Origin of the sequence: Actinoplanes oryzae (genome assembly GCF_030757795.1) — a bacterium.
In the GTDB taxonomy this organism is placed as follows: domain Bacteria; phylum Actinomycetota; class Actinomycetes; order Mycobacteriales; family Micromonosporaceae; genus Actinoplanes.
The window spans coordinates 1-57671 of sequence record NZ_JAUQWH010000040.1 but is presented as its reverse complement, the minus strand read 5'-3'; the positions used below and the strand labels follow the sequence as shown (position 1 = coordinate 57671).

Sequence of the window (57671 nt, the reverse complement as noted above, 5' to 3'; positions counted from 1 at the left end):
CTCGGGCTCGCCCGGGGAGCCGACGGCGACGATCTCCGCATCGTCCTGCCGGACCACCACGCCTTGCAGGGTGAACGTTTCGCGCAACTGAGAGACCAGGCCGAGCAGCGGACGGTCGCCGCGCAGCACCGCGCCCGCCACGCTCGCCAGCGTCTGCGCGTCGGCGCTCGCCTCGGCCGCCTGCCGGGTGCGCCGGGCGGCGGTGTCGACCACCCAGCTCACCGCGATCGCCACCACGACGAAGATGACCAGCGCCAGGAGGTTGTCGGGCTCGGCGATGAGGAACCGGCCGTACGGCGGGGTGAAGTACCAGTTGAGCAGCAGCGACCCGGCGAAGGCGGCGAGCAGGGCGGGCCAGACGCCGCCGAGCAGGGCGACCCCGACCACCGTGGCCAGGAACAGCAGGATGTCGCTGGTGAGCGACAGGCCGCGGCCGTGCAGCGCGGCGGTCAGGGCCGGCAGGCCGAGGACCACCGCGCCGAAGCCGGCGAGGCGGCGGCCGCGGGACAGCGCGACGGGCGGCCGGTGGCCCTCGGTCCGCAGGCGCGCCACCCGGCGGATGAGCGCCTCGCCCTGTGTCACCTCCACCTGGTCAGCGCCGGTCGGGGAGCAGCCGCTCCTCGTGGTCGAGCTCCCGTTCCAGGGCGCGCAGGCTCTCGTCGGAGAGCCGGCCGGCGTCCCGCCAGCGCAGCAGCTCCTCGCGCTGGGCGTCGATGACCGATCGGCGTACGCGCAGAGCAGCCTCGTACTGCGGCGAGACCGGCAGCTCGTCCGAGTCCGCCGACTCCAGCAGGTCGAGGCGGCGGCGGTAGCGCTCCAGCCGGACCTGCATCTGCTTGCGCATCGAGTCGATGGCCGGGTCCTCGACGTGGTCGTGCTTCTCCTGCTGGATCTCGTCGAGCCGGTCGATCGCGGCCTGCGCCGAGGCGGTCCGGGCCTCGTTGCGCTCGCGGGCCTCGTCGGTCTCGTTGGCGCGCAGGCCCAGCATGCGCACCAGCGGGCCGAAGCTGACGCCCTGCAGCACGAGCGTGACCAGGACGACGACGAACGCACAGAACAGCAGCAGGTCCCGGTCCGGGAAGGGCTCCCCGGAGTCGGTCGTCAGCGGGATGGTGAAGACGGCGGCCAGCGTGATGACGCCGCGGGTGCCGGACCAGCTCAGCGCGATGATCTCCTTGCCGTTGAGGGCCCGCTCGCGCTTGGGCGAGTCCTCGTCGGTGTCCATGTCGCCGCCCAGGCGGGCGTGCATGGCCGGCGGCAGCGTCTGGGTGACCCACAGGAACAGCGGGCGCAGCAGCAGCACCACCCCGACGGAGATCGCCAGGGCGATGACGATGGTGCTGGTGCTGTACTCGCTCAGGCCGTCGATGACCCACGGCAACTGCTGGCCGATGAGGAGGAAGACCAGCCCCTCGAGGAGAAAGTCGACGAGCCGCCAGACCGCGCTGACCTGCAGCCGGCTGGCGCCCGTGGCCAGGCGCGGGGTGTCGTGGCCGATGATCAGCCCGGCGACGACCACGGCCAGGACGCCGGAGACGTGCACCTTCTCCGCGAGCACGTACGCCAGGAAGGGGGTGGCCAGGGAGATCGCGTTGGCGATGATCGGGTCGTGCTGGATGCGGCGGGTGGCCCGGAACGCGTACGCGACCACCACGCCGGCCACCACGCCGCCGACCGCGACCAGGGCGAACTCGCCGAGGGCCCGCGGGAACGAGAACTCGCCGCCGGCCGCCGCCACCGCGACGCTGAGCAGGGTCAGCGCGGTGGCGTCGTTGAGCAGGCCCTCGCCCTGGACGAGCGTGACGATCTTGCGGGGCAGGCCGACCTTCTTGCCGACGGCGAGCGCGGCCACCGGGTCGGGCGGGGCGACGGCCGCCCCGAGCGCGACCCCGGCCGCCATCGTGGCGCCCGCGACGAACCAGGCGAAGCCCGCGCCGATCACCAGCGCGGTGAGGATCACCAGGACCACGGAGAGGCTGATCACCGTACGCAGGTTGCGCCGGATGTCGATCAGCGAGGAGTCCAGCGCGGCGTTGTAGAGCAGCGGCGGCAGCACCAGGGTCAGCACGAGGTGGGGATCCAGCTCGACGTTGGGCCCGGGCAGGACGGCGTAGAGGATGCCGAGGAGGGTCAGCAGGGCGGCCGCCGGCAGCCCGGTCCGCTCGGCGAACCAGCGGACGGCCACCACGACCCCGACCCCGGCAAGGATGAACAGCAACGTCGTCTCGACACTCACCCCTGTATTGTTCCGGACCCGGAGCGGTCCCGTGGCCAGCAAGGAACTCGATGAGATCAAGATCGGCAGTGGCGGCCCTCCTGGCGATCCTCGGTCTGGTGGTCCTCACCGGCGGCGTCGAGGACCAGAGCGCCCCGGAGCAACGCGCGGAAGCCCTGCTCACGCGCATGACGCAGGCCGAGAAGCTGACGTTGATGCACGGCGGTGCGGCCTGCGGCTACGTCGGGTGTGTCGACGGCATCGAGCGGCTCGGCATCCCCCCGCTGCGGCTGCAGGATGGCCCGACCGGGGTCGGCGGCGGCCTGACCGGGGTGACGCAGCTGCCCGCCCCGGTCGCCGCGGCGGCAGCGTGGGATCCGGCGGTGATGCGCGCGTACGGGCAGGTCCTCGGCGCCGAGCAGCAGGGCAAGGGCACCGACGTCGTGCTGGCGCCGACGGTCAACATCGTCCGTGACCCGCGCTGGGGGCGGGCGTTCGAGTCGCTGGGCGAGGACCCGTACCTGTCCGGGGTCGCCGCCGCGGCAGAGCTCGGCGGCATCCGCTCCGCCGGGCCGATGGCGCAGGTCAAGCACTATGCCGTCTACAACCAGGAGACCAGCCGCAACACCCCGGCGAGCGACGCGACGATCGACGAGCGCACGCTGCGCGAGATCTACCTGCCGGCCTTCGAGGCGTCGGTCGCCGCGGGCGCGGAGTCGGTGATGTGCGGCTACAACCCGGTCAACGGCATCTACCCGTGCGAGAACGGCTGGCTGCAGGAGCGCATCCTCCGCGGCGAGCTCGGCTTCCGGGGCTTCATCACGTCGGACTGGAACGCCACGCACTCGGCGGCGGGCGCGGTGCGCAACGGCCTCGACATGGAGATGCCCGGCGCGAAGTACTTCGGCACGCTCGGCGACGAGGACGTGGACGTGCACGTCCGCCGCATCCTGACCGCGATGTTCCGCAACGGCATGTTCGACCGCGACCGGGGCGGCAGCCGCACGGCCCGGGTCACCAGCGACGCCCACGCGGTGGTCGCCCGCGAGGTGGCGGAGCAGGGCAGCGTGCTGCTCAAGAACGATCAGAGCCTGCTGCCCGTACGCGCCGGCGTCCGCTCGATCGCCGTCGTCGGCAGCGGAGCCGGTACGGCCGTCCTGAGCCAGGGCGGCGGCAGCGCGCGCGTCGACCCGGAGTACGTCGTGTCCCCCTACGAGGGCCTGCGCGACCGGGCCGGCACCCGCGCCCGGGTGACCTACGAACCGGGCGTGACCAGGGCGGACGGTGCGTTGCCGACCGTGCCCGCGCTGGGGCTGACGGGCGAGTTCTTCGACGGCACCGGGCTCGCCGGGCCGGCCTTCGCCACCCGTACGGACGCCACGCTCGACGCCGACTGGCGAGGCGGCGACCCCGGCACGGGCCGCTCGTCGCCGTGGTCCGCCCGCTGGACCGGGGACCTGACGGCGCCCGCGACCGGCACGTACACGTTCTCGCTGACCAACACCGGCGGCGGCCGGCTGCGCATCGGTGACCGCACTGTCGTGGACAACGGCTGGAGCGACGGCCCGCGCCGCACGGGCCGGGGCACGATCGCGTTGACCGCCGGCGAACGGGTGCCGGTGACTGTGGAGTTCGCGCACTTCAAGGGCAACGCCGCGCTCACCCTCGGCTGGACGCTCCCGGGTCAGCGGCTGCACGACGATGCGGTGGCTGCCGCGCGTACGGCCGACCTCAGCGTCGTGGTCGTCGGCCGCGGCACCGGCGAGGGGTCCGACCTGCCGCACATCAGCCTCTCCCCCGCCGAGAACGCCCTGGTCCGCGACGTGGCGGCGGTCAACCCGAACACCGTGGTCGTCGTCAACAGCGGCTCCGCGGTGGCGATGCCGTGGGCGGGCTCGGTCCGGGCCGTCGTCGCCGCCTGGTACCCGGGCCAGGAGTACGGCCACGCCCTCGCCCGCCTCCTCTTCGGCGACGTCGACTTCACCGGCCGGCTGCCCGTCACCTTCCCCCGCACGCTCGCCGACGTGCCCGCCGCCACCCGCGCGCAGTGGCCCGGCGGCGACTACTCGGAGGGGCTCGAGGTCGGCTACCGCTGGTACGACGCCACGGGCAAGGAGCCGCTGTTCCCCTTCGGGCACGGCCTGTCGTACACCACGTTCGCGTACTCCGGCCTGCGGGTCTCGCGGGAGAGCGCGACCTTCACCCTCACCAACACGGGTTCCCGCGCCGGCACCGAGACACCCCAGGCGTACGTGACCCCGCCACCCGCCGCGGACGAGCCGCCCCGGATCCTGGCCGGCTTCGCGAAGGTCACCCTGGCGCCGGGCGAGTCCCGCGAGGTCACGATCCCCCTGAACGCCCGCGCCTTCCAGCAGTGGACAGCCGGCGCCTGGCGGTCGGCGCCCGGCTCGTACGGGATCGCCGTCGGCGCCTCCTCCCGCGACCTCCGATCCACCGCGGCAACAGCCGTGTCCTAGCAGGACAGCAGCGCCGCGGCCGCCCGCCGGGCCTCGTGTGCGGGGCCCGGGCCGCCGTGGATGCCGGCGGTCACCATCGCCCCCTCGGCCAGCAGCAGGAGCTGGGCGGCGAGCTCGGCGGGCCGGTCCGCGTCGGCCACCCAGCCGGCCAGCTGCTCGGCGAAGCGCCGCTTGTGCCCGCGCACCTGAGCCAGGACGGCCGGCGAGGTGGAGCCCAGCTCACCGAACACATTGATCCACGCGCAGCCCCGGAAGCCGGGCTCGGTGAACCACTCGGCGAGCCAGTCGAAGACGGCCAGCAGCCGCTCGTCGCGGTCGCCGGAACGCTCCACGAAGTCGGCCAGGCGTTGCCGCCAGCGCCGGTCGCGCCGCTCGAGGACCGCCTCCACCAGGGCGTCCTTGCCGGGGAACAGCGCGTAGAGCCGCTTGAGGGACACCCCGGACAGCTCCCGGACGTCGTCCATGCCGACGGCGTGCACACCGCGGGCGTACACCAGCTGCTCGGCGGCGTCCAAGGCCCGCTCGCGCGCTTCATTGACGGGGAGAACCACGGTTCTCTACCCTACCGGAGAACCGTGGTTCTCCTCATGCCGGAGGTCTGACATGCGCCCGCCCGTGCCCCCATTCACCGCCGAGACGGCCGCCGCCAAGGTGCAGGCCGCCGAGGACGCCTGGAACACGCGCGACCCCGAGCGGGTGGCCCTCGCCTACACCGAGGACTCGGTCTGGCGCAACAGGGACACCTTCGTCACCGGCCGCGCCGAGATCGTCCGCTTCCTCGCCGCGAAATGGCAGCGCGAGCACGAGTACGCGCTCCGCAAGTCGCTCTGGGCCTTCACCGCCGACCGCATCGCCGTCCGCTTCCAGTACGAATGCCACGACGACGCGGGCCAGTGGTGGCGCAGCTACGGCAACGAGCTCTGGGAGTTCGACGACCAGGGCCTCATGCGCCGCCGCGAGGCGAGCATCAACGACCTGCGCATCACCGAGCAGGAACGGCGCCTCTTCGGCCCACGGGCGCCGAGCGACCGGACCGAGCTGGCGTTGCGATGAGACCGGCGTGGCCGGGGACTCGTGATCCCCGGCCACGGTCCCCTCAGGCGCCCCAGCCGGCCTGCTGTCCACCGACCCGGTCGGCGACGATCTTCTCCTGGTAGCCGCTGCGCTTGTAGGCGGCGACCGGGTCCGGGTCCAGGCCGGCGTCGGCGCGGACCTCGGCCAGCAACGGGCGTACGTCGGTGTTGTACGCGTCCATCAGCACGGCGTTCGCCGCCAGGACGTCGCCGTCGTTCTGGGCCTTGCCGAGGGCGTCCCGGTCGACCAGCAGCGCCTTGGCCGTGGCCTCCTGGATGTTGAGCACCGAGCGGATGATCGCCGGGATCTTCGCCTCGATGTTGTGGCACTGGTCGAGCATGAAGTTGATGCCGTACGCGGGGTCGAGCGCGTCGCCGCGGACGATCTCGTACATGATCCGGAACAGCTGGAACGGGTCCGCGGCCCCGGCCATGAGGTCGTCGTCGGCGTAGAAGCGGCTGTTGAAGTCGAAGGCGCCGAGCTTCTTCTGCCGCAGGAGGAAGGCGACGATGAACTCGATGTTCGTGCCGGGGGCGTGGTGGCCGGTGTCGATGCAGACCGTGGCCTTCTCGCCGAGCTCCAGGCAGTGGGCGTAGGACGTGCCCCAGTCGGGGATGTCCGTGGCGTAGAAGGCCGGCTCGAAGAGCTTGTACTCCAGCAGGATGCGCTGGTTGTCGCCGAGCCGGTCGTACGTCTCGCGCAGCGCCGCCGCGAGCCGGTCCTGCCGGTTGGTCAGGTCGTCCTGGCCGGGGTAGTTGATGCCGTCGGAGAACCAGAGCTTGAGGTCGCGCGACCCGGTCCGGTCCATGATGTCGATGGCTTCGAGCAGGTGGTCGGTGGCCTTGCGGCGCACGCCCGGGTCGGGGTTGGTGACCGACCCGAGCTTGTAGTCGTCGTCCTGGAAGACGTTGGTGTTGATCGCACCGATCCCCACCCCGAGCGAGCCGGCATACGCGGCCAGTTCCGCGTAGTCGTCCACCTTGTCCCACGGGATGTGCAGGGCGACGGTCGGGGCGACGCCGGTGAACCGGTGCACGACGGCCGCGTCGGCGATCTTCTCCTGCGGGGTGCGCGGGACACCCTGCTGGGCGAAGACCTTGAAGCGGGTGCCCGAGTTCCCGAAGGCCCAGGACGGGGTCTCGATCCGCTGCGCGGCGAGCGCGCGCTTGACGGCGGCCAGGTCGGTCATCAGACTCACTTACCTTCTAGGTGGAAAACTTCGGTGAGCAGGGGAAAGCCCTCCTCGGGCGTGGTGCCGGCGAAGAACGGGGCCATCTTGGCCTGCCAGCGGGCGTTCACCTCGGTGGCGTTCATCGCCGCCTCGGACGCGGCCAGGTCGTCGGCCTCGACATAGCCGATCAGCAGCCCGTCCTCGCGCAGGAAGAGCGTGTAGTTGCGCCAGCCGGTGGCCCGGAGTGCGTCCTGCATCTCGGGCCACACGGCCTGGTGCCGCTCCTTGTACTCCTCGATCCGTTCCGGGCGGACCTGGAGCTGGAAGCAGTAACGAGGCATCGTCGGTTCAGAATCAGAAGTTGAACTGGTCGATGTTCTCGGCGGTGAACTCGGTCGGCGGGCCGAGCACGATCTCGCCGTCGGCGCCGATGGTGTAGTCACCGAGCTTGCCGGCGGTGAACTTCTGCCCCTCCGCGCTGGTGATCTTGCCGGAGGCCAGGGCGGCACCCGCGTACGCGGCCAGGAAGCCGATGTCGGCCGGGTTCCACAGCGCGAACTTCTTGACCGTGCCGTCCTTGACGTACTCGCGCATCTGGTTCGGCAGGCCGAGGCCGGTGATGGCGACCTTGCCCTTGTAGTTGGAGGAGCTGACGTACCGGGACGCCGCCGCGATGCCCACGGTGGTCGGGGAGACGATCACCTTGAGGTTCGGGTACGACTGCAGCAGGCCCTGCGCCTCCTGGAACGACTTCTGGTCGTCGTCGTTGCCGTAGACGGTCTTGACCAGCTTCAGCTTGCTGTTCTCCGGCTTGGCCAGCTCGGACTTCATCACCTCGATCCAGGCGTTCTGGTTCGTGGCGTTCGGGGTGGCCGAGAGGATCGCGATCTCGCCCTCGCCGCCGGCCAGCTCGTTCGCCATCTTCGCCAGGCTCTCGCCGATGCCCTGCGTGGTGGCCTGGTTGATGAAGGCGTCGCGGCACTCCTTGGCGGAGTCGGAGTCGAAGGTGACGACCTTGATGCCGGCCTGGCGGGCCTGGTTGAGCGACGGGCAGACCGCGTTCGGGTCGTTGGCCGCCACCACGATGACGTCCTGCTGCTGCTGGATCAGCGTGTTGATGTAGCTGACCTGCGAGGAGGCGGACGCGTCGTTCGGGCCGACCTTCTTGTACTCGCCCTTGAGCTCCTTGACCGCGGCCTCCCCGCCGGAGGTCTCGACGTCCGAGTAGGGGTTGTTGAGCTGCTTGGGCAGGAAGGCGATCTTCAGGCCCTCCTTGATCGCGGCGTTCGGATCGGCCGACGCGGCGCCGGCGCCGGCCGGACCGCCGCCGGAGGACTCGTTGCTGTCCTTGGTGGTGCCGCCGCAAGCGGTCAGGCCCAGGACCAGGAGTGATGCCGTGGCAGCTGTCAGTAGCCGGTGGTGGGTGCGAATCATCGGGGGCTCCTGTTCAGGAAATGTCGAAAGATCAGGCAGCGGCTTGGCGGAGTCTCCGCCGGTGCCACGTGGTGCGAAGAGAGGTGACGATGTTGGGCAGCAGCACCGAGAGCACGAGCAGCGCGCCGGTGACGATGTTGAGGGCCTGACCGGAGACGTCCTGCAGGCGCAGGGCGTTCTGGAGGACGGCCAGCAGGACCACACCGGCGAGTACGCCCGGCAGGCTGCCCTTGCCGCCGAAGATCGAGACGCCACCGAGCAGCACGGCCGCCACGACGGCCAGCTCGAGTCCCGAGCCGTTGTCGGCGCGGGCGCTGGAGTAGCGGAGCGTCCAGAGCACGCCCACCAGGCCGGCCACGGCGCCGCTGGCCACGTACAGCCAGAATTTGGTCCGCTCGACCCGGATGCCGGCGAAGTGCGCGGCCTTGTCGTTGGCGCCCATCGCGTAGAGCGCCCGGCCGACCGGGGTCGCGTGCAGCACGATGCCGAAGACGATCGCGAGCGGAACCAGCAGGAGGAGGACGTTCGGGATCGAGCCGCCGCCGATCGTGCCGGTGACCCAGCCGGTGTAGTCGAACGGGAAGTCGGCCACCGCGCCGTCGCCGAGGACCACCAGGGCGAGACCGCGGTAGAGCGCCAGGGTGCCGATCGTGACGGCCAGCGACGGCAGGCCGAGCCGGGTGACCAGGAAGCCGTTGAAGGCGCCGAGCACCGCACCGATCACGATGCACAGCGGGATGATCGTCTCGATGCTCAGGCCGTTGTTCCAGAACCAGCCCATCAGCGCGCTGGTGAAGCCGAGCGTGCTCGCCACCGACAGGTCGATCTCGCCGGTGACGATGATCAGCGTCATCGGCAGCGCGATGAGCAGGATCGGCATCAGGTCCAGCACGAGGAAGGTGTAGTTGCGGCTGGTGCCGAAGTTGGGCACGGCCAGCGACGCGACCACCAGGGCGAGCACGGTCAGGACGATGATGATGCCGTCCCAGCTCGCCAGCTTGCCGAGCTCGCCCCGGCGGATCCGGGACGGGGCTGCTGCTTCAGACATGCGAGTCCCTCTTCCTCAGGGCGCGGGCGATGCGGACAGCCACGACGCGGTCGGCGCAGATCGCGAGGATGATCAGCGCGCCGACGATGGCCTGCTGCCAGAACTGGTTGATGGAGAGCACCGTGAGGGCACTGCCGATGACCGTCAGCAGCAGGGCGCCGAGGCCGGCACCCCAGACCGTGCCGCTGCCGCCGGAGATCGCGACGCCGCCGACCACGACCGCGGCGACGACGTTGAGCTCGTAGCCGTTGCCGGCCGAGGCGTCGATCGTGCCGAACCGGGCGGCGAAGAGTACGCCCGCGAGGCCGGCCAGGGCGCCGCTGACGACGAACGCGCCGATGAGGTTGCGGCTCACCTTGATGCCGGCGAGCTCCGCGGCGTCCGGGCTGGAGCCCATCGCGTAGAGCTCGCGCCCGGCCCGGTAGTTGCGCATGACCACGGTGACGCCGAGGACGACGACGATCGCCACGAGCACCGGCCACGGGATGCCGAGGATCGAGTCGTTGGCGAAGGACAGGAAGTGCTTCGGCAGCTCGCTCGCGGTGACCTGGTCACCCCCGGCCCACGAGTACGCGACCCCGCGCCAGATGTACATCGTGCCGAGCGTGACCACGAGCGCCGGGACCTTGCCGTAGCGCACCAGCACGCCGTTGAGCGCCCCGGCGGCCGCGCCGACGGCGAGCCCGATCAGCAGCGCCACGATCATCGGCACGCCGGGGTTGGCCTGCAGGAGCGTGGCGACCGCGTATGCGCTGATGCCGAGCACCGAGCCGACCGACAGGTCGATGTTGCGGGTGATCACCACGACCGCCTGCCCGGCGGCCATGACCGCGAGGATCGCGGTGTTCAGCAGAATGTCCCGGATGCTCTGTGCGGACAGGAAGCGCGGGTTGTTCACGGCGGTGTAGACGACCAGCGCGACGAGGGCGATGACGATGCCCAGCTCGCGGGTCTTGACCAGCCCGCCGAAGGCCTTCTTGGCCGGCGACGCCGGCGTGGTGGCGAGTGCTGCCATCATTTCTGTCCCTGTCCCATGGCGGCGTACATGACGGTCTCCTCGGTGGCCTCTTCGCGGGTGAGCTCGGCAGCGACGTGCCCCTCGCGCAGGACGACGATGCGGTCTGCCATGCCGAGCACCTCGGGCAGCTCGGAGGAGACCATGACGACGGCGAGCCCGCGGGCCGCCAGGGAGGACAGCAGCCGGTGCACCTCCGCCTTGGTGCCGACGTCGATGCCGCGGGTGGGCTCGTCGACGATCAGCAGCTTGGGGCCGGTCGCCAGCCACTTGGCCAGCACCACCTTCTGCTGGTTGCCGCCGGAGAGCGTGCCCACCGGGTCGGTCAGCCGGCCGAACTTCGTCTGCAGCTGCTTCGTCCATTCCTGGGCCTCGCTGCGCTCCCGGCCGCCGAAGAGCAGGCCGAGGCGGGACAGCGCCCGGGACCGGGGCAGGTTGACGTTGCGCTCGATCGACAGCTCCATGACCAGGCCCTGCTGGCGGCGGTCCTCCGGGACCAGGCCCATGCCGGCGGTCATGGCGGCGCGCGGGTCGCCGCCCTTGAGCTTCTTGCCGAGGAAGCGGACGGTGCCGGTGTCGTACTTGTCGACCCCGAAGACGGCCTGCATCACCTCGGAGCGCCCGGCCCCCACCAGCCCGGCCAGCGCGACGATCTCGCCGGCCCGGACCGTGAAGCTGATGTCGCGGAAGACGCCCTCGCGGCCGAGGCCCTCGACCTCGAGCACGACGTCGCCGATCTCCGCCTCCTGCTTGGGGTAGAGCGCGCTGAGGTCGCGGCCGACCATGCGCCGGATCATGTCGTCGACGCTGAGGTCCTCGACCGGCTCGGTGCAGACGTGCCTGCCGTCGCGCATGATCGTGACGCGCTGGCAGAGCGCGGTGATCTCCTCGAAGCGGTGCGAGATGAACATGATGGCGGCGCCCTCGTCGCGCAGCGACCGGGTGACCGCGAAGAGCCGGTCGACCTCGACGCCGCTCAGGGCCGCGGTCGGCTCGTCCATGACGAGCACGCGCGCCTCGCTGGAGAGCGCCTTGGCGATCTCGACGAGCTGCTGGTCCGCGATGGACAGCCCGCGCGCCGGCCGCTCCGGGTCGATCCGCACCCCGAGGCGCGCGAAGAGCCGCTCGGCGTTGGCCCGCATCGTCCTGCGGTCGATCTGGCGCAGCCTGGTCAGCGGCTGGTTGCCCATGGCGATGTTCTCCGCGACCGACAGGTCGGGGAAGAGCGTGGGCTCCTGGTAGATGACGGCGATCCCGGCGGCCTTGGCGTCGGCCGGGCCGGCGAACTCCGCCGGAGTGCCGTCGACCACCAGCGTGCCGGTGTCGGGGCGGTGCACCCCGGCCAGCATCTTGACGATGGTGGACTTGCCGGCGCCGTTCTCGCCCACGAGGGCGTGCGCCTCACCGGCGTGCAGCGGGAAGCTGACGCCCTGGACGGCGGCCACGGCCCCGAACGATTTGCTCACGTCGCGGACCTCGAGCAATGCGCTCACGGCCACCTCCGGATCGAGTGTTTGAAATGTTTCAGGCGCCGTGTGACGAAGGTAGGTGGCCCCGATCACACATGTCAAGCATTAGATGGAAACCTTGTGGAAACATGGGCCGGGCCGGAGCATCCGGTGCCGTACCATGTCGCTTCAACGTTTCAAAACCGCGAGGGAGGCCCGCGTGGCCATCGGCAGAAGCCCGTCGGTCAAGGACGTCGCCGCCGCGGCCGGGGTTTCGCTCGGGACGGTCTCCAACGTGATGAACCGCCCCGAGGTGGTCAGCCCGGCCACCCGCGACCGGGTCGAGCGGGCGATGGCCGAGCTGGGCTTCGTGCGCAACGAGTCCGCCCGCCAGCTGCGCGCCGGCACCAGCCGCACGCTGGCCTACGTCATGCTCGACGGCAGCAACCCGTTCTTCCACGACGTCGCCCAGGGCATCGAGCTCGCGGCCGAGGACGCCGACCTGTCGCTGTTCATCTGCAACAGCAACGCGCGCGCCGACCGCGAGGCGCTGCACCTCGACCGGCTCATGCAGCAGCGGGTCCAGGGCATGCTGATCACTCCGGTCGACCCGGAGTCGCCGCACCTGGCCGACGTGGCCCGGCGCGGCATTCCGATCGTGCTGGTCGACCGGGTCGCGCCCGGCGAGTTCTGCTCGGTCGCCGTGGACGACGTGCTCGGCGGGCGCATCGCGGTAGAGCACCTGGTCGAGCAGGGGCACGAGCGGGTGGCCGTGATCGGCGGGCCGGAGTCGCTGGGCCAGGTGCGCGAGCGGCTCGAGGGCGCCCGGCAGTTCTGGTCCGAGCAGGGCCTGCCCCCGGAGGATCTGACGTTCATGCCGACCGCCGCGATGACCGTGGCCGAGGGGCGCTCGGCGGGCGAGCGGCTGGCGGGCATCCCGGCCCGGCGCCGGCCGACCGCGGCGTTCTGCGCCAACGATCTGCTCGCGCTCGGGCTGCTGCAGCAGGCGATCGGGTCCGGCCTGCGGATCCCGGACGACCTGGCGATCGTGGGCTTCGACGACATCGAGTTCGCCGCGGCCGCCGCCGTCCCGCTGACCTCGGTGCGCCAGCCGCGGCAGGAGCTGGGCAAGGCCGCGGCGCAGCTGGTGCTGGAGGAGGCCGCCGCGGCGACCCATCGGCACCGCCAGCTCACCTTCACGCCGGAACTGGTGGCGCGCGCCTCCACGCGTAGCCACTGAGGATCCTGGCGCTTTCTCCGGCGGGCTATTGACCCGGGCGCGATGCCCGCCGTAACCTGCCTGCAATCTATGAAACGTTTCACGGCTCCTCTTTAGGGATGGTCATGGCGAACCCCGTAGTCAGCGATCTCCTCGGCCGCAGCAACCGCCTCGGCGCCGACCCCCGCACCACGAACTACGCCGGCGGCAACACCTCGGCCAAGGGCACGGAGACCGACCCCGTCACCGGCGAGCCCACCGAGCTGGTGTGGGTCAAGGGCTCCGGCGGCGACCTGGGCACCCTCAAGGAGGCCGGGCTGGCGGTGCTCCGGCTCGACCGGCTGCGCGCGCTGACCGGCGTCTACCCGGGCGTCGAGCGCGAGGACGAGATGGTCGCCGCGTTCGACTACTGCCTGCACGGCCGGGGCGGCGCGGCTCCCTCGATCGACACCGCCATGCACGGGCTGGTCGACGCGGCGCACGTGGACCACCTGCACCCCGACGCCGGCATCGCCCTGGCGACCGCCGCCGACGGGCCCGCGCTGACCAAGGAGATCTTCGGCGACAAGGTGCTGTGGGTGCCGTGGCGCCGGCCCGGCTTCCAGCTCGGCCTCGACATCGCCGCCGTGCAGCGGGCCCATCCGCAGGCCATCGGCGTGATCCTCGGGGGACACGGCATCACCGCGTGGGGCGCCACCAGCGAGGAGTGCGAGGCGCGCTCGCTGGAGATCATCAACACCGCGGCGGCGTACCTGGCCGAGCACGGGCGGCCCGAGCCCTTCGGCGCGCTGGTGCACGAGCCGCTGGCCGACGCCGAGCGCCGGGAGCGGGCCGCGGCGCTCTTCCCGATCCTGCGCGGCCTGGCGTCGACCGACCGGCCGCAGGTCGGCCACTACACCGACACCGAGGTGGTGCTCGACTTCGTCGGCCGCGCCCGGATGCCCGAGCTGGCCGCGCTGGGCACGTCGTGTCCGGACCACTTCCTGCGTACGAAGGTGAAGCCGCTCGTCCTCGACACCGCGCCCGACGCGCCGCTCGAGGAGGTCGAGGCCCGCCTCAAGGAGCTGCACGCCGCCTACCGCGAGGACTACCGCGGCTACTACGAGCGGAATGCGACCCCGGACAGCCCGGCCATCCGCGGCGCCGACCCGGCGATCGTGCTGGTGCCCGGCGTGGGCATGTTCAGCTTCGGCGCCAACAAGCAGACCGCCCGGGTCGCCGGCGAGTTCTACGTCAACGCCATCAACGTCATGCACGGCGCGGAGGCCGTCTCGACCTACTCGCCCATCGACGAGGCGGAGAAGTTCCGCATCGAGTACTGGGCGCTCGAGGAGGCGAAGCTGCAGCGCATGCCGAAGCCCAAGCCCCTGGCCACCCGCATCGCCCTGGTCACCGGCGGCGGCTCGGGCATCGGCAGGGCCATCGCGCTCCGGCTCGCCGCCGAGGGTGCCTGTGTCGTCGTCGCCGACCGTGACCTCGACTCCGCCACCACCGTCGCCCAGGAGATCGGCGGCCCGGACGTCGCCGTCGCCGTCCGCGCCGACGTCACCGACGAGGCCGCCGTGGTGGCCGCCGTCAAGGACGCGGTGCTCGCCTTCGGCGGCGTGGACCTGGTCGTCAACAACGCCGGCCTGTCCCTCTCCAAGCCGCTGCTGGAGACCACCGAGGCCGACTGGGACCTGCAGCACGACGTCATGGCCAAGGGCTCCTTCCTCGTCTCGAAGGCGGCCGCCGCCGTGCTGATCAAGCAGGGCCTGGGCGGCGACATCGTCTACATCTCCAGCAAGAACTCCCTGTTCGCCGGCCCCAACAACGTCGCCTACAGCGCCGCGAAGGCCGACCAGGCCCACCAGGTACGCCTGCTCGCGGCGGAGCTGGGCGCCCACGGCGTACGCGTCAACGGCATCAACCCCGACGGCGTCGTGCGCGGCTCGGGCATCTTCGCGGGCGGCTGGGGCGCGAAGCGTGCCGCCGTCTACGGGGTCCCCGAGGAGAAGCTGGGCGAGTACTACGCGCAGCGCACGCTCCTCAAGCGCGAGGTGCTGCCGGAGCACGTGGCGAACGCGGTCTTCGTGCTCACCGGCGGTGAGCTGTCCCACACGACCGGCCTGCACATCCCGGTGGACGCCGGCGTCGCGGCCGCGTTCCTCCGATGACCATGTCGCCCGCGGCGGAGAACCGGAGCAGAATTGCGACGTTCGCGGCTGTCGACCTCGGCGCCTCCTCCGGGCGGGTCATGGTCGGCCGCGCGGGGCCCGGCGAGCTGTCGCTGACCGAGGCGCACCGGTTCGTCAACGAGCCCGTACGCGTCGGCGGGACCCTGCACTGGGACATCCTCGCCCTCTACCGCGGGGTCCTGGAGGGCCTGCGCAAGGCCGGACCGGTCGACGCGATCGGCATCGACTCGTGGGCCGTCGACTACGGGCTGCTGGACGAGAGCGGCGCCCTGCTCGGCAATCCGATCCACTACCGCGACTCCCGCACCGACGGCGTCGCGGCCAAGGTGGATGCCCTGGTGCCCGATCTGTACGCCCGCACCGGCCTGCAGAAGCTTCCCTTCAACACGATCTATCAGCTCGTCGCGGCAGCCGGCACCCCGCAGCTCGACGCCGCCCGGCAGCTGCTCCTCATCCCCGATCTGCTCACCTATTGGCTGACCGGGGTGGCGGGTGCGGAGTTCACCAACGCGTCGACAACCCAGCTGCTCGACCTCCGTAGCGGGCAGTGGGCACGCGACCTGGCCGCCCAAGTCGGCATAAATTCTGACTTGTTGCCTCCGCTCCGGCAACCCGGCGAGCTGATCGGCCCCGTCCTGTCCAGCGTCGGCGTGGGCACGCCGGACGTCATCGCGGTCGGCTCCCACGACACCGCCTCCGCCGTGGTCGGCGTGCCGGCCGACGCGGACCGGTTCGCGTACATCTCGTGCGGCACCTGGTCCCTGGTCGGCGTCGAGCTGGACGCGCCCGTGCTCACCGAGGCGTCCCGGCGCGCCAACTTCACCAACGAGGGCGGCGTCGACGGGAAGATCCGCTACCTGCGCAACGTGATGGGACTCTGGCCGCTGCAGGAGTGCCTGCGCGAGTGGGGCAACCCCGACATCGTCCCGCTGCTCACCGAGGCGGCCCGGTTGTCCACAGGCCCGGTGGTCGACCTCGACGATCCGGTCTATCTTCCCCCCGGGGGGATGGAGGGGCGGCTCGCGGGACGAATCGGGCGGCGACTTTCGCGAGCCGGGCTGGTCCGGTGCATCGTGGACAGTCTTGCCCTGGCTCACCAGAGGGCGGTCGAGCAGGCGCAGGAGCTGTCCGGCACGCACGTCGACGCGGTGCACATCGTGGGCGGCGGCGCGCGCAACGAGCTGCTGTGCCAGCTGACCGCCGACGCGTGCGGGCTGCCCGTGCTGGCCGGCCCGGTCGAGGCCACCGCGCTCGGCAACGTGCTGGTCCAGGCCCGGGCGGCGGGGGCGATCGGCGGGGACCTGCGGGCGCTGCGCGCGCTGATCCGCCAGACTCAACCCATCAAGCGGTACGAGCCCCGGGGAGGTTGACGTGCGGATCGCGCTCTTCGTCACCTGTCTGGCCGACACGCTCTTCCCGGCGGCCGCCAAGGCCACGGTCGAGCTGCTCGAGCGGCTGGGCCACGAGGTGGTCTTCCCGGCCGAGCAGACCTGTTGCGGCCAGATGCACGTCAACACCGGCTATCAGAAGGCGGCGCTCCCGCTGGTCCGGCGGCATGTGCGCACCTTCGAGGACTACGACGTGATCGTGGCGCCCTCGGGATCGTGCGTCGGCTCGATCCGGCACCAGCACGCCATGGTGGCCCGGGGAGCCGGCGACGCACCACTCGCCGCAGCCGCGCAGGCGGTGGGAGACCGTACGTTTGAGCTCTCCGAGCTGCTGGTCGACGTGCTGCAGGTCGAGGACGTCGGGGCGTACTACCCACACCGGGTCACCTACCACCCGACGTGTCACTCCCTGCGGATGATCCGGGTCGGGGACAAGCCGCTGCGGCTGCTGCGCCACGTCCGGGGCATCGACCTGGTGGACCTGCCGGCGGCGGAGCAGTGCTGCGGCTTCGGCGGCACCTTCGCGCTCAAAAACGCGGACACGTCCACCGCGATGCTGGCCGACAAGATGGGCCACATCGTCTCCACCGGGGCCGAGGTGTGCACCGCGGGAGACGCGTCGTGCCTCATGCACATCGGTGGCGGCCTCACCCGGCTCGGCGCCGGGGTGCGGACCGTCCACCTGGCCGAGATCCTGGCAGCGACGGAGGGGTCATGACCACTTTCCTCGGGATGCCGGCGACCGCACCGCCCGGCGTCGGCAACCTGCGCGGGGACGAACCCTTCCCGAAGGCCGCGAGGAAGGCCCTTGCCGACGATCAGCTCCGGCGCAACCTGGGGCACGCCACCAGCACGATCCGGCGCAAGTCGGGTGCGGTGATCGGCGAGCTGCCCGACTGGCAGGAGCTGCGGGCGGCGGGCTCGGCGCTCAAGGCCGCCACGATGGCCCGGCTGCCCGAGCTGCTCGAGCAGCTGGAGGAGAAGGTCACGGCGGCGGGCGGGGTGGTGCACTGGGCCGCCGACGCCGCCGAGGCGAACAGGATCGTCACCGGGCTGGTCAAGGCCACCGGCCAGGAGCGGGTCATCAAGGTCAAGTCGATGGCCACCCAGGAGATCGGGCTCAACGAGGCGCTGGAGGAGGCCGGCATCGCGGCGGTCGAGACCGACCTCGCCGAGCTGATCGTGCAGCTGAGCCACGACAAGCCCAGCCACATCCTGGTGCCCGCGATCCACCGCAACCGGGCGGAGATCCGGGAGATCTTCCTGCGCGAGATGCCCGGCGTCGACCCGGGGCTGACCGACGACCCGGCCACGCTGGCCGCGGCGGCCCGGCGCTACCTGCGCGAGACGTTCCTGAGCACCAGGGTGGCCGTCTCGGGCGCGAACTTCGCCGTGGCCGAGACCGGCACGCTGGCCGTACTCGAATCGGAGGGCAACGGCCGGATGTGTCTCACCCTGCCGGAGACCCTCATCACCGTCATGGGCATCGAGAAGCTCGTGCCGACGTGGCGGGACCTCGAGGTGTTCCTGCAGCTGCTGCCGCGGGCGTCGACCGGCGAGCGGATGAACCCGTACACCTCGATGTGGACCGGGGTCACGCCCGGCGACGGCCCGCAGGAGTTCCACCTGGTGCTGCTCGACAACGGCCGGACGGCGGTGCTCGCCGACGAGGTGGGACGGCAGGCGCTGCACTGCATCCGCTGCTCGGCGTGCCTCAACGTCTGCCCGGTGTACGAGCGGACGGGCGGCCACGCGTACGGCTCGGTCTATCCGGGGCCCATCGGGGCGGTGCTGTCGCCGCAGCTCACCGGGGTCGAGGACAACGCCTCCCTGCCGTACGCGTCGTCGCTGTGCGGGGCGTGCTTCGACGCCTGCCCCGTCAAGATCGACATCCCGTCCATCCTCGTGCACCTGCGCAACGAGGTCCCGCACCCGCGCGCCGAGAGGGCGGCGATGGCGGCCGCCGCGTACACGATGGACCACCCGGCGCTCTACGCCCGCGCGCAGCACGCCGCGAAGCTCTCCAAGCACGCGAAGAAGCTGCCGCCGCCCCTGAACGGCTGGACGGCGAGTCGCGACCTGCCGGATCCGCCACCCGAGACCTTCCGCGACTGGTGGGCCAAGCGATGAGCAGCAAGGACCTCATGCTGAGCCGCATCCGCGCGGCCCTCGGCGACGCCACCACCCCGGATTTCGTGCCCCGCGACTACCGGGCGGCGGGCAGCGGCAAGGCCGATCTGGACGTGCTGGTGGACCGGCTCGTCGACTACAAGGCCGTCGTGCACCGCGAGCAGGACGTCGCGGCCGTCGTCGCCCAGCTGCGGCCCGGGCGACTCGTGGTCCCGCCGGGCATCGACCGCTCCTGGCTTCCGGCGGGGGTCACCCTCGCGGAGGACGAGTTCACGGCCGACGCTGTCCTCACCGCCGCCACCGTGGCCGTCGCGGAGACCGGCACGATCGTGCTGGACGGCTCGCCCGACCAGGGGCGACGGCGGCTGTCGCTGCTGCCGGACCTGCACATCTGCGTCGTACGGACGGATCAGGTCGTCGCCTCGGTCCCGGACGCCCTGACCCGGCTGGACCCCACGCGCCCGCTGACCTGGATCAGCGGGCCGTCGGCGACCAGCGACATCGAGCTCAACCGGGTCGAGGGCGTGCACGGCCCCCGGAACCTGCACGTGGTCCTGCTCGGCTAGTCACACGTCCAGCGCACCGCCCGGGTCTCCGCGACCGGGCGGTCGGCGCCGCGGACGTACTCGTTGCCGGTCACGGTCGTGCCGTCGTCGCTGATGGCGATCGGCTCGAAGTCGCTGGTCGCCGAGCCGGTCTGGAGTTTCCGGGCGGTGCCGCCGGACAGGATGAGGTAGGAGTGTTTGACTGTGTAGTCGGCGAGGACGCTGCCGTCGGCCGCCACCGCGATCGGCCGGTAGAACTGCGCGGGCAGAAGCTCGTACTCCGCGGTCGTGACGTTGTAGCGGAACCCGTCTCGGCCGTTCGCGCCCGCGACCCAGCCGTTGCGGATGCCGACCGTGTATCTGTCGTTCGCGCCCGGCGCGATCGGCAACGGGCGGCTACCGCCGTCGGGCGCCCAGACCACCAGCTCGTCGGGGACCTGTCCGGGGAACCCGATGGAGCCGGCGATGGTGCCGTCGTCGTCGATGCCCACCGGGATGCCGTGCGCGGGCAAGGGAGGCGTCGTCGTGGCCCCGGCCGTCCGAAGGACCGGTCCGACGCCGTCCCGGAGTCCCACGATGTCGCCGTCGTCCGCGATCGCGGCGGCGGAGCCGGTCCAGAGCCGGGTCAGCTTGCCGTTCCGGTACGCGTACGCGCCGTTGTCCAAGGTCGCCACGAACTCGCCCTTGCCGTTGATCGCGTACCGGGCGTTGATGTCGGCCGGCACCGCCACCTCCGCGACCTTCTCGCCGTCCCGCCACACGACCGCCTTGCCGGTCCTGTCCTCCACCACGTAGCGGCCGGTGTGGTCGACGGCGGACACGGCGCCGGCCGGCCCCGGCAGGCGCGACCTCGTGCAGTCCGGGCCGGCCGGGGCCTCGGGCAGGGAGGGCCCATCGGGTGCGGCGAAGCTGGCACTGGCACTCGGCCAGATGTCGCCGGGCTGGGGCAGGGAGGCGTTCCGGATCGCGACCGTGGCGCCGCCGGCGAGGGCCACCGTCGCGACCGCGGCCAGCACGCTGTTGCCGATGATGCGGGCGTGCCGGCGCCGGGTGCCCACACGGACGATCTCGTCGACGTCCAGCCGCTGCGCGCCGCCGGGCTCGCCGGCCAGCGGGCCGAGGAGCCGCTTGGCCTCGCTGTCGTCCATGGCGTTCATCGGGCTCCTTTCAGGGCCACGCTCGGCGATACCGAGGTGCCGAGGATCTTGCGCAGGGCGGTCAGGGCGTGACTGGTCTGGGACTTGACGGTCCCCTCGGTGCAGCCGAGCTGCTGCGCGACGTCGGCGACGCTGAGGTCGCAGAGGTAGCGCAGCACCAGGACGGCCTGCTGGCCCGGGGCCAGCCGGGACAGCGCCGCGCGCAGCACCTCACGCTCCTCGACGCCGGAGCCGGGCGCGGGCGGGTCGATCGGGGCCGCGCCGAACAGCCGCACCTTCCACCAGCCCCGGCGCCGCTCGTTGATGAACGTGCGCACGAGGATCCGCTGCACGTACGCGTCGACGTTGTCGGCCTGCGACACCTGCCGCCACCGCGAGTAGACGGTGGTCAGGGTCTCCTGCACCAGGTCGTCGGCCTGGTGCGTGTCCCCGCACAACAGGTACGCCGACCGTCTCAGCGATGCCGCCCGCCCGCGTACGTAGGCAAGGAAGTCGGAGTGCCTACCATCACTTGTCACGAACCACCGACGCGATCCGCCGCCGAAAGGTTGTGCCCCCTCGCCGGAATTTCGGGCACAATCCCGCTGACCGGCTTCTCACCCGGTGGGCACGTCGCGGCGCCGGAAGGCCGCGACGCCCGCCGCGGTGGCGAGGACGGCGACCACGGCGAGTGCCACCAGCGGCGTGGCTGTCACCTCGCCGCCGGGCAGATGCGGTGTGTGGGTGAACGGCGAGACGTCCAGCACCCACTGGTCCAGGCCCAGGACCGCACCGCCCAGCAGCAGCAGGAAACAGCCCGCGACCACGCCCCACGCCGCCGGCGCCTGCCGGGGCAGGGCACCCAGCATCAGTACGGCCACCGCGCCCAGCGTGGCAGCGGCCGGCACCTGCACCGCGGCCCCCGCCAGCACGCCCCCGACGTCCCCGGCCAGCAGACCGCAGGTCAGGCCCCCGGCGAGCAGCGCGGCAGCCGGCCCGGCCACGGCGAACAGCACGTGGCTCCCGAGCCAGCGCAGGCGCCCGGTCTGCGTGGCGAGCACCAGCTCGGCGTGGCCTGTCTCCTCCTCGTCGCGGGCGCGCAGGGCGGCCTGCACCGCGTACGCCGCCGCGAAGATCCCCATCAGGCCCAGCACCGACGCGAGGAAGCTGTCACGGACGGCCGACGCGCCGCCCATCCGCGCGAGGATCCGCGCGAGCCCGGCGTTGTCCGTGGTCAGGTCGGCGACGCTCTGCGCGACCCCGCCGAAGACCAGCCCGAGCGCCGCGAAGCCGAGCACCCAGCCGGCCAGCACACCCCGGTGCAGCCGCCAGGCCAGACCCAGCGGACCGCCCAGCGACGGCGGCGCGACGGCCGGGCCGAGCCGCGGGGCGAGCAGCCCGGCGCCCACGTCCCGGCGGGCCTCCAGGACCGCGGCGGCGGCGAGCAGCACGGCGGTCAGGGCGAGGGCGAGCAGGGCGGGCCACCCGGCATTTTCCCCGTACGGGAAGGTGCGGTGCAGCCATCCGATCGGTGACAGCCACGACAGCCACGCGAGGGAACCGTCGCCGAGGGCGCTCACGTCCCCGGCGAGGCGCAGCACGTACGCGACGGCGAGTCCGCCCACGCCCAGGAACCGGGCCGTCCGGGCGGTCTCCCCCGCCTGCGCGGCGACCGCTCCCACCCCGGCGAAGACCCAGCCCGCCAGCGCGTACTGCGTCGCGAGCAGCACCGACCCGGCGGCCGGCATCCCCTGCGAGAGCAGCAGCGGGGTCATGACCAGGGCGAGGACGACGTTGGCGCCGAGCGTGGCGATGAGGGCGGCGGCCAGGCCCGCGTGCCGCCCGGTGACCCCGGCGCCGAGCAGCTCGGTGCGCCCGGCCTCCTCGTTCGCGCGCGTGTGCCGGATGACGGTCAGCAGGCTGAAGAGTCCGACGATGACGGGGAGGAAGCCACCGCGCCAGGCGACGATCTCGCCGAGGCTGTCGCCCTCGAGCGGCCCGTACAGGCCGACGAAGCCGGCGTTGGCCCGGCTCAGGCCGGCGTACTGATGGAGGTCGGCGGCGGTGGGGAACAGCTCCCGGAAGGAGCTCACGTAGAGCACGGGAAGCAGCCCGAGCAGGACCGCCCACAGCGGCATGAGCACCCGGTCGCGCCGGAGCACGAGCCGGACCAGCTGCCAGGTCCCGGTCATGCGGCCGGCTCCTTCCTGTACTGGCGCAGGAAGAGCTCCTCCAGCGTCGGCGGCCGGCTGGTGAGGCTGCGCACGCCGATGCCGACAAGCTTGCGCAGGGCCGGGTCCAGGGCGTCGGTGTCCACGTCGAACACCACGCGCCGGTCGTCGGTGCGCAGGCCGTGCACGCCCGGCAGCGTGGCCAGCCCGTCGACCGGCCCGGCCAGCTCGGCCGTGATGGTGGTCCGGGTGAGGTGCCGCAGCCCGGCCAGGGTGCCGGTCTCGACCGTACGCCCGGCGCGCACGATCGTGACCCGGTCGCACAGCGCCTCCACCTCGCTGAGGATGTGGCTGGACAGCAGCACCGTCCTGTCGCCGGACCGCCGCTCCTCCTGCACGACCTCGCGGAAGACCTCTTCCATCAGCGGGTCCAGCCCCGAGGTCGGCTCGTCGAGAATCAGCAGCTCGACGTCGGCCGAGAGCGCCGCCACCAGCGCGACCTTCTGCCGGTTGCCCTTGGAGTAGGTGCGGGCCTTCTTGCGCGGGTCGAGGTCGAAGCGCTCCAGCAGCTCGTCGCGCCGGCGCCGGTCGGCACCGCCGCGCAGCCGCCCCAGCAGGTCGATGACCTCGCCGCCGGTGAGGTTGGGCCACAGGGTGACATCCCCCGGCACGTACGCGAGCCGCCGGTGCAACGTGGTCGCCTCGGCCCACGGGTCGCCGCCCAGCAGCCGCGCTGTCCCGGCGTCGGAGCGCATCAGCCCGAGCAGGATCCGGATGGTCGTGGTCTTCCCGGCGCCGTTGGGACCCAGGAAGCCGTGCACCTCCCCGGTCTCGACCCGCAGATCGAGCCCGTCCAGCGCCCGCACCTTGCCGAAGCTCTTCACGAGACCCGCAACGTCGACAGCAGTCATCTCCCCGCCTCCTCGGCGAACTTGTCCAGTGCGGCGTACATCTGGTCGGCCAGCTCGGGGCCGACCAGCGGGCGGCTGAAGATCTCGAGGGACGCGCGCAGCATCCGCGCCTGGCCGGCGGGCTCGGTGGTGTCCTCGCCGATGGCCCGGGAGATCTGCTCCCGCAGGATGAACATGCCCATCTTCAGCGCCACCAGGACGGCGGCGTACGCGCGGGGATCGTCGGTCTTGACGTCGGTGGTGGCGATCCAGGTCTCGCCCTGCTGCACCATCGCGTCGAACATCCGCTCCCCGGCCGGGCTGCCGTCCATGGTCGAGCGCAACACGTAATTCTGCAGCCGCACCGGCACGGCCTGCAGCGCGGCGAAGATGTCCTGCGAGCCGGCCAGGGCGGCGCCGCGAACGCGGGTGAGCTCGGCCTGCACCCACTCGTCGCAGGCGTCGCGCAGTCCCTCCTTGGATCCGAAGTGGTGCCGCAGCAGCCCGGAGGAGACCCCGGCGGCGTCGGCGATGTCGCGGATGGTGGTGGCCTTGGCCCCCCGCTCGGCGATGAGCGTGATGGCGGCGTCCCGGATGCGGGCGCGTGCGGTGAGATCCGACTGACTACTCACGTGTGCAGCCTACTACACAATCGTATAGTCGTTTCCCCCTCGATCTCCGGGGGTATGCGGCGGCGATGAGCGAACAGCTGGAGACGGTGCACGCCTTCGACAGCGGCCCGATGCCGACCGGGGTGAGCGTCTCCGCCACCGGCCGGGTCTTCGTCAACTTTCCGAAGTGGGGCGACGACGTGCCCTTCACCGTCGCCGAGATCCGCGACGGGGAGGTCGTGCCGTACCCGGACCAGGCCTGGAACGACCCGGGCGGGGACGACGACCCCAAGGCGTTCGTGTCCGTGCAGAGCATCGTGGTGGACCCGGCCGACCGGCTGTGGGTGCTCGACACCGGCTCCCCGATGTTCCAGGAGACCCACTTCGGCGGCCCGAAGCTGGTCTGCATCGATCTGGCGTCCGACACGGTCGAGCGCACGATCGTCTTCGACCCGAAGACCGCGCTGCCGACGACCTACCTGAACGACGTGCGCTTCGACCTGCGGCGCAACGCGGCATTCATCACCGACTCGGCCGACCAGGGCCCGAACGGCATCATCGTGGTCGACCTCGACAGCGGGACCGCCTGGCGGCGCCTGCACGACCACCCGTCGACGAAGGCAGACCTGGCGCTGCGGCCGTCGGTCGAGGACCGGCCGTTCCTGGACCGCTCCGGCGACCAGCCGCAGCCCGTCACGATGGGCGCGGACGGCATCGCGATCTCCGCGGACGGCTCCCGGCTCTGGTACTGCCCGCTGCAGTCCCGCCACTGGTACAGCGTCGACGCCGGCGCGCTGTGCGACCGCGAGGTCTCCGACGACGAGGTCGCCGCGACGGTACGCGACGAGGGCGACAAGGGCGGCATCTCCGACGGGCTGGAGACCGACGACCGGGGGCGGCTGTATCTGACGAGCCCCGAGCGGAAGGCGCTGCTGCGCCGCGCGGCGGACGGCACGATCGAGACCTTGGTGCAGGATCCGCGCCTGCTCTGGCCCGACACGATGTCCGTCGCCGAGGGCTACGTCTACGTGACGGCGAACCAGCTGCACCGGCAGGCCAGGTACACGGGCGGGGCGGACGAGCGGGAGTACCCGTATGCGCTGTTCCGATTTCCGATCGACGCGGGGCCGGTTCGTCTGACATAAGTGGGGGATGCGACGCGTACGCTTCGACGACCTCCGCATCGAGGAAGTGCCCGAGCCGGCGCCGGCCGAGGGCGAGCTGCTGATCCGCGCCTCGGCGATCGGCGTCACGCTGCCCGTGGTCCGCATGGCACGCCGTGACAGCCCGGGCCTCGCCGCCGGCTCGCGCGTCCCCGTCGGTTCGCACGTCACCGGCGGCTCGCGCGTTCCCGCCGGCTCACGGGTTCCCGGCGGCTCGCGCGTTCTCGGCGGGGAGGTCGCGGGCACGGTGATCGGGCTCGGGCCGGGCGTGTCCGGCTTCGCGCCCGGGGACCAGGTGGTGACGCTGCCGTTCAGCGGGTCGTACCAGGACGTGGTGGTCGCCTCGGCCGCGATGACCAGCCCGATTCCGCCGGATGCCGCGGTGACCGCGGTGGCGCTGGTCCGCAGTGGACACGTGGCGCTGGCGGCGCTGGGCACCCTGGCGGCGGGCGAGTCCGTCCTGATCACCGCGGCGGCGGGCGGCGTCGGGCATCTCGCCGTGCAGCTGGCCCGGGCGCGAGGGGCGTCCCGCGTGGTGGCCGCCGTGGGGACGCCGGACAAATCGGACTTTGTCCGGAAGCTCGGGGCGGACGAGGTCGTCACCTACGACGGCGACTGGGGGCAACCGGTCGACCTGGCCCTCGACGGCGCGGGCGGCGAGGTCCTCCCCCGGGCGCTCGCGGCGGTGCGCCCCGGCGGCCGGCTCGTCTACTTCAGCTCCGGCGGCGGCACGATCGCGGCGTCCGACCTCCTCGGCGGCGCGAAGACGGTGACCGGCCTGGCGATGCGCCACTTCGCGGCAAGGCACCCCGACCAGTACGCCGCCCACGAGCCGGAGCTGTGGCGCCTGGTCGAAACCGGTCAGCTCGCGCCGGCCGTCCACGCCGAGCTGCCGCTGACCGAGGCGGCCCGAGCCCACGAGCTCCTGGAGTCCCGGCGGAACCTCGGCAAGGTGGTGCTCCGGCCGTGACGAGGATCCCGGGTCTGGCGGTCGTCGTCGCCCTGGCCGGCGGCTGCGGTGGCGAGCCGGGCCGGGGAGCGCTGCGGGAGGCGGCGGGCGAACAGCAGCGGGCCGAGTGCCGGGGCAGCGCCGGGCCCGCGATCGCGCTGGTCCACGGCATCGGCTCGGCGGTCACGATCTTGTGATCGTGTGCAGGGTGACCTCGCCGAGCACGCCGTTCTCGATCGTCGTCGTCATGTACGTGCAGTGCGGCTGGCGGCGGCGGTCGGTGGGGCTGCCCGGGTTGAGCAGCCGCAGGCCGCCGGGCGCGACGGTGTCCCACGCGATGTGCGAGTGGCCGAAGACCAGCAGGTCCACGTCCGGATAGGCCGCCGCGCAGCGGATCTCGCGGCCCTTGGCGTCGCCGGTCTCGTGGACGACCGCCAGGCGCAGGCCGTCGAGCGTCTCGCGGGCGACGAGGGGCAGGCGGGAGCGCAGCGCCGGGCCGTCGTTGTTGCCGTAGCAGGCGATCAGCCGGCGGGACCGGGACTCGAGCAGGTCGAGCAGCGCGACGTCGACCCAGTCGCCGGCGTGCACGACCACGTCGGCGGCGGCGATCGCCGTCCACAGGGCTTCCGGCAGATCTCGGGCGCGTTTCGGGACGTGCGTGTCGGTCGTCAGGAGCAGCCGCATACCGACCACTGTAGGTGGTATGCCGGGAAAGCCCGTCCTGCTGGCCGCAGCCGATTCGGGCTTGGCGCCCCGCCTGGGAAAACCGTTATCGGGCAGCTCAGCGGGCGGGCGACGGAACCGGTTCCGGGACATCGACGGGTATCAGGTTCCGGAACCTTTGACACATTGACGTAACCAACTTAGTTTCCAGACGGGGAAGCGCTCTCCGAAGATCGCTCCCCCGTGGAGCTTCCCCGGCTCCGTCAAGGGCGCGCAACCCCACGCGCCCGGACCCTCCGCGTGAGGAGATGTCATGACCGTCCCCATCACCCCGGCGAGGCCGAGAAGGCGGTGGCGTCTCGGCGCGACCGCCGGCCTCGTCGTCGCGGTCGTCGCCGGCTTCGGCGCGGCCACCACGCTGAGCGCGCACGCCGCCGAGACGCTGCTGTCGCAGGGCAAGCCGGTCACCGCGTCGTCGTACGAGAACCAGGGCGCCTTCCCCGCCGAGGCCGCCGTCGACGGCAACACCGGCACGCGCTGGGCCTCCGGGTTCGCCGACCCGTCGTGGCTGCAGGTGGACCTGGGCGCGAGCTCGGCGATCAACCGGGTCGAGCTGAACTGGGAGGCCGCGTACGCGAAGACCTTCACGATTCAGACCTCGGCCAACGGCAGCACCTGGACCGACGCCACCCCGGCGACCGCGGGCCAGGCCGGCGTGCAGAGCCTGACCGTCAACGCGACGGCCCGCTACGTGCGCATGTACGGCACCGAGCGCGCCACGGCGTACGGCTACTCGCTGTGGGAGTTCAAGGTCTTCGGTGGCACCCCCTCCACCGATCCGACCGTCCCGCCGGGCGGCAGCCTCGGCTCCAACGTCATCGTGTTCGACCCCTCGATGTCGGCGGCCTCGATCCAGAGCCAGGCCGACACGATCTTCCGGCAGCAGGAGTCGAACCAGTTCGGCGAGCAGCGCTACGTCCTCGCGTTTAAGCCGGGCACCTACAACGGCCTGAACATCCAGGTCGGCTTCTACACCTCGGTGATCGGTCTCGGACAGAACCCGCAGGACACTCGGATCAACGGCGACCTCACCGTGGACGCGGGCTGGTTCCAGGGCAACGCGACCCAGAACTTCTGGCGCTCGGTCGAGAACCTGTCGGTCTACCCCGTGTCCGGCGCGGACCGCTGGGCCGTCTCGCAGGCCGCACCCTTCCGGCGCATGGACATCCACGGCGACCTCAACCTCGCCCCCAACGGGTACGGGTGGGCGTCCGGCGGCTACATCGCCGACTCCCGCATCAGCGGCTCCGAGCAGCAGTACTCGCAGCAGCAATGGTTCACCCGCAACAGCACCATCGGGTCGAGCCTCAACGCGGTGTGGAACCAGACGTTCGTCGGCGTGCAGGGCGCCCCGGCGTCGAGCTTCCCGAACCCGCCGTACACGACGATCGGTCAGACCCCGGTCATCCGCGAGAAGCCGTACCTCTACCAGGCCAACGGCGCGTATCAGGTGTTCGTGCCGAGCCTGCAGACCAACGCCGCCGGCGTGACCTGGGCCAACGGCAACACGCCGGGTACGGCACTGCCGCTGTCGCAGTTCTACGTGGCGAAGCCGGGTGACTCGGCCGCCACGATCAACCAGGCGCTGGCGCAGGGCCTCAACCTGCTCTTCCAGCCGGGCATCTACCACGTGAACCAGACGATCAACGTGACCCGGGCGAACACCGTCGTGCTCGGCCTCGGCTACGCGACGATCATCCCGGACAACGGCGTCACCCCGATGCAGGTCGCCGACGTGGACGGCGTGAAGATCGCCGGCCTGCTCTTCGACGCCGGCACCGCCAACTCGGCGAACCTGCTCGTCATCGGCCCGAACGGCTCGTCGGCGAGCCACGCGTCGAACCCGACGACCGTGCAGGACGTGTTCTTCCGGATCGGCGGCTCGATCGCCGGCAAGGCCACCAACAGCCTGCTGGTCAACAGCAACAACACGATCATCGACCACATCTGGGCATGGCGCGCCGACCACGGCAACGCCGGCACGTACGGCTGGACGGTCAACACGGCCGACACGGGCCTGATCGTGAACGGTCAGAACGTCACGGCGTACGGCCTCTTCGTCGAGCACTACCAGAAGTACGAGGTCATCTGGAACGGCAACGGCGGCCGCACGTACTTCCTGCAGAACGAGCAGCCGTACGACCCGCCGTCCAACGCCGCGTGGCGCTCGGGTGCCAACGGCTACGCCGCGTACAAGGTCGCCGACACCGTGACCAGCCACGAGGCGTGGGCGATGGGCAGCTACTGCTACTTCAACGTGAACCCCCAGGTGCACTCGGACCGCGGCTTCGAGGTCCCGGTGACCAGCGGGGTGAAGCTGCACAACATCTTCACCGTCTCGCTGGGCGGCAACGGCGTGATCGACCACGTCGTGAACAACACCGGCGGCCCGGCGCAGGGCACCGCGACCGTCCCGGTGACCGTCACCAACTTCCCGTAGGCAGACCGGCCGGCGTCCCACCCGGGGCGCCGGCCCTTTGTCAATCGTTGACAGTCGATCGCTTGCGGGCGTTCACTGCAAGGGCAGTCCTTCCCGACGAGGTGGAGGAGACATGCCACGAGTAGTTCCCGCGCTGGCCGCGGTCCTTCTGGTCGTTGCGAGCGCCGGCTGTCAGGGCGGCTCCGGCGAGGACGTCGTCGGGCTGATCACCAAGACCGACACCAATCCCTTCTTCGTGACGATGAAGAAGGGCGCCCAGCAGACGGCCGGGCAGCAGGGCGTCGAGCTGCAGTCCTTCGCCGGGAAGATCGACGGCGACAACGAGGCGCAGGTGCTCGCCATCGAGAACCTGATGTCCTTCGGCGCCAAGGGCTTTCTCATCACCCCCAACGACTCCAAGGCCATCGTGCCGTCCATCGACCGCGCCCACGAGCAGGGCATGCTCGTCATCGCGCTGGACACGCCGGTCGACCCGCCGGACGCCGCGGATGCCACGTTCGCCACCGACAACTACCAGGCCGGGCGGCTGATCGGGCAGTGGGCGAAGGCGAAGTTCGACAGCCAGGGCAAGGCGGCGAAGATCGCGCTGCTGGACCTCAACGCCAATCAGGTCTCGGTGGACGTACAGCGGGATCAGGGTTTCCTCGAGGGCTTCGGCATCGACGTCGCCGACAAGAACAGGATCGGCGACGAGAAGGATCCGCGGATCGCCGGGCACGACGTCACCGACGGGGCCGAGGACGGCGGCCGGACCGCCATGGAGAACCTGCTGCAGAAGGACCCGGCGATCAACCTGGTCTACACGATCAACGAGCCGGCGGCGGCCGGGGCGTACCAGGCGCTCAAGTCCGCGGGCAAGGAGAAGGACGTCACCATCGTCTCCGTCGACGGCGGCTGCCCGGGCGTCGACAACGTGAAGAACGGTGTCATCGGCGCGACCTCGATGCAGTTCCCGCTGAAGATGGCGGCGCTGGGCATCGAGGCGATCGCGCGCTTCGCGAAGGACGGCACCCGGCCGCAGGCCACCGCCGGCAAGACCTTCGTCGACACCGGGGTCCAGCTCATCACCGACGACCCGCAGGCCGGCGTGGAGGCGAAAGACTCCGCGTGGGGCCTGCAGAATTGCTGGGGCTGACATGGCGACTTCGGCGGTCGGCGACTTCGAGGTCGCCCGGCACGAGACCCTGACCGAGCGGGTGCAGCACATTCTGCACGGCAATCCGGTGCTCGGGCCGCTGGCCGTACTCGTCATCGCGATCGTGGCCTTCTCGATCGTGAACGAGCGCTTCTTCTCGGCGACCAACCTCTCGCTGGTGCTCGCCCAGGTCACCGTCATCGCCACGCTCGCCCTGGGTCAGACGCTGGTGATCCTCACCGCCGGCATCGACCTGTCGGCGGGCGCGATCGCGGTCTTCTCGTCGATCATCGCGGCCAACTTCGCCTTCGACGCCGGGCTGCCGGGCGTCATCGCGCTGCTGCTCGGCCTGGTCTGCGGCACGGCGATGGGCGCCCTCAACGGCGTGCTGGTGACCCGGATCAAGCTGCCCCCGTTCATCGTCACGCTGGGCACGCTGACCATCTTCTTCTCGCTCAACTCGGTGGTCTCCAACAGCGAGACGGTACGCGGCTCCGACATGCCCGGCATCATGACGTGGACGGGCGAATCCCTCCCGATCGGGAGCTTCCGGCTCACGTACGGGTCGATCCTCATGCTGGCGCTCTTCGCCTTCTTCTTCTACGCCCTGCGCTCGACCGCCTGGGGCAAGCACGTCTACGCCACGGGCGACGACCGGGAGGCCGCCCGGCTCGCGGGCATCCGGACCGGCCGGGTGCTCTTCTCGGTCTACACGGTCGCCGGTCTGCTCTACGCGATCGGCGGCTGGATCCTCATCGGCCGGCTCGCGTCGGCCAGCCCCAACGTCGGCACCGAGTACAACCTGGACTCCATCACCGCCGTGGTCCTCGGCGGCACCAGCCTCTTCGGCGGCCGCGGCGGTGTCCTCGGCACGCTGATCGGCGCCCTGATCGTCGGCGTCTTCCGCAACGGCCTGCAGCTCGGCGGCGTCGAAGTCGTCTGGCAGGGCTTCGCCATCGGCCTGCTCGTGCTCGTCGCCGTGTCCCTGGACCAGTGGATCAGGAAGGTCAAGTCGTGAGTGCTCCTGTGCTGGAGGCCCGGGGCCTCACCAAGCGGTACGGCCGCGTCACCGCCATCGAGAGCGGCGACCTCGAGCTCTATCCGGGCGAGATCCTCGCGGTCATCGGCGACAACGGCGCCGGCAAGTCCAGCCTGATCAAGGCCCTCTCCGGCGCGCTGGTCCCGGACAGCGGCGAGATCTACCTGGACGGGCAGCGCGTGCAGTTCCGCAACCCGATGGAGGCGCGCGAGGCCGGCATCGAGACCGTCTACCAGACGCTCGCGGTCTCGCCCGGCCTCGACATCGCCGACAACCTCTTCCTGGGCCGCGAGCACCGGCGCCCCGGCATCCTCGGTTCGGTCTTCCGCATGCTCGACCGCGGGCACATGCGCAGCGAGGCCAAGCGGCACATGTCCGACCTCGGCATCGGCACCCTGCAGAACATCGGCCAGCCGGTCGAGTCGCTCTCCGGCGGCCAGCGGCAGGCGGTGGCGGTGGCGCGCTCGGCCGCCTTCGGCAGCAAGGTCGTCATCCTCGACGAGCCCACCGCCGCCCTCGGCGTCAAGGAGGGCAACCGCGTCCTCCAACTCATCCGCGACGTCCGCGACCGCGGCCTCCCGGTGATCCTGATCAGCCACAACATGCCCCACGTCTTCGAGGTGGCCGACCGCATCCACATCCAGCGCCTCGGCCGCCGCGCGACGGTCATCACCCCCGAGTCGCACAGCATGAACGAGGCGGTGGCCATCATGACCGGCGCCGCCGAGCCCCCGCCGCCGGTCACGCGCAGCGAAAAATCAAGAGCGTAAGAGCGGATGTCGTAGCTGGGTGGGGGGTACAGACCGCCGCTCACGCCGAGGGCCCGGCACGACTCCGCCGGCCGCTGGCGCGTCCGGAGCGCGGAGCCCCACCGGGCGACGTGCGTGATCCAAGACGGCTCGGGGTGCATTCAGCAGGCGATGTCGCGGGCCGGGAGGTTGCCTCAAGCCGCGGCGGCCGCAACCGGCTGCACCTCGGGCTCGGCCTCGGGGCGGCCGGGCAGGAGCAGGGAGACGAGGACGGCGAAGGCGGTGAAGCCGACAGCCCACCAGAAGGACTCCTGGAAGGCGGCGGCCGGGTCGATGGCGTGCTGGGCGGCACCGTGCAGGATGACGGCGAGGACGGCCACGCCGAAGGAGCCGCCGAGCTGCTGGGCGACCCGGGTGATGATGCTGGCGTGCGGCATGTCGGGCCGGTCCAGCCCGACGAAGGCGGCGCTCATCAGGGGGATCATGACGGCGCCCAGCCCGGCGCCGCGGAGCAGCAGGACGGCGGCGAGGAGCCAGGTGTTCGAGGCGGTGTCCGCGAAGGCGAACGGCACTGTGGACAGGGCGACGAGCGCGAAGCCGGCGGCCGAGACGACACGCGGGCCGAAGCGGTCGGTGAAGCGGCCGGCCAGCGAGCGGCTCAGCAGCGTGCCGATGCCCTGGGGGACGAGCATGAGGCCGGCTCCGAGGGCGTCCGCGCCGCGTACCTCCTGGTAGAAGAGCGGGAGCAGCAGCATCGCGCCGTAGAGGGCGGCGCCGGAGAGGAACATCAGGACCGACGCCGAGGCGAGCGGCCGGTGGCGGAGCAGGCGCACGTCGACCAGCGCGCTGCCGCCGCGGCGGACGGCCCAGGCGACGAAGGCCACGAGCAGCGCGGCGCCGCCGGTCAGCGGCCCGAGGACGTCGACGCGGCCGAAGCCGCCGGGCTCGGTGACGTTCGTGAGGGCGTACAGGACGGCAATGACGCCGGGGACGACGAGCGCGAGGCCCGGCAGGTCGAGCCTGGGCCGGGTGCGGGGGCCGTCGGCCGGCAGCAGGCGGATCGCGAGGACGATGCCGGCGACGCAGAACGGCACGTTGACCCAGAAGAGCCAGGGCCAGTCGAGCCGGTCGAGGATCACGCCGCCGAGCACGGGTCCGAGCACCGGGCCGGCCATCACGGGCAGGCTGATCACGGCCATCAGCCGGCCGAGGGCGCGCCCGGCGGCGGCCTGCATGAGCATCGTCGTCATCAGCGGCAGCATCAGGCCGCCGCCGAGGCCCTGCACCACGCGGAAGGCGATCAGGCTCGGCGCGTCCCAGGCCAGGCTGCACAGCACCGAGCCCGCCAGGAAGATGCCGAGGCTCGCCAGCCAGAGCCGCTTGCCGCCGAAGCTGTGCTGCGCCCAGCCGGCGACCGGGATCGTGACGAAGAGCGCCAGCAGGTACGCCGTGCTCACCCACTGGATCGTCGCCACGCTCGCGTCGAGGTCCTCGGCGAGCGCCTGCAACGCCACGCTGACGATCGTGCTGTCGAAGACGACCGCGAGCGCCCCGGTGACGAGGGCGATCGCGGTCCGTCTGACCCCGGGGTCGAGCTTGTCCACGGCGACTCCTTAGATACACGAGTGTTTCTTATAGGCTGAGCGATAAGATACACCCGTGACTCCTATGGATGGCAAGCCCGGGCGCCGGCGCGGGCAGGAACTCGAGAACGCGCTGCTCGACGCGGCATGGGAGGAGCTCAACGCCCACGGCTACGGCGCGTTCACCATCGACGCGGTGGCGCAGCGGGCGGAGACAAGTCGTGCGGTGCTCTATCGGCGCTGGCAGACCCGGGACGAGCTGGCCCAGGCGGCGATCACGCACGCCGTCCGCGCCGTGGTCCGGGTCGTCCCGGACACCGGCAGCCTGCGGGGCGACCTCATCGCCATGCTGCTCGACTTCAACGAGACGCGGTCACGGTTCGCCGCGCTGCTCAGCGTGCATCTGGGTGCGTTCTACGCGGAGACCGGCCGGACCATCGCCGACCTGCGCAGCAGCATCGTGCGGGAGGAGCCGGGGCCGACCGCGCAGGAGGTCTACGACCGGGCGGCGGCGCGGGGCGAGCTGGATCCGGCCCGGCTCACGCCGCGGATCGCGAACCTGCCGTTCGACCTCTACCGGCACGACATCATGGTGACGCTCCAGCCGCTCCCCGAGCAGGCCATCGTGGAGATCGTCGACGACATCTTCCTGCCGCTGGTCCGGCCGCGGGAAGGATGATCATTCCCCCCCGGCCCGACTTGTCCCGCCGGACGCCGGATGCCGCCCGGCACTCCCCGGGCCGAAGTTGTCCGGCCGAACGCCGGATGCCGCCCGGCCCCTTCCGGGCCGGACGGCATCCGCGGTGTCACGAGGGTGTCAGGCGCCCAGGTCCACGCTCGGGTAGAGCGGGAAGCCGCCGAGCAGCTCGTTCGCCGCCTTGCTCACGCCGTCGCTGACAGCGGGGTCGAGGTCGAACTTCGCCTTGCTCGCGCCGGCCTTCGTCTGGCTGAGCACGGTGTGCATGAGCTCCGCGATCTGGTCCATCTCCGCCACGCCGAGCCCGCGGGTCGTGAGGGCGGGCGTGCCGACCCGGATGCCGGAGGTGTACCACGCGCCGTTCGGGTCGGACGGGATCGCGTTGCGGTTGGTGACGATGCCGCTGTCGAGCAGCGCCTGCTCCGCCTGGCGGCCGGTCAGGCCGTACTTGTCGACGTCGAGCAGCACCAGGTGGTTGTCGGTGCCGCCGCTGACCAGCGTGGCGCCGCGCCGCTTGAGGCCCTCGGCGAGCGCCTGGCTGTTGGCGACGATGCGCTGCGCGTAGTCGGCGAACTCGGGGCGCCGGGCCTCCGCGAACGCGATCGCCTTGGCGGCCATGACGTGCGCGAGCGGGCCGCCGAGCACCATCGGGCAGCCGCGGTCGACCTGGTCGGCGAGCTCGGGGCCGGCGAACACCGCGCCACCGCGCGGGCCACGCAGGCTCTTGTGGGTGGTGGTCGTCACGATGTGGGCGTGCTCGATCGGGTTGAAGTCGCCCGTGAACACCTTGCCCGCCACCAGGCCGGCGAAGTGCGCCATGTCGACCATGAACGTCGCGCCGACCTCGTCGGCGATCTCGCGCATCGTGGCGAAGTTCACCTTGCGGGGGTACGCCGAGTAGCCGCCCACGATCACGGCCGGCTTGAATTCCCTGGCGGTCTCGCGCAGCGCCGCGTAGTCGATCTGGCCGGTGGCCGGGTCGACGCCGTAGGAGCGCTGGTCGAACATCTTGCCGGAGATGTTGGGCCGGAACCCGTGCGTCAGGTGACCGCCGGCGTCGAGGCTCATGCCCAGCATGCGCTGGTTGCCGAAGGCGGCGCGCAGCTCGGCCCACTCGGCGTCGGACAGGTCGTTGATCTGGCGCTTCTCGAACTTCTTGAGATAGGGCACCTCGACCCGGTCGGCCAGGATCGCCCAGTAGGCCACGAGGTTGGCGTCGATGCCGGAGTGCGGCTGCACGTACGCGTACTCCGCCCCGAACAGCGCCTTGGCGTGCTCGACGGCGACCGACTCGACGGTGTCGACATTCTGGCAGCCGGCGTAGAACCGGCGGCCGATCGTGCCCTCCGCATACTTGTCGGAGAACCAGTTGCCCATCGCGAGCAGCACGGCGGGAGACGCATAATTCTCGGACGCGATCAGCTTGAGCGACTCGCGCTGGTCGTGCAGCTCCTTCGCGATCGCGTCGGCGATGCGCGGCTCGACGGCACGCACGGCGTCGAGCGCGGCGCGGAATGCGGTCGATTCGGCGTTGAGATCGGACATCGGACCTCCCTATCACAGGTGATGAGGCCCAGGCGCGCGGCAGGTCACCCCGAAGGGGGTGCGGCCGCTCCCCGATGGTTGGTCCATCCGATCACGCCAGTCACGGCCTGCGGGCAAGCATACCGGCGTCCCGGCCGCAGGTCACATCGATGATCGGCAGCCGCCGCACCCGCCGGGTTCAGGGCAGCCCGCGACGGATCATGGCGGCGTAGTCGTCGAGCACACCGAGAATGCCCGAGTGCTGCCAGATCCGATTCCGGCGCAGGCCGGTGCGCTCCACCAGCACCTCGCGGTCCACCAACAGGTCAAGGGTCCGCTTGGCCGTGACGTCGTTCATGCCCAGCTCGGACGTCAGGTATCTGGTGTTGACCACGGGCTGGCCCACCAGCTTGGACAGGACCCCCCAGGCCGCAGCATGCGGGCGGACTCCCGCCAGCTTCTCCCGCGCCTCCGCCAACTGGTTCGCGAGGGCATCCACCAGGATCCGGCCCGAAGCCGCGGCGAATCGGGCCGCGTCGGAGAAGCGATGCACGACGGGGCCCGCATCGCCCGCACGAAAGGCCGTGAGCGCGGCGAAATAGGTGCCGACGTCGGTCAGCAGGCCTGCCGAGATGGGCACGGTCACATGCCGTACCAAGCCCTTCCCCCGCAGCATCGACTGAGCCAGCGCCCGCCCCGTCCGGCCGTTGCCGTCGACGAACGGGTGGATCGTCTCGAACTGCGCATGAGCGGCCGCGACCTGCACAAGCACGGGAATGTCGTCGCGTTCGGCAAAGGCGACCGTGTCCCGGACGGCTGCCAGAATCCGGCCGTGATCCGGGGCGACGAAGTCGGCGCCGATCGGTCCCGCGTTGTCGCGCCCGATCCACACGGCTTCGCTCCGGAATCGGCCGGCGTGGTGCTCGAAGCCCGGTTGGTGCCGCATCAGCTCCCGGTGCATCGTGAGGATCGCCGTCTCGTCGACGTTGTCGGCAAGAGCCAGTGCCGCCTCCATGGCTCGAACGTTGCCGACGACGACCTGAGCGTTCGGTTTGTCACTCTGCCCGATCTCGGCAAGCGCCAGTTGCCGGGCGCTCGTGGTCAGATTCTCGATCTGCGAACTCGAGGCGCTCTCCGTGCGGAGCAGGATCGCGGACATCGGCCCGAGTGCGGGGCTGCCGGCACCGAGCGTCCGCAATGCGTGTGAGTCGAAGTCGACCAGCGCACGAGCACCATCCTCGACATCCGCCGCGACAGAGGTGGGCAACCGAGGTTGCCAATCGGCCAGCGACGCTGTGACGATCGACTGATACGTGCCTCGCTGCCGGCGCGTCTCCGCCCGGGAGAAGTGCCCGTTCTCGGACGGTGTCCACACCTGGTCCTCGTAGGTCGCGGCAGGAACGGGGACCGCAACCGTGTCTTCGGTAACCACACGACCACCTTACTTACACTTCCACGAGGAAGCGTAAGTAAGGTTGACCGTTCCTTGCACTTCCCGGGGAAAACGGCGTGACAGGCTGGAGACGGGCTGCATAGGGTCGCGGCCATGATGGTGGGGATGTTCGCGCCGGCGTTCTTCTCGGTGCGGGTGCGACCGGGGCGTCTTGCCCTGGGCTGTCGCGCCGCCTGACGGTTTCCGGCCGCGCTGCTGCCAGGGCCCACGTGTCCCTCGACACGGACGGGCCGCGCTGACGCCTGTCCGTGCCCACGCGCGGCTGACAGGACTCCCGTTATGGCTTTTTCCGAACACGTGCGCGCCCGCCGGGCGTACGGGCAGAATTTTCTCGCTGATCCCCGGGCGGTCCGGGCCTTTCTCGCGGCGGCCGGCGTCCGGCGCGACGAGCTGGTGCTGGAGGTGGGCGCCGGGCGGGGCAGCTTGACCGCCGGGCTGGTGCGGCAGGCGCGGCGCGTGGTCGCCTTCGAGGTCGATCCCGCGATGGCGGCGGCCCTGCCGCGCAGGCCGGGGCTCACGGTGCGCCCGGAGGACTTCCTGGCCACGGCTGCACCGTCCGAGCCCTTCGCCGTCGTGGGCAACGTCCCCTACGCCCTCACGTCGGCCGTGGTCGAATGGTGCCTCGACGCGCCCGCGCTCACCACGGCGACCCTGCTGACCCAGCTGGAGTACGCCCGCAAGCGCACCGGCGACTACGGCCGCTGGTCCCGCCTCACCGTCCGCACCTGGCCCCGCACCAGCTGGCGCCTCGCGGGCACGGTCCCCCGCACCGCGTTCCGCCCGGTCCCGGCCGTCGACGGCGGCATCCTGCGCCTGGAGAACCGCCCGGCGCCCCTGGTCCCGGACCCGTCCCGCTGGCGGGCCTTCGTGGACCTCGGCTTCACCGGTACGGGCGGCTCCCTGCACGCCACGCTGCGGCCCCGCTTCGGTGCCCGCCGCACGGATGCCGCCTTCCAGGCCACCCGCCTGAGCCGGGACCTCCCCGTCGGCCGCGTCTGGCCCGAACAGTGGCTCACCCTCTACCGCCTGCTGACGCGGTGAACGACAAACGGCGCCGGGCTGGGGAGCCCGGCGCCGTTTGTCGGAGATTCTCAGACGCGGAAGCGTTCCGCGACCGTGCGGAGCTCGGTGGCCACCCGGTTGAGCTGGCCGACCGCGTCGTCGGCTTCGATCAGGGTGCTGCTGGTGGCCTCGGCGCTCTGGGCGACGCCGTTGATGTTGGCGGCGATGGTGGAGCTGCTGCCGGCGGCCTCGCCGATGCTGCGGCTCATCTCGCCGGTGGTGGCGGTCTGCTCCTCGACGGCGGAGGCGATGGTGACCTGGTAGTCGTTGATGCGCTGGATGATCTGCGAGATCTCGCCGATGGCCTCGACGGCGCTGCTCGTGTCGGCCTGGATGGTCTCGACGCGGCGGGAGATGTCCTCGGTGGCCTTGGCGGTCTCCTGGGCGAGGTCCTTGACCTCGGAGGCGACCACGGCGAAGCCCTTGCCCGCCTCGCCGGCGCGGGCGGCCTCGATGGTGGCGTTCAGGGCCAGCAGGTTGGTCTGCTCGGCGATGGCGGTGATGACCTTGACCACGTCGCCGATCTCGGCGGACGAGGTGCCCAGCTTGGCGACGGTCTCGTTGGTGCTCTGGGCGACGCCGACGGCGCTGGAGGCGACCTGGGCGGCGTCGTTGGCGTTCTGGGCGATCTCGCGGATGGAGGCGCCCATCTGGTCGCTGCCCGCGGCGACGGACTGGACCGAGCCGGAGACGTCGCCGGCGGCCGCGGCGACCAGGCCGGCCTGGGCGGCGGCCTCGCGGGCGCTCTCGCCGATGCGGGCGGTGACGCCGGTGAGCCGGTTGGTGCTGGCGCCGAGGTCCTGGGCGCCGCTGGTGAGCTGGGCGACGGTGCCGCGCAGGCCCTCGCGGGCGCGGTTGACGGCCACGGCCATGCTGCCCAGCTCGTCGCGAGAGCGGACGTCGGCGGCGACGGTGAGATCGTTCTCGGCGACCGCGCCGAGGGCGGTGGAGACCGTGGCGAGCTGGCGCTTGATGACCTCGATGACGAAGACGGTCAGCGCCGAGGCGAGGATGATGCCGCAGATCAGCGCCACGATGATGAAGGTGCGGGACTCGGCGGCCTCCGCCGCGGCCTTGGCGGCGAGGGCGTCGGCCGCGGTGTCCTCGGCCTTCTGGAGCTCGGCGATCGCCGCGTTCATGTCGCTCTCGATGCTGTCGAACTCCGTGCCGACCGCGTCGCCGCTGGGCAGCGTGTAGCCCGCCGCCAGAGCCTCGCCGAAGAGGATGGTGTTCCGCAGCGCCTTGTAGTGGTCGTAGGCGCCCTCGAAGGTGCTGAGGATCTGCAGCCGGTCCGGTGACTCGGCGGCGATCGTCCGGTATCCCTCGACACCCGCTCCGACCTGAGCGTCGCCCGCCTTCGTGGCAGCGACGGCGTTCTTCTTGTCCGTGTCGTTGGCGGCGATGTAGTAGACGACCTCGCCCCTGTACATGGCGCCCAGGCCCGCGCGAATGTCCGCGACCTCCTGCAGGCTGTCGACGTGGTCGGCCTTCATCATGTCCAGGTCGGCGCTCAGGTCGCTGACCCGCACGAGGGCGAGCAGGCCAACCAGCAGGGCGACGATCCCCATCGCGGCGGCGGCCATGCCGGTCTTGGCGGCAAGTTTCCGATCGGCGAGCCAGCCGAGGAGCGGGTTACGACGGACGGTGACCTGAACGGGGCCGTTCAGCTGCGACTTGGGCACGATGCCTCCACTTGACGGTACGCAGAAATAATCGCGCCCGGAGCGGGACAACTGAGGCAAATCGTCAAAGCACGGCAAACTCCACCAGTTCGGCGTCGCCGGGGCGCCAGCCGTCGACCACGACGGCCACATACCGGGCGGGGGTACCGGCGGCGGGGAGCGGAATGTAGTGGCGGCCGTCGCGCGACACCTCGATCCGGTGCGCCGGGCGGCGCCCCTTTCCCCAGGTCAGCACGGTTTTCTGCACGGTCTCCTCGCGCTCGAGGTCGACGACCATGCGCCCGGCCGGCCCGGGGCGCCACGACGTCGCCGGGTCGCCGTCCACCGCGCGGTCCGGCGAGGTCATGCCGGCGGGCAGGGGCGAGGTCGGGAAGGTCACACGTCCGCGGGCCAGGTCGGCCGTCGGCGTGATCGGCACCCCGGGGACAGTGACGGTGCGCTCGGCCCCGGCGGGCACCCGCACCTGGCGTGACCAGCTGCCCGCCCGGAGCCGGACCGCCACGGGCCGCGCGGCGGGCGCCGTCACGACGACCCGGTGCGAGTCGGCGACGGTGAAGGACGTGCCGGTCGGCGGCTCGCCCTCGACCTCGAAGCGCGGCGGCTCGACCAGGGCGGACCCGCCGCCCACACTCACCGGCAGCTCCAGGCCACGGGTCGTCACCGCCTGCCGGCCGCGATAGAGCCGCCGGCGCGAGGGCAGCACCACCGGGACGTCCTCGACCGGGTCGGGCGTGAGGTTGAAGACGCTGAGGTAGCCGTCGGCGTCACTCACGGTGAGCCCCTTGGCGGCCGGCATCGGGCGGGCGGCCGCCCGGGCGAGGTCCGTGCGCGTGTCCGCATAGCCCTCGATCAGGGGCGCGGGGGCGGTGATCCCGGTCGCCGTGACGGTGATGGTGCCGGGGCCGCCGTGCGTGACCACGCCCGCCCGGCCGTCGATGCCGACCCAGCGCGAGGCGGTGCGCGCGGTCGGGACGGCCACCGCGTCGGTCCAGGTCACGGCGTCGGTCGAGGTCTGGATGACGAAGCTCTTGCCGTACGCGGCCTCCCACGTGATGCGCACCCCGGCGACCCGGACGGGCGAGCCGAGGTCGACCGCGAGCCAGCTGTCGCCCCGGCCACGCTCCTCGGTCGCGACGGCCCAGCGGGTGTCCGGGTTGCCGTCGGTCGCGTGGCGCGCCGGGTACCACATGTTCTCCGAGGAGGCGACGGGCATCGCGCCCTGGGCCAGGTCGGCGCCCTCGGTGTCGAGCACCGCGAAGGTCCAGATGGAGTAGCCGTACTCGGTGGCGGGCTCGCGGCCCAGCATCCGCACGTAGCGGGCCTCGCGGGGCGGGAACGGCAGGTCGCCGGTGATCTCGTCGCGCAGCTCGGCGCGGCCGCCCGCCCACGTGAACGCGCGCTTGCCGGTCAGCCCGGGCACGCCCGGCATGGTCATGTTGAAGAGCGTCAGCCCGCCCTCGCCGGGCAGCCCGGTGCTCGCATAGACGACGGTGCCGGTGGGCAGCGTGGTGAAGCCCGCATAGCCCTCGCTCACCGCGAGCACGGTCGCGGTCGCGTCGACCCCGTCCCGGCACATCCTGTACGCCCGGCGCGTGCTCTCGGTCGGCGTCACGCCCGGCGGCAGGAACACCGGCTGCCGCACGTCGACGAGCCAGTTGTCGTGCCCCGGCTGCCACACGAACCGCGTGAACTCCTCCTTGGCGGACGCCGCGGCGAAGGCGTTCGCCGACTGGTGCACCGCCAGGCCGGTCCGGGCGCCGAAGTCGCGGGTGCCACTGGCCGCGGCGAAGAACTGCTGCGAGGTGACCGGCTCGACCGGCTTCGCGCGCAGCTGATGGAAGAGGTACGCGATGGCGACCTCGGCGCGCGCCTCCGGCTCGTACTTCTCCTCGCCGCTGAACTTCGTGAGCCGGAACTCGGGGGCGTAGCGCGTGTAGGGCTCCAGCCGGGCCGCCAGGTCCGCCTCGGCGCGCGCCGCGTCGCGGTCGCCCTGGACCTGGGCGAGGAAGGCGAGCGGCAGGACGTCCCGGCCGTAGAGGTGGTAGCGGTCGGTGACCATCGGCATGACCGGCTCGCCGGCGTCGCTGGCCAGCAGCCGCAGGGTGCGCCAGAGCTGGGCGCCGCTGGGCTGGTGGGTGAGCACCTCGGGCAGCGGGCGCCCGGCGACGAGGAAGTGGATCGCGGCGCGCCCGGCCGTGCGCCACAGCTCCGCCTGGTAATGCGGGTTGACCGCGTCGTGGTTCTCCACGACGAACGAGTCGTGCAGGTTGTGCGCGGTCATGAGGCGGTCGAGGCGCTCGCCGTCGACGACCGCGGGGTTGGCCAGGTCGGCGGCGGGCAACCCGCTGGCGTTGGCCGCCCACTGGACGAAGCGCCGGCGCCACTCCTGCGCCGGGTCGCCGGCCCCGGCCCACGCGAGGCCCGGGGCGAGCGCCTGCGCGTAGACGCCCATCTCCTCGAGCTTGGTGTCGTCGCGGTAGCCGCCGGCGGTGCCGTTCGGCGACCAGTCGCCGCTCATCGGGTCGTCGCCCGCGCCCAGCCCGTACGCATAGGCGGCCTGACCGACGGCGATCGCCTGCACCGCGGCCTGGGTCGCCGCGTCGAGCTTGTCCCAGAGCAGGCGGGCGGCGAGGACGAAGTAGAGCTCGAACGTCGAGTCCCAGAAGAGCTGCCGCCCCCACCCGGAACCGCCGGCCAGCCTGTTCGTGGCGGCATAGTGCCGGATCGTGGCGACCGTGTGCGCGCGCAGGATCGTCTTCTCCACGCCGGCGAGCGCGGGGTCGTATTCCTCCATGCCGAGCACGACCGCGTTGCCGAGCACCGAGACGAAGCGGAAATCGGCGCCGCTGTATGCCCTGATCGAGGGATCCCACTGCTCCTCGACCCAGCGCGTGTGCAGGAGCAGCACCCGGCGATAGATCGCGGCCACCGGGCCGAGCGGCGTGGCGGCGGCTTGCGCGGGCACCCCGGGGAGGGCGACGAAAGCGCTGCTCAGCCCGGCCAGCGTGAGCAGTTGGCGGCGCGACAGCGGCAGCAAGAGGGACCTCCGAGGGGTGCGGATGCCCCGCAAAGCTTTCGCTCTACGCCCAAAGCCTGTCAAATCGGCGAGACGCCGAGCCGGCCCGCCGCACGAGCCGCGAAACGCCGGCGCCGGCCCGCCCCGCAAGCCGCGGAACGCCGGCGCCAGCTCGCCCCGCGAGCCGCGAAACGCCGGCGCCAGCTCGCCCCGCAAAGCGCGAAGCGCCGCCCCGCGAAGCACGGAAGCCGGACCGGGCAGGCCCGCCACAAGGCGGAACGGCCCGGACCGGCCCCGGCGCACCGGCGATCAGCAGCCGGTCACCGGATTCTCCGCGGCATACGTACGAACGTAGTCGAACGTCCCCGTCGCCCCCGCTGTGTTCATCGACACCAGCCCGAGCTTCAGCGGCCCGCCGCGCGGGAACGACCAGGCGCCGCCCCACTCCCACGTGACGCCGTCAGTGCTGGAAGCCATGCGCACGTCGTTGCTGTTCGTCGCCGCGTCGTAGTGGTAGGCCAGCCGGAGCCACTCGGTGGGCGTCGCCGGGCCGCCGAACATCGGGCCGGCGAACGTCGCCCCGGTCGAGACCCGGGTGTGCTCCTTCGTGAACTCGGTGGTCTGCTGGACGGCGGCCGGCCCGTACGTGGTCAGCGGCAGGACCGAGTGCACCAGCTTCACGAACTTGTCGTCCGTCTCGTAGAGCACCAGGCCGGCCTGCTGGTTGCCGCGCGTACCGTCGAAGGTCAGTTTGGTTTCGACCACGAAGTCGGTGGGCGGCACGTCGCGGGTCAGCACGGACGCCGAGTTGTCGCCGAGGTAGAGCTCCTTGGCCTGCGTCGGCCACACCAGCGAGCCGCCGGCCAGGGAGACCCCGGGGTCACCGCGCACCCAGGTCCAGCCGGCGCCGAGCGCGGAGCCGTCGAACTCGTCCGAGTACGCGGTGAGCTGCGCGCCCAGGCGAGGATCCGTCACCTTCTGCGTGACCGGGCGGTAGAGCGGCGCGGCCCCCAGGTTGTCCACGTCTGCCGCACCGGATTGGGAAACCGCCCCGATCCGGCCGGTCGAGTAGCCCGCCGGCACCGTCACGTCCACGCTCGCCACGGCGTCGTGCAGCCGGTCCGCCGACACTTCGACGTGCAGCTCCCGGCCCCGCTTCTCGGCGGCCACCGTGTGCCACGAGGCGTAGTCGAAGGTCGCGGGCAGCGCCGCCGTCGTCTGCTTGCCGCCCACCGACACGACCAGCCGCCGCGTCGAACTGTCCAGCCAGGCGGCGATCTGCTTCGACGACGACTGGTACGCGAGCACGATGCCGGCGGCGGTACCGCGCACGTCACCCTCGACCCGCACGTCCCCGGCGACGGCAGCGTCGCTCAGCACGGTCGAAGGCTTCGACGTGGCCAGGTGACCGTCCACGAGCGGCCAGTTCCGGCCGAAGCCGGCGGCCGAGGCGAAGGTGCTGCCGACCGTCCAGGTGGTGACCGGGGCTGTCTGCGGGGCCGCCGAGGGGCCGGCTCCCGCGTTCACGACGGGCCAGCCGCCGATCCAGTCGAGGCGGTCGATCAGCAGCGGCCGCCGGGTGAGGTTGAGGGTGGCGCCGTTCGCGCCGGTGATCGGGCCGAAGTCCGGGGCCGTCTCGGCGATGCCGTGGTAGACGAGCCAGTCCTGCCCGGCCAGGTCGGTGGTGATCGAGTTGTGCCCGGGGCCCACCCAGCCGTTGCCGCTGGCCGCGACGACGATGCCGTCCTTGCTGGTGTCGTCGAGCAGGTTCACGCCGCCGGGGCTGAGGAACGGGCCGGTCGGCGAGGTGGCCCGGCCGACCTTGGTCACGTACCCGCTGAAGGCACCGTCGCAGCAGCCGCCGTCGGAATAGAAAAGGTAGTAATAGCCGCCGCGGTGCACGACGAAGCCGCCCTCGGCCCGGCGCCCGCGCGCGATTGTCGTGACGGCGCCGGTGACGGCCGTGGCGTCCGCGTTCATCCGCGCCACGCAGATCGTGTCGTAACTGCCCCAGTAGAGATAGTGCGACCCGTCGGTGTCGGTGAACATCGCCTGGTCGATGGTGCCGCTGGGGCAGCCGCCACCGTTCGGCACGACCTGACCGCGGTCGGTCCACGGGCCGTCGGGGTTCGGGCTGGTGGCGAGCCCGATGCCGCCGACCGACAGCGAATAGGTGAGGTGGTACTCGCCGTCGAGATAGCGGATGTCCGGCGCCCATTGGCGGGCGGCGGCGGGCCACCACGCCGGCTTGGCGGTCAGGGCGAAGACATCCCCCTCGTACGTCCAATGGGTCAGATCCGTGGAGCTGAGGATCGGCAGAATGTGCTCACCCCGCTCCCCCGAGCTGTAGAAGATCGGGTTCGTGGTGCCGTAGGCGTACCACTTCCCGTCCTTGGCCTTGATCGTCGCCGGGTCGGGGAAGGTGTCGACGGTCCCGGCGCTGACCGGGTTGGTGTAGGTCGCGGCCTTCGGTGCGGCCGCGACGGGGCGGGACGGGGTGGCGGCCGTGAGGCCGGCCGTCACGAGGAGCAGGGACAGGAGAGCGGGGGTTTTACGCATCCGTGCGTGTCCTCCACAGCTATAGCGAAACCGTGCGGAATCCCGTGTTGCCTGTTGAGGAATCGGGGGTGTTCGACGAGCGGGCCGCATTGCGGTAGCGGTTGCAGTACGAGTCGTGGCACAGATAGGAGCCGCCGCGGATCACGCGGGCGGCGCCCAGGGACGGGCCTCGTGGATCGTCCACGGGAGACCTGCTGTAGTAATGCGGGGAGAACCAGTCGGCGCACCATTCCCAGACGTTGCCGACGGGCTGGAAAAGACCGAGACCGTTGGGGGCGTACGAGCGGACGGGCGCGGTGGTGAGCCAGCCGTCCTCGGCCGTGTTGTCCACCGGGAAATCGCCCTGCCAGATGTTGCAGGCCCAGTCGGCCGGCAGTTCGTCGCCCCACGGATAGCGCTTTCCGGCGAGGCCGCCGCGGGCCGCGCATTCCCATTCCGCCTCGGTGGGCAGGCGCCGGCCGGCCCACGTGCAGTAGGCCTGGGCGTCGTTCCAGCTGACGTGCACGACGGGGTGGTCGTCGCGGGCCGCCGACGAGGGGCCGTCGGGGTGTGCCCAGTCGGCGCCCTCGACGCCGAGCCACCAGGGCGTGCCGGCCAGCCGCCCGGCCACACGATCGGGATCGGACACGGCGAGGTGGAAGACGGCGGACCAGCCGAAGCGCTCGGCCTCGGTGCGGTAACCCGTCGCTTCGACGAAGGCCCGGAAGTCTTCGACGGTCACGGTGGTGACATCGATGGAGAAGCCCCGCAGCCGTACGGGATGCAGCGGCGTCTCGCCGTCGGGGCGCGCGCCGTCGCCCTGGGCGTCGCCCATCACGAAGGTCTGTCCGGGGACCGCCGCTTGACAGATGCCGTGGCGGCCCCCGGTCGGCAGGGCCGGCACGGGCAGCGCGGGGCGGTCCGCCGAGGGAGAGCAGCAGGCGCTCATCGCTGCCCCGGGTGCGGCTTGTCGAGCAGGCGGGCCTGTTCCCGCGCCAGGCGCCGGGCGAGGTCGTCGCGGATCGGCGCGTACGCCGGGTCGTGGTAGACGTTGCGCAGCTCGCGCGGGTCCTCGGCGAGGTCGTAGAGCTCCCACTCGCCGGGGTAGGTGAACGATCCGGTGCCGGCCAGGCCGAGCCCGTCGTTGTAGAAGTAGATCAGCTTGTAACGGTCGGTGCGGTAGCCGTAGTGCGCCGGCGCCTTGTGGAAGACGTCGTCGTGCTCCCAATAGCGGTAGTACATGCCGTCCACCGGCGGATCCGCGGGCGTGCCGAGCAGGTCGGGCCAGAAGCTGCGGCCCTGCATGCGAGGGTGCGGCTCGACACCGGCCGCCGCCAGGATCGTCTGCGCCCAGTCCACATTGGTGACGATGTCGGTGAACGGCTCGCCCGGTTCGACCACGCGCGGGTAGCTGAGGACGAGCGGCATGCGCAGCGATTCCTCGTACATGAACCGCTTGTCGAACCAGCCGTGGTCGCCGAGGAAGAAGCCCTGGTCGGAGGCGTACATGAGGAGCGTGTCGGCGAACTCGCCGCGCTCGCGGAGGCGGTCGGTGACGCGGCCGACACTCTCGTCGACGGCGGCCACGCAGCGCAGGTAGTCCTGCATGAAGCGCTGGTACTTCCAGAGCGCCTCGTCCTCGTACGACAGGCCGGGCGGCGGATCCTCCTTGAGATCCTCCCGGGTGAGGTGCTCGGCGATGCGCATGGCGGCGCGGCGTGCCGAGGAGCTCCGCGTCGCGTAGTCGTCGTCGAAGGTCGACGGCACCGGGATGTCGTGGTCGAACAGGTGCGCGTGCCGGGGGTGCGGGACCCAGGGCCGGTGCGGGGCCTTGTGGTAGAGCAGCAGGCACCACGGATCGTCGCCCTCCAGCGACGAGAGCCATCGCAGGGCCAGGTCGGTCAGCACGTCGGTCGTGTAGCCCGGCTCGATCCGCAGGCCGTCCTTCGACAGCAGCTGCGGATCGTTGTACTCGCCCTGGTCGATCAACACGTCCCAGTAGTCGAAGTGCTGCGGGTCGTGCCCCGGCCCCTCGCCCATGTGCCACTTGCCGACCATCGCCGTCCGATAGCCGGCCCGCTTCAGCAGCGACACGAACGTGGGCTGCGCCGCGTCGATCGGCGTCACGAGCGTGGTCACGCCGTTGACGTGGCTGTACGTTCCGGTCAGGATGCTGGCCCGGCTGGGCGAACACAGCGAGTTGGTCGCGAAACAGTTGTCGAAGCGGCGGCCCAGCGCCGCGATCTCGTCGATCCGCGGAGTCGAATTCACCACCGACCCGTACGCCGAAATCGCGTGCGCCGCGTGATCGTCCGTGAGGATCATCGCGATGTTGGGCCGCCGCTGTGCGCTCACTTGTAGGACGCCTCGTCGAGGCCGCTCTGCGTGGGATCGTGGTCGACCTCGCCGATCTCGTACATCGAGGTCATCCAGTGGTAGAACCGGTCGTCCCGCTCGACCAGCAGCCCGTACAAGCGCTTGAGCATCCGCCCCCGAACGGAAGCCATCTCGGGGTGCCGGTAGATGTTGATCAGCTCGTCCGGGTCGTTCTCCAGGTCGTACAGCTCGTTGGTCGAGTCGGGGTTGACCACGAGCTTGTAGCGGTCCTCGCGGAGCATGCGCTGCGGGTACGGGAAGTGGTGCCCGTGGAACTCGCCGACGATGTCCTGCTGCCACTCCGGGTGCTCGCCCCGGACCAGCGGCACGAGGCTGCGCGAGTCGACGGCCTGCTCGGTGGGGAGCCCCGCGAGGTCGAGGATCGTGGCCGTGCAGTCGAGCAGGCTCACGAACTCGCGGCGCACCTGCGGCTGCGCGCCGGGGATGCGGACGATGCCGGGCGTACGGTAGATGTCCTCGTACATGGCCGGGCCCTTGTCGTGCAGCCGGTGGGAGCCGGTGAACTCGCCGTGGTCGCACGTGAAGAAGACCGACGTCTCCTCGCGCAGGCCGAGCTCGTCGAGGGCGGCGAGGATCCGGCCGATCTGCTCGTCGATCAGCGTCACGTAGCCCCAGTAGACCGCGATGAGCTTGCGCGTCGTCTCGATCGGCATGGTGTCGAAGGTCCAGTGCGCGCTGTAGTTGCGCTGCACGGGCGGCTTGCCCTCGAACGTCTCGGCGATCGACTTGGGCAGCGGCACGGTCGACGGATCGACCATGTCGAAGTACTCGTCCGGCACGATGTAGGGCAGGTGCGGGCCGAAGAAGTGCGTGGACAGGTAGAACGGCTTGCCCTCGGCGGCGTACTTCCGCATCAGCTCGATGGTCCGGGTGGCCAGGTAGTACTCGAAGGTCGCCTCGACCGGCTGGTGCAGCCGGGCAGCGAGCAGGTTGCCCGGCCCGCCGTTCGGCAGCGTGCCGCGGATGCGGTCACTGATCTCGTACGGCGGGAGGTCATTGTCCTTCAGATAGGCCAGATAGTCCGGGGCGTCCACCGGGTTGTGCCATCCCGGCAGCTCCGGCCCGTCGAACCCGTAGTCCGCGTGGGACTTACGAGTGCCGGCGTGCCACTTGCCGACGAGCCCGGTGTTCCAGCCCCGCTCCCGCAGCGCCTCGGGGAAGGTGAACGTCCCGTCCGGCAGGTCCTCCTGGTAGCCGACGTTCCGCTCGTGGTTGGCCAGGACCTTGTGCCGGAAGGGTGCCTGCCCGGTGAGCAGGCTCGCCCGCGAGGGAGTGCAGATCGCGGTCGGCGTGTACCAGCGGTCGAAGCGGGTGCCGGTGGCCGCCAGCTCGTCCAGGTGCGGGGTGCGGGCGAGCGGATTCCCGTACGCCCCCAGGGTGTCCGCCCGATGCTGGTCGGTCATGAGGAACAGCACATTCATGCGGCAGCCTTGGTAAAGAGGTCACCCAAGTAGTAGGACTTCGGATCGGGGTTCTCGGTCAGCTTCTTGGCACCGACAAAGTAATCGCCCATCCCCTTGAGCCACTTGTCGATCGTGCCGTCGGACGTGTAGCCGTCGAGCGTCTTCGAGTCGAGCATCTCGCTGTTGGCGGCGTCCGCCTCGACCGCGGCCTCGTCCTGCTTGAGCATCGCCGCGACCAGCTTGACCGTGGCGTCGCTGTTGGCCTTGCGGTAGTCCATCGCCTCGCGCAGCACCTTGAGCACCTTGGTGGTCTTGTCGGTGTCCTTGGCGGCGTCGTTGGACGAGACGAACGCGGTCGGGAACGACACGGTGTCCGCGAAGTCGGCGTCCTTGGCCAGCTCGACCAGGTCGGGCTTCTTGGCCTTGATGGTGTTGAGCAGCGGGTACCAGATGCCGGCGGCGTCGATCTGGCCCGAGCCGAAGGCCGTGACGATGGTCGCGGCCTCCATCGGCACGCGCTGGATGTCGTCGTTGGTGAGCCCGGCCTTCTGCAGCGCCAGCGTGAGGATCATGTCGCCGGAGGTGCCCTCGGGGACGCCGACCTTCTTGCCCTTGAGCTGTGCCAGGTCGGTGATGCCGGCCTGCGCGATCACCCGGTCGGCGTTGCCCAGCGAGTTGAGCGACACGATCTTCGCCTTGCCGGAGGCGGGCAGCCACACCGCGCCCGGGCCGATGTAGCCGAAGTCGAGGTCGCCCGCGTTGAGCGCGGTGACCTGCAGCGGGCCGTTGGTGAACACCTTGGTGCTGACCTCGAGGCCGTGCTTCTCCCACAGCTTCTGGTCGTTCGCCACGGCGAGCAGGCTCGTGCCGTTGTAGTCGCCGATGTAGCCGAAGTTGACCTTCGTCGTGCCTCCGCCGCCGGAGGCAGCGGAGTCGTCGTTGCCGCAGGCCGCCAGCGTCAGCGCGGCCGCGGCACCGAAAATCAAAGAACGTCGCTTCATGCGGGGGTCTCCTGGTGGTAGACGGCATTCCACACGCGGTTGCGCAGGGCCGTGAAGGCGGGGCTGAGCCGCAGCTCGTCGTTGCGGGGGTAGGGCAGATCGACGTCGATGATCTCGACGATGCGGCCGGGGCGGGCCGCCATCACGACGACCCGGTTGGCCAGGAAGACGGCCTCGTCGACGTCGTGGGTGATGAAGACGACCGTGCGCTTCTCCTGGCTCCACGTGGCGAGGAGCTGGTCCTGCAGCCGGACGCGGGTGAGGGCGTCGACCGCGCCGAACGGCTCGTCCATGAGCAGGATCGAGGGGTTCACGGCGTACGCGCGGGCGATGGCGACGCGCTGCTTCATGCCGCCGGAGAGCGTCTTGGGCAGGGCGTCGGCGAACTGCGTCAGCCCCACGAGGTCGATGAAGTGGTCGGCGATGCGGCGCCGCTCGTCGCGCCCCACGCCCTTGGTCCTGAGGCCGAACTCCACGTTCTTGCGGACGGTCAGCCAGGGGAAGAGCGCGTACTGCTGGAAGATGACGCCGCGCTCCGGGCCGGGACCCTTGATGGCCTTGCCGTCGAGCAGGGCCCGGCCGCTGGTCGGCTCCTCGAGGCCGGCGAGGATGTTCATGAGCGTGGTCTTGCCGCAGCCGGACGGGCCGACGACGGTGACGAACTCGTTGTCCGCCAGCTCCAGCGACACGTCGCCGAGGGCGGTGAACGTCTCGCCCTGGAGCGGGAAGGTCTTGTGGACCCGGTCGATGGTGATCATCGGCGTTCCTGCCATCCGGTGAGCTTCGCCTCGGCGAACAGGAGGATCCGGTCCATCAGCAGGCCGAGGATGCCGATGGTGATCAGCCCGACGAAGATGGTCGGGAGGTCGTAGTAGAGCTGGGCGCTCTGCATCCGGTAGCCGAGGCCCTCCTGGGCGGCGATCAGCTCGGCGGCGACCAGGGTGGCCCACGAGGAGCCCAGGCCCACCCGCATGCCGACGAGGATGAAGGGCGTGGAGGCGGGCACGACGACCCGGGCGAAGATGACCCGGTCGTTCGCGCCGAGCACGCGGGCGGCGTTGATGAGGGTCCGGTCGACGTTGACCACGCCCTGGAAGGTCGAGATCACGCAGGCCAGGAAGGAGGCCAGGAAGATGACGAAGATCTTCGGGGTCTCCTCGATGCCCATCAGGACCACGGCCAGCGGGATGATCGCGAGCGGCGGGATCGTGCGGAAGAACTGCACCCACGGCTCGACCAGGCCGCGCACCCAGCCGTACCAGCCCATGCCGAAGCCGACCGGGATCGCCAGGGCGACCCCCAGGACGAACCCGACGAGTACGCGGCGCAGGCTCGCGCCGATGTCGGTGATGAGCGTCCCGTCGGCGATCAGCTCGCCGTAGCGCTTCAGCACCTCGGGCGGCGCCGGGATGTCGAAGCCGGCCAGCGACAGCGCCCACCAGACGCCGATGCCCAGCACCACGGAGACGGCGTTGAGCAGCAGCATGCGGCCGCCGCGGCCCCCTCGCCGGGCCCGGGGCGGGTCCTGCGTCCGCGCCGGAGCGGGGTTCTCGACCAGTGTCATGCCTTGCTCCCTGCGGGGTCGGGGTAGCCCGCGAGCAGCGGGGACTGCCGGTAGAGGGCGGCGATCGCGCCGCGGGCACCGTCATCGTCGCCCAGCCGGGCCGCCCGGATGCGCGGTCCGGCGGCCAGGTCAGCCTCGATCAGCTCACGGGTACGGGTGACGATGCCCGGCGCCGCGGCGACGAGCCGGCCGCCGATGACGATCTCCTCGGGGTCCAGCAGCAGCGCCGCCCCGGCCAGGGCCCGGCTCACCGCCTCGGCCGCGCGCTCGATCGCCGCGGCGGCGACGGGCTCGCCCGCGTCCAGGGCCACGGCCAGGTCCTCGATCGCGGCGAGCCGGGCCGCGCGCAGCACCGCCGGGACCGAGGCGACCGTCTCCAGGCAGCCGCGCCGGCCGCAGCGGCAGACGTCGCCGGCGCTGTCGGTGAGGAGGTGGCCGAACTCGCCGGCGCCGCCGTGCCGGCCGGCCACCAGCCGCCCGCCGACCACCAGGCCGCCGCCGATGCCGTCGGAGAGCCGGACGTAGAGCAGGTCGCGGGCCTCGTCGCCCTCGGTCATCGCCTCGGCGAGCGCCGCGAAGCGGGTGTTGTTGTCCACGGTCACCGGGGCGGAGAAGCGGGCGCCGAAGGAGGCGAGCACCTCCTCGCGCACCTCGGTGGCGGGCCGGGGACCGGCGACGCCCACCCCGACGCCCTGCAGCGCGCGGAACGTGACGCCGGACTCCCGGCTCACCCGGTCGATCAGGGCGAAGGCGGCGGCCAGGCGGTCGGACCAGGGCGTCTCGGCGGCGTACGAGCTGTGGCCCTGGGCGATGATCTCGTGCGCGGCGTCGGCCACGGCGACCCGGACCCGGTTGTGCCCGAGGTCGACGCCGAGGAACTGGCCGGAGTGCGGGTCGAGGGCGAGCAGCTCGGCGGGGCGGCCGCTGCCGGTGCGTACCCCGGCATCGGTGTTGACCTTGACTATCGCGCCCCGGGCGAGCAGCTCGCCGGTGATCTCCGACAGCGTGGTGCGGGACAGTCCGACGTGCGTGGCGATCTGGGCCCGGCTCAGCGCGCCGCGCTCGCGCAGCAGGGACAGGACACGCTCCTCGTGAGCGCGCCTGACCAGCGCATGGACGCCTTCGGTTACGGGCACGTGACGAAGGTAGAACCGGCCGAATTTTTCCGTCAACGGTCCGGCAGAATTATTCTCTACCTCACAGGTGGGAGAAGCATGCTCGGGCGGTGCGGCGCCGCCGGGCGAACGGGTCGCCGGCGCGCACGACTGCCAACTTTCCCGCGACTTGGTTCCGGAACCAGGATTACTTGCTTGTTAACAGATGCATCGAAGAGACTGGCTGCACCGTCCCCCGGTCCGTTCCCACGGAGCGCCGGCCAGCGTCCCCATGGCCGGCGCTCCGCCATGTCCAGGGACCACCTGTCCCCGGATATGTGAACACTTCCTGCGGGGCGGTCCCGCGAGTCACCCTGGAGCCATGACCGATCGCGCCCAGCTCGCCGACTTCCTGCGTACGCGAAGGGAAGTGCTGCAGCCGGAAGACGTCGGCCTGCCGCGCGGCCCACGCCGGCGCACCGGGGGCCTGCGGCGTGAGGAGGTCGCCGCACTCAGCGGCATGTCGGCCGACTACTACGGCCGCATCGAGCAGCAGCGCGGCCCGCTGCCGTCCGAGCAGATGCTGGCCGCGATCTCCCGGGGCCTGCGGCTCTCCCTCGACGAGCGGGACCACTTGTTCCGGCTCGCCGGGCACGCGACGCCGCGCCGCACGGTGCACACCGAGCACGTCGGGCCCGGCCTCATGCGCATCCTGGACCGGCTGGCCGACACCCCGGCGCAGGTGCTGAGCGGGCTCGGCGAGACGCTGCTGCAGACCCGGCCCGCGGTCGGGCTGCTCGGCGACGACCTGCGCTGGACCGGCCTCGACAGGGCGATGGTGCACCGCTGGTACACGGATCCGACGTCCCGGGTCATCTATCCCGAGGAGGATCACGGCCTGCACGGGCGCACCTTCACGGCGCAGCTGCGGATCGCCTACGCCCGCGACGGCAAGACCTCCCGGGCGGCCGAGATCGTGGAGTCCCTGCTGGCCGCCAGCGCCGATTTCCGTACGGAATGGGCCCGTCACGAGGTCAGCGAGGCGCACCTCGACGCCAAGCGGATCGCCCACCCGGAGCTCGGCATCCTCCACGTCAACTGCCAGACGATGATCGACCCGGGCTCGGCGCAGGTGCTGCTGGTCTTCACCGCCGCCCCCGGGACCGAGAGCTACGAGAAGCTGCAGCTGCTCTCGGTCATCGGGGACCAGCGGATCTGACTCATTTGGCGGAGCCGGGCTCGGCCATCTTCTCGTGCATCTTGGCCTTGAGAGCGTCCGGCATGACCTTGGAGGCCGCGCCCTGGACCTTGGTCTTCACCGAGCCGGCGACGACCTTCTCCTCGCCCTTCATCAGCGCCTCGAAGCCCTGCTTCGCCACGACCGCCGGGTCGTCCTTCTTGCCCGCGCCGACGTTGGTGTCGTCCATGTCCGCGCGGTGGAAGAAGTTGGTGTCCGTGGGCCCGGGCATCAGCGCGGTCACCGTGACGCCGGTGTCCTTGAGCTCGGCGCGTACGCCCTCGGCGAAGGACTGCACGAACGACTTCGACGCGTTGTAGACCGCCTGGTAGGTGCCGGGCATCATCGAGGCGATCGACGAGGTGAAGAGCACCTTGCCGCCGCCCTGCTCGATGAGGTCGGGCAGCACCCGCTTGGCGAGGTGCACGGTCGAGGTGACGTTGACGTCGATGACGTTCAGCTCGTCCTCGAGGTTGGTGTCGCGGGCGAAGTCGCCGCCGATGCCCCGGCCGGCGTTGATGGCGATCGCGGCGACGGGCCGGCCGGTCGCCTTGATCTCGGCGTACAGGTGCTCCACGCCGTCGAAGGTGGCCAGGTCCGTCCGGACCGCGGTCACCTGGTTCTGGCCGTCGCGCCGCAGGTCCACCGCGGCCTGGTCGATGCCGTCGTCCTCGGCCGCGATGAGCAGGTCGTATCCGTTCTCAACGAACTGACGGGCCAGCTCGTAGCCGATGCCGCTGGAGGCACCGGTGACCACGGCGAGCTCGCGTCCGGTGGGTGTCGTTGTCATGCCCCCGGGGTGCCCCGAAGGCTGCCCGCTAATCACGCTCGGCAAGGCATATGTGGTCGCGCGCCGGGCACCAGATCGACTGACGACGACCGGAGGAAACCATGCGCGCACTGACCTGGCAGGGCACCTCGAAGGTGTCCGTGGAGGACGTCCCGGACCCCAAGATCGAGGAGCCGACGGACGCGATCATCAAGATCACGTCGACCGCGATCTGCGGTTCCGACCTGCACCTCTACGACGTGCTCGGCGCGTACCTGGACAAGGGCGACGTGCTCGGCCACGAGCCGATGGGCATCGTCGAGGAGGTCGGGCCCGAGGTCACCCACATCCGCCCGGGCGACCGGGTGGTCATCCCCTTCAACATCTCCTGCGGGCACTGCTTCTACTGCCGCAAGGGCTACTACGCCCAGTGCGAGACCACGCAGAACAAGGATCAGCAGAAGGGCGCCTCGCTCTTCGGCTACACCAAGCTGTACGGGCAGGTGCCCGGCGGCCAGGCGGAGTACCTGCGCGTGCCGCAGGCGCACTTCGGGCCGATCCGGGTGCCGAACGGCCTGCCGGACGAGCGGTTCCTCTTCCTCTCCGACGTGCTGACCACCTCGTGGCAGGCCGCGAAGTGGGCCGACATCGAGCCGGGCGGCACGGTCTTCGTGACGGGCCTGGGCCCGATCGGGCAGATGACGGCCCGCATCGCGCGGCACCTCGGCGCGGAGCGGGTCATCGCCGTCGACAACGTGCCCGAGCGCCTCGCCATGGCGCAGCGGCACGGCGTCGAGACGCTCAACTTCGACGAGGTCGACGACGTGGTCGGCGCGGTGCTGGACCTGACGAACGGCCGGGGCGCGGACAGCGTGGTCGAGGCGGTCGGCATGGAGGCGCACGGCACGCCGTTCCAGGAGTTCGCCCAGCGGGCGGCCGGGCTGCTGCCCGACGCGGTGGCGCGCAAGGCGATCGACAAGGCCGGCATCGACCGGATGGCCGCGCTGCGCACGTGCTTCGCCGCGGTCCGGCGCGCCGGCACGGTCTCGATCATCGGCGTGTACGGCGGCCAGGCCGACCCGATGCCGATGATGGACCTCTTCGACAAGGGCATCACCATGCGCATGGGCCAGGCGCACGTCAAGCACTGGGTGGACGACATCATGCCCCTGCTCACCGGCGACGGCGACCCGCTCGGGGTGGACGACCTGGTCACGCACCGGGTGCCGCTCGAGGAGGCGCCGCAGGCGTACGACATGTTCAAGAACAAGGAGGACGGCTGCATCAAGGTGGTCCTCAAGCCGTGATCAGGTTCTTCGGCGGGCGGCGCTTACGGCTCGCCCGCCGGGGGCACACTGGGCGCCATGTTTGTGATCCGTGAGAAGTTCTTCTCCATCGGCGACGACTTCGACGTGCTCGACGAGAACGGCACCAAGCTCTACCGGGTGGACGGCAAGGTCTTCAGCGTCCGCAACCGGGTCGTCATCGAGGACGCGGCCGGCAACGAGGTCGCCAGCGTCCACCGGCAGCTGGTGGCGCTGCGCCCGACCTACGAGATCCGGATCGGCGGCGAGAAGGCGGCCGAGGTGCGCAAGAAGCTCCTCACGCCGTTCCGGGACAAGTTCACCATCGACGTCCCCGGGCCCGACGACCTGACGATGAAGGGCGACCTGCTCGACCACGAGTACGTCATCGAGCTGGGCGGCGAGGAGGTGGCCGCGGTGTCGAAGCGCTGGCTGTCGATCCGCGACACCTATGCCGTCCAGGTCACGGCGAACGTGGAGCCGCTGCTCATCATCGGCAGCGTGCTGGCCCTGGACCTCGCCCTGGACCGCGAGGAGAAGAAGAAGGAGGACAAGGAGAAGGACGACTGAGCCGTGGTGATCACCACAGGTCACCCGTCCGTGCGGGGACCACTCGCGGTCAAACCGGGGCAAAACACGTGATAATGCGATGTATTCGCACCGCTACATAACGTGACTCATACTTTCGGCTAGTCATGGCTCGACCGCTCGGATAAGGTCGTCGTAACCGAACGGCCAAGCGTGCCCGGATGACGGTGGTCCCATCGATCGCCGTCGACCGGGAAGCCGATAGTTGACACCCCGCCCGACTCGGGTCCGGCTGCCGCCGGACCGGCTCTCCGGACAGGTGCCAGGGAGGACCACGGAATGACTGTCACCCAGTCGACCGCCACGACCACGTCGACCGACTCCTCGACGAGGATCGGCGAGGCGCCCGCGGACAGCGCCTCCGACCTGCTCAACGCGATGGCCGCGATGCCGGCCGGGCACCCGTCGCGCG

General features: G+C 71.3%; 48 protein-coding genes, 1 pseudogene and 1 riboswitch (1 of these 50 running past the window's edge). Of the genes and pseudogenes, 20 read left to right on the top strand and 29 right to left on the bottom strand.

Annotation, left to right across the window (positions count from 1 at the left end):
- Both RBH18_RS15965 and RBH18_RS15960 read right to left on the bottom strand, forming a co-directional pair.
- Positions 1-531: pseudogene (locus tag RBH18_RS15965) on the bottom strand (sensor histidine kinase); its annotated part reaches 819 nt to the left of the window's first position; the annotation flags it as partial.
- Between the two features lie 61 nt (positions 532-592).
- Positions 593-2236, bottom strand: coding sequence for a Na+/H+ antiporter (locus tag RBH18_RS15960; RefSeq protein ID WP_306208413.1), 1644 nt, complete (start codon positions 2234-2236; stop codon positions 593-595).
- A gap of 50 nt (positions 2237-2286) precedes the next feature.
- Here RBH18_RS15960 and RBH18_RS15955 point away from each other — a divergent pair, with 50 nt between their 5' ends.
- Entirely contained in the window at positions 2287-4692 is a 2406-nt protein-coding gene (locus RBH18_RS15955) for a beta-glucosidase (RefSeq protein ID WP_306208411.1), read from the top strand.
- Here the strand turns inward: RBH18_RS15955 and RBH18_RS15950 are convergent.
- Positions 4689-5243, bottom strand: a complete 555-nt coding sequence (locus RBH18_RS15950) for a TetR/AcrR family transcriptional regulator (protein WP_306208410.1) — start codon at positions 5241-5243, stop codon at positions 4689-4691. The genes RBH18_RS15955 and RBH18_RS15950 overlap by 4 nt on opposite strands.
- Before the next feature lie 64 nt (positions 5244-5307).
- Here RBH18_RS15950 and RBH18_RS15945 point away from each other — a divergent pair, with 64 nt between their 5' ends.
- A complete protein-coding gene (locus RBH18_RS15945) occupies positions 5308-5745 on the top strand; it encodes a nuclear transport factor 2 family protein (protein ID WP_306208407.1) in 438 nt (145 codons plus the stop codon).
- A gap of 43 nt (positions 5746-5788) precedes the next feature.
- Here the strand turns inward: RBH18_RS15945 and rhaI are convergent, their stop codons facing one another.
- The 6 genes from rhaI to RBH18_RS15915 are packed head-to-tail and all read right to left on the bottom strand — an operon-like array spanning position 5789 to position 11927.
- The gene (gene rhaI / locus RBH18_RS15940) at positions 5789-6955 is read right to left on the bottom strand and encodes an L-rhamnose isomerase (RefSeq protein WP_306208405.1); all 1167 of its coding nucleotides are present in this window, start codon (positions 6953-6955) and stop codon (positions 5789-5791) included.
- A 5-nt stretch (positions 6956-6960) separates the two neighbouring features.
- Entirely contained in the window at positions 6961-7278 is a 318-nt protein-coding gene (locus RBH18_RS15935; protein WP_306208403.1) for an L-rhamnose mutarotase, read from the bottom strand.
- A gap of 13 nt (positions 7279-7291) precedes the next feature.
- Complete coding sequence (gene rhaS / locus RBH18_RS15930; RefSeq protein ID WP_306208401.1) at positions 7292-8371, bottom strand: rhamnose ABC transporter substrate-binding protein; 1080 nt, start codon at positions 8369-8371, stop codon at positions 7292-7294.
- Between the two features lie 31 nt (positions 8372-8402).
- Positions 8403-9419, bottom strand: a complete 1017-nt coding sequence (locus RBH18_RS15925; protein WP_306208399.1) for an ABC transporter permease — start codon at positions 9417-9419, stop codon at positions 8403-8405.
- On the bottom strand, positions 9412-10434 hold the full coding sequence (locus tag RBH18_RS15920) for an ABC transporter permease (protein WP_306208397.1): 1023 nt from the start codon (positions 10432-10434) through the stop codon (positions 9412-9414). Before RBH18_RS15920 ends, RBH18_RS15925 begins: the two co-directional genes overlap by 8 nt.
- Positions 10434-11927: a sugar ABC transporter ATP-binding protein gene (locus RBH18_RS15915; RefSeq protein ID WP_306208395.1), complete on the bottom strand. Its 1494-nt coding sequence runs from the start codon at positions 11925-11927 to the stop codon at positions 10434-10436. Before RBH18_RS15915 ends, RBH18_RS15920 begins: the two co-directional genes overlap by 1 nt.
- A 175-nt stretch (positions 11928-12102) precedes the next feature.
- Between RBH18_RS15915 and RBH18_RS15910 the strand changes: the two genes are divergently transcribed.
- The 6 genes from RBH18_RS15910 (at position 12103) to RBH18_RS15885 (ending at position 19362) form a co-directional block, all read left to right on the top strand.
- Positions 12103-13122 carry a LacI family DNA-binding transcriptional regulator gene (locus RBH18_RS15910; RefSeq protein WP_306208394.1) on the top strand — a complete coding sequence of 340 codons (1020 nt, stop codon included), beginning with the start codon at positions 12103-12105 and terminating at the stop codon, positions 13120-13122.
- 104 nt (positions 13123-13226) lie between these two features.
- Positions 13227-15257, top strand: coding sequence for a bifunctional aldolase/short-chain dehydrogenase (locus RBH18_RS15905; RefSeq protein WP_306208392.1), 2031 nt, complete (start codon positions 13227-13229; stop codon positions 15255-15257).
- Positions 15254-16648 (top strand): rhamnulokinase, encoded by a 1395-nt coding sequence (locus tag RBH18_RS15900; RefSeq protein WP_306208390.1) that lies wholly within the window; start codon positions 15254-15256, stop codon positions 16646-16648. Before RBH18_RS15905 ends, RBH18_RS15900 begins: the two co-directional genes overlap by 4 nt.
- 1 nt (position 16649) lies before the next feature.
- On the top strand, positions 16650-17384 hold the full coding sequence (locus tag RBH18_RS15895) for a (Fe-S)-binding protein (protein WP_306208388.1): 735 nt from the start codon (positions 16650-16652) through the stop codon (positions 17382-17384).
- Positions 17381-18796, top strand: a complete 1416-nt coding sequence (locus tag RBH18_RS15890) for a LutB/LldF family L-lactate oxidation iron-sulfur protein (protein ID WP_306208386.1) — start codon at positions 17381-17383, stop codon at positions 18794-18796. The genes RBH18_RS15895 and RBH18_RS15890 overlap by 4 nt, the downstream gene beginning before the upstream one ends.
- Positions 18793-19362 carry a LutC/YkgG family protein gene (locus tag RBH18_RS15885; protein ID WP_306208384.1) on the top strand — a complete coding sequence of 190 codons (570 nt, stop codon included), beginning with the start codon at positions 18793-18795 and terminating at the stop codon, positions 19360-19362. Before RBH18_RS15890 ends, RBH18_RS15885 begins: the two co-directional genes overlap by 4 nt.
- Here the strand turns inward: RBH18_RS15885 and RBH18_RS15880 are convergent.
- From RBH18_RS15880 to RBH18_RS15860, 5 genes are all read right to left on the bottom strand, one after another.
- Positions 19359-20498 carry a hypothetical protein gene (locus tag RBH18_RS15880; protein WP_306208382.1) on the bottom strand — a complete coding sequence of 380 codons (1140 nt, stop codon included), beginning with the start codon at positions 20496-20498 and terminating at the stop codon, positions 19359-19361. The genes RBH18_RS15885 and RBH18_RS15880 overlap by 4 nt on opposite strands.
- Positions 20495-21016, bottom strand: a complete 522-nt coding sequence (locus tag RBH18_RS15875; RefSeq protein ID WP_306208380.1) for a SigE family RNA polymerase sigma factor — start codon at positions 21014-21016, stop codon at positions 20495-20497. Before RBH18_RS15875 ends, RBH18_RS15880 begins: the two co-directional genes overlap by 4 nt.
- Before the next feature lie 78 nt (positions 21017-21094).
- Positions 21095-22669, bottom strand: coding sequence for an ABC transporter permease (locus tag RBH18_RS15870; RefSeq protein WP_306208378.1), 1575 nt, complete (start codon positions 22667-22669; stop codon positions 21095-21097).
- On the bottom strand, positions 22666-23559 hold the full coding sequence (locus RBH18_RS15865) for an ABC transporter ATP-binding protein (protein WP_306208376.1): 894 nt from the start codon (positions 23557-23559) through the stop codon (positions 22666-22668). The genes RBH18_RS15870 and RBH18_RS15865 overlap by 4 nt, the downstream gene beginning before the upstream one ends.
- Entirely contained in the window at positions 23556-24170 is a 615-nt protein-coding gene (locus tag RBH18_RS15860; protein WP_306208374.1) for a TetR/AcrR family transcriptional regulator, read from the bottom strand. The genes RBH18_RS15865 and RBH18_RS15860 overlap by 4 nt, the downstream gene beginning before the upstream one ends.
- 65 nt (positions 24171-24235) lie before the next feature.
- Here RBH18_RS15860 and RBH18_RS15855 point away from each other — a divergent pair, with 65 nt between their 5' ends.
- Genes RBH18_RS15855 through RBH18_RS15845 form a run of 3 tightly spaced genes read left to right on the top strand, consistent with a single transcriptional unit; the run spans position 24236 to position 26458 of the window.
- On the top strand, positions 24236-25294 hold the full coding sequence (locus RBH18_RS15855) for an L-dopachrome tautomerase-related protein (protein WP_306208373.1): 1059 nt from the start codon (positions 24236-24238) through the stop codon (positions 25292-25294).
- A gap of 7 nt (positions 25295-25301) precedes the next feature.
- Positions 25302-26282, top strand: a complete 981-nt coding sequence (locus tag RBH18_RS15850) for a quinone oxidoreductase family protein (protein WP_306208371.1) — start codon at positions 25302-25304, stop codon at positions 26280-26282.
- Entirely contained in the window at positions 26279-26458 is a 180-nt protein-coding gene (locus RBH18_RS15845; protein WP_306208369.1) for a hypothetical protein, read from the top strand. Before RBH18_RS15850 ends, RBH18_RS15845 begins: the two co-directional genes overlap by 4 nt.
- On the opposite strand, the gene RBH18_RS15840 is transcribed toward RBH18_RS15845, so the two are convergent.
- On the bottom strand, positions 26445-26945 hold the full coding sequence (locus RBH18_RS15840; protein WP_306208366.1) for a metallophosphoesterase family protein: 501 nt from the start codon (positions 26943-26945) through the stop codon (positions 26445-26447). The genes RBH18_RS15845 and RBH18_RS15840 overlap by 14 nt on opposite strands.
- 292 nt (positions 26946-27237) lie before the next feature.
- Between RBH18_RS15840 and RBH18_RS15835 the strand changes: the two genes are divergently transcribed.
- From RBH18_RS15835 to RBH18_RS15820, 4 genes are all read left to right on the top strand, one after another.
- Positions 27238-29424, top strand: a complete 2187-nt coding sequence (locus tag RBH18_RS15835) for a discoidin domain-containing protein (RefSeq protein ID WP_306208364.1) — start codon at positions 27238-27240, stop codon at positions 29422-29424.
- Between the two features lie 112 nt (positions 29425-29536).
- Positions 29537-30559 (top strand): sugar ABC transporter substrate-binding protein, encoded by a 1023-nt coding sequence (locus RBH18_RS15830; RefSeq protein ID WP_306208362.1) that lies wholly within the window; start codon positions 29537-29539, stop codon positions 30557-30559.
- Position 30560: 1 nt separating this feature from the next.
- Complete coding sequence (locus RBH18_RS15825; RefSeq protein WP_306208360.1) at positions 30561-31577, top strand: ABC transporter permease; 1017 nt, start codon at positions 30561-30563, stop codon at positions 31575-31577.
- Entirely contained in the window at positions 31574-32368 is a 795-nt protein-coding gene (locus RBH18_RS15820) for an ATP-binding cassette domain-containing protein (protein ID WP_306208359.1), read from the top strand. The genes RBH18_RS15825 and RBH18_RS15820 overlap by 4 nt, the downstream gene beginning before the upstream one ends.
- Before the next feature lie 173 nt (positions 32369-32541).
- Here RBH18_RS15820 and RBH18_RS15815 read toward each other — a convergent pair whose 3' ends face one another.
- Positions 32542-33951, bottom strand: a complete 1410-nt coding sequence (locus tag RBH18_RS15815) for an MDR family MFS transporter (protein WP_306208358.1) — start codon at positions 33949-33951, stop codon at positions 32542-32544.
- 64 nt (positions 33952-34015) lie between these two features.
- On the opposite strand from RBH18_RS15815, the gene RBH18_RS15810 reads away from it, so the two are divergent.
- Positions 34016-34609, top strand: a complete 594-nt coding sequence (locus RBH18_RS15810) for a TetR/AcrR family transcriptional regulator (RefSeq protein ID WP_306208419.1) — start codon at positions 34016-34018, stop codon at positions 34607-34609.
- Between the two features lie 138 nt (positions 34610-34747).
- On the opposite strand, the gene RBH18_RS15805 is transcribed toward RBH18_RS15810, so the two are convergent.
- Positions 34748-36172 carry a glycine hydroxymethyltransferase gene (locus RBH18_RS15805; RefSeq protein WP_306208356.1) on the bottom strand — a complete coding sequence of 475 codons (1425 nt, stop codon included), beginning with the start codon at positions 36170-36172 and terminating at the stop codon, positions 34748-34750.
- A 19-nt stretch (positions 36173-36191) separates the two neighbouring features.
- Positions 36192-36286: riboswitch (ZMP/ZTP riboswitch) on the bottom strand.
- A 64-nt stretch (positions 36287-36350) separates the two neighbouring features.
- A complete protein-coding gene (locus RBH18_RS15800; RefSeq protein ID WP_306208354.1) occupies positions 36351-37583 on the bottom strand; it encodes a Fic family protein in 1233 nt (410 codons plus the stop codon).
- A 300-nt stretch (positions 37584-37883) separates the two neighbouring features.
- Between RBH18_RS15800 and erm the strand changes: the two genes are divergently transcribed.
- Positions 37884-38645 (top strand): 23S ribosomal RNA methyltransferase Erm, encoded by a 762-nt coding sequence (erm, locus tag RBH18_RS15795; protein ID WP_306208352.1) that lies wholly within the window; start codon positions 37884-37886, stop codon positions 38643-38645.
- Between the two features lie 50 nt (positions 38646-38695).
- On the opposite strand, the gene RBH18_RS15790 is transcribed toward erm, so the two are convergent.
- The 10 genes from RBH18_RS15790 to RBH18_RS15745 all read right to left on the bottom strand — a co-directional run bounded on the left by RBH18_RS15790 (position 38696) and on the right by RBH18_RS15745 (position 53403).
- Positions 38696-40348 carry a methyl-accepting chemotaxis protein gene (locus tag RBH18_RS15790; protein WP_306208350.1) on the bottom strand — a complete coding sequence of 551 codons (1653 nt, stop codon included), beginning with the start codon at positions 40346-40348 and terminating at the stop codon, positions 38696-38698.
- A gap of 64 nt (positions 40349-40412) precedes the next feature.
- Positions 40413-43385, bottom strand: coding sequence for a discoidin domain-containing protein (locus RBH18_RS15785; RefSeq protein ID WP_306208347.1), 2973 nt, complete (start codon positions 43383-43385; stop codon positions 40413-40415).
- 288 nt (positions 43386-43673) lie between these two features.
- Complete coding sequence (locus RBH18_RS15780; RefSeq protein WP_306208345.1) at positions 43674-45923, bottom strand: family 43 glycosylhydrolase; 2250 nt, start codon at positions 45921-45923, stop codon at positions 43674-43676.
- A 19-nt stretch (positions 45924-45942) separates the two neighbouring features.
- The gene (locus RBH18_RS15775; RefSeq protein ID WP_306208343.1) at positions 45943-46851 is read right to left on the bottom strand and encodes a formylglycine-generating enzyme family protein; all 909 of its coding nucleotides are present in this window, start codon (positions 46849-46851) and stop codon (positions 45943-45945) included.
- On the bottom strand, positions 46848-48257 hold the full coding sequence (locus RBH18_RS15770) for a sulfatase family protein (protein WP_306208341.1): 1410 nt from the start codon (positions 48255-48257) through the stop codon (positions 46848-46850). The genes RBH18_RS15775 and RBH18_RS15770 overlap by 4 nt, the downstream gene beginning before the upstream one ends.
- Positions 48254-49720 carry a sulfatase-like hydrolase/transferase gene (locus RBH18_RS15765; RefSeq protein WP_306208339.1) on the bottom strand — a complete coding sequence of 489 codons (1467 nt, stop codon included), beginning with the start codon at positions 49718-49720 and terminating at the stop codon, positions 48254-48256. Before RBH18_RS15765 ends, RBH18_RS15770 begins: the two co-directional genes overlap by 4 nt.
- The gene (locus RBH18_RS15760) at positions 49717-50703 is read right to left on the bottom strand and encodes an aliphatic sulfonate ABC transporter substrate-binding protein (protein WP_306208338.1); all 987 of its coding nucleotides are present in this window, start codon (positions 50701-50703) and stop codon (positions 49717-49719) included. Before RBH18_RS15760 ends, RBH18_RS15765 begins: the two co-directional genes overlap by 4 nt.
- Positions 50700-51461 carry an ABC transporter ATP-binding protein gene (locus tag RBH18_RS15755; protein ID WP_306208336.1) on the bottom strand — a complete coding sequence of 254 codons (762 nt, stop codon included), beginning with the start codon at positions 51459-51461 and terminating at the stop codon, positions 50700-50702. The genes RBH18_RS15760 and RBH18_RS15755 overlap by 4 nt, the downstream gene beginning before the upstream one ends.
- On the bottom strand, positions 51458-52267 hold the full coding sequence (locus RBH18_RS15750; protein WP_306208334.1) for an ABC transporter permease: 810 nt from the start codon (positions 52265-52267) through the stop codon (positions 51458-51460). Before RBH18_RS15750 ends, RBH18_RS15755 begins: the two co-directional genes overlap by 4 nt.
- Positions 52264-53403, bottom strand: a complete 1140-nt coding sequence (locus RBH18_RS15745) for an ROK family transcriptional regulator (protein ID WP_306208332.1) — start codon at positions 53401-53403, stop codon at positions 52264-52266. The genes RBH18_RS15750 and RBH18_RS15745 overlap by 4 nt, the downstream gene beginning before the upstream one ends.
- A 340-nt stretch (positions 53404-53743) precedes the next feature.
- Here RBH18_RS15745 and RBH18_RS15740 point away from each other — a divergent pair, with 340 nt between their 5' ends.
- Complete coding sequence (locus tag RBH18_RS15740) at positions 53744-54580, top strand: helix-turn-helix transcriptional regulator (RefSeq protein WP_306208330.1); 837 nt, start codon at positions 53744-53746, stop codon at positions 54578-54580.
- Between the two features lies 1 nt (position 54581).
- Here the strand turns inward: RBH18_RS15740 and RBH18_RS15735 are convergent, their stop codons facing one another.
- Positions 54582-55388, bottom strand: a complete 807-nt coding sequence (locus tag RBH18_RS15735; protein ID WP_306208328.1) for an SDR family NAD(P)-dependent oxidoreductase — start codon at positions 55386-55388, stop codon at positions 54582-54584.
- Between the two features lie 101 nt (positions 55389-55489).
- On the opposite strand from RBH18_RS15735, the gene RBH18_RS15730 reads away from it, so the two are divergent.
- Together RBH18_RS15730 and RBH18_RS15725 are read left to right on the top strand one after the other, a co-directional pair.
- Entirely contained in the window at positions 55490-56674 is a 1185-nt protein-coding gene (locus tag RBH18_RS15730; protein WP_306208326.1) for a zinc-dependent alcohol dehydrogenase, read from the top strand.
- Between the two features lie 57 nt (positions 56675-56731).
- Positions 56732-57241: an LURP-one-related/scramblase family protein gene (locus RBH18_RS15725; protein ID WP_306208324.1), complete on the top strand. Its 510-nt coding sequence runs from the start codon at positions 56732-56734 to the stop codon at positions 57239-57241.
- Positions 57242-57671 lie beyond the last annotated feature (430 nt).

Coding starts and splice junctions, on each gene's coding strand:
- RBH18_RS15925 (WP_306208399.1), bottom strand. CDS start 9,419: ATGTCTGAAGCAGCAGCCCCGTCCCGGATCCGCCGGGGCGAGCTCGGC.
- RBH18_RS15870 (WP_306208378.1), bottom strand. CDS start 22,669: ATGACCGGGACCTGGCAGCTGGTCCGGCTCGTGCTCCGGCGCGACCGG.
- RBH18_RS15835 (WP_306208364.1), top strand. CDS start 27,238: ATGACCGTCCCCATCACCCCGGCGAGGCCGAGAAGGCGGTGGCGTCTC.
- RBH18_RS15810 (WP_306208419.1), top strand. CDS start 34,016: ATGGATGGCAAGCCCGGGCGCCGGCGCGGGCAGGAACTCGAGAACGCG.
- RBH18_RS15840 (WP_306208366.1), bottom strand. CDS start 26,945: ATGCGGCTGCTCCTGACGACCGACACGCACGTCCCGAAACGCGCCCGA.
- RBH18_RS15865 (WP_306208376.1), bottom strand. CDS start 23,559: ATGACTGCTGTCGACGTTGCGGGTCTCGTGAAGAGCTTCGGCAAGGTG.
- RBH18_RS15750 (WP_306208334.1), bottom strand. CDS start 52,267: ATGACACTGGTCGAGAACCCCGCTCCGGCGCGGACGCAGGACCCGCCC.
- RBH18_RS15760 (WP_306208338.1), bottom strand. CDS start 50,703: ATGAAGCGACGTTCTTTGATTTTCGGTGCCGCGGCCGCGCTGACGCTG.
- RBH18_RS15885 (WP_306208384.1), top strand. CDS start 18,793: ATGAGCAGCAAGGACCTCATGCTGAGCCGCATCCGCGCGGCCCTCGGC.
- RBH18_RS15755 (WP_306208336.1), bottom strand. CDS start 51,461: ATGATCACCATCGACCGGGTCCACAAGACCTTCCCGCTCCAGGGCGAG.
- rhaI (WP_306208405.1), bottom strand. CDS start 6,955: ATGACCGACCTGGCCGCCGTCAAGCGCGCGCTCGCCGCGCAGCGGATC.
- RBH18_RS15880 (WP_306208382.1), bottom strand. CDS start 20,498: ATGAACGCCATGGACGACAGCGAGGCCAAGCGGCTCCTCGGCCCGCTG.
- rhaS (WP_306208401.1), bottom strand. CDS start 8,371: ATGATTCGCACCCACCACCGGCTACTGACAGCTGCCACGGCATCACTC.
- RBH18_RS15890 (WP_306208386.1), top strand. CDS start 17,381: ATGACCACTTTCCTCGGGATGCCGGCGACCGCACCGCCCGGCGTCGGC.
- RBH18_RS15765 (WP_306208339.1), bottom strand. CDS start 49,720: ATGAATGTGCTGTTCCTCATGACCGACCAGCATCGGGCGGACACCCTG.
- RBH18_RS15735 (WP_306208328.1), bottom strand. CDS start 55,388: ATGACAACGACACCCACCGGACGCGAGCTCGCCGTGGTCACCGGTGCC.
- RBH18_RS15955 (WP_306208411.1), top strand. CDS start 2,287: ATGAGATCAAGATCGGCAGTGGCGGCCCTCCTGGCGATCCTCGGTCTG.
- RBH18_RS15780 (WP_306208345.1), bottom strand. CDS start 45,923: ATGCGTAAAACCCCCGCTCTCCTGTCCCTGCTCCTCGTGACGGCCGGC.
- RBH18_RS15900 (WP_306208390.1), top strand. CDS start 15,254: ATGACCATGTCGCCCGCGGCGGAGAACCGGAGCAGAATTGCGACGTTC.
- RBH18_RS15775 (WP_306208343.1), bottom strand. CDS start 46,851: ATGAGCGCCTGCTGCTCTCCCTCGGCGGACCGCCCCGCGCTGCCCGTG.
- RBH18_RS15830 (WP_306208362.1), top strand. CDS start 29,537: ATGCCACGAGTAGTTCCCGCGCTGGCCGCGGTCCTTCTGGTCGTTGCG.
- RBH18_RS15740 (WP_306208330.1), top strand. CDS start 53,744: ATGACCGATCGCGCCCAGCTCGCCGACTTCCTGCGTACGCGAAGGGAA.
- RBH18_RS15730 (WP_306208326.1), top strand. CDS start 55,490: ATGCGCGCACTGACCTGGCAGGGCACCTCGAAGGTGTCCGTGGAGGAC.
- RBH18_RS15935 (WP_306208403.1), bottom strand. CDS start 7,278: ATGCCTCGTTACTGCTTCCAGCTCCAGGTCCGCCCGGAACGGATCGAG.
- erm (WP_306208352.1), top strand. CDS start 37,884: ATGGCTTTTTCCGAACACGTGCGCGCCCGCCGGGCGTACGGGCAGAAT.
- RBH18_RS15825 (WP_306208360.1), top strand. CDS start 30,561: ATGGCGACTTCGGCGGTCGGCGACTTCGAGGTCGCCCGGCACGAGACC.
- RBH18_RS15920 (WP_306208397.1), bottom strand. CDS start 10,434: ATGGCAGCACTCGCCACCACGCCGGCGTCGCCGGCCAAGAAGGCCTTC.
- RBH18_RS15725 (WP_306208324.1), top strand. CDS start 56,732: ATGTTTGTGATCCGTGAGAAGTTCTTCTCCATCGGCGACGACTTCGAC.
- RBH18_RS15855 (WP_306208373.1), top strand. CDS start 24,236: ATGAGCGAACAGCTGGAGACGGTGCACGCCTTCGACAGCGGCCCGATG.
- RBH18_RS15905 (WP_306208392.1), top strand. CDS start 13,227: ATGGCGAACCCCGTAGTCAGCGATCTCCTCGGCCGCAGCAACCGCCTC.
- RBH18_RS15850 (WP_306208371.1), top strand. CDS start 25,302: ATGCGACGCGTACGCTTCGACGACCTCCGCATCGAGGAAGTGCCCGAG.
- RBH18_RS15805 (WP_306208356.1), bottom strand. CDS start 36,172: ATGTCCGATCTCAACGCCGAATCGACCGCATTCCGCGCCGCGCTCGAC.